Origin of the sequence: Pedobacter sp. Bi126 (assembly GCF_918698245.1) — a bacterium.
GTDB lineage: Bacteria > Bacteroidota > Bacteroidia > Sphingobacteriales > Sphingobacteriaceae > Pedobacter.
The window spans coordinates 57,672-115,342 of the sequence record NZ_CAKKMS010000004.1 but is presented as its reverse complement, the minus strand read 5'-3'; the positions used below and the strand labels follow the sequence as shown (position 1 = coordinate 115,342).

Annotated in this window: 54 protein-coding genes and 1 tRNA gene (2 of these 55 cut by a window edge); 35 read left to right on the top strand and 20 right to left on the bottom strand. The window is 38.4% G+C overall.

The features are described 5' to 3' along the window. Both LQ201_RS15360 and LQ201_RS15355 read right to left on the bottom strand, forming a co-directional pair. Positions 1-882 carry the 5' portion of an MBL fold metallo-hydrolase RNA specificity domain-containing protein gene (locus LQ201_RS15360; RefSeq protein ID WP_230144347.1) on the bottom strand. Its footprint begins 519 nt before the window's first position, so 882 of the gene's 1,401 nt are visible here — the first part of the coding sequence; its start codon is at positions 880-882; the stop codon falls past the left edge of the window. Between the two features lie 63 nt (positions 883-945). Further along, positions 946-1,200: a YtxH domain-containing protein gene (locus LQ201_RS15355; RefSeq protein WP_230146651.1), complete on the bottom strand. Its 255-nt coding sequence runs from the start codon at positions 1,198-1,200 to the stop codon at positions 946-948. A 52-nt stretch (positions 1,201-1,252) separates the two neighbouring features. Between LQ201_RS15355 and LQ201_RS15350 the strand changes: the two genes are divergently transcribed. Then, entirely contained in the window at positions 1,253-1,876 is a 624-nt protein-coding gene (locus LQ201_RS15350) for an HAD family hydrolase (RefSeq protein WP_230144345.1), read from the top strand. A gap of 527 nt (positions 1,877-2,403) precedes the next feature. On the opposite strand, the gene LQ201_RS15345 is transcribed toward LQ201_RS15350, so the two are convergent. After that, positions 2,404-4,089 carry a DUF6600 domain-containing protein gene (locus tag LQ201_RS15345; protein WP_230144344.1) on the bottom strand — a complete coding sequence of 562 codons (1,686 nt, stop codon included), beginning with the start codon at positions 4,087-4,089 and terminating at the stop codon, positions 2,404-2,406. Between the two features lie 279 nt (positions 4,090-4,368). Here LQ201_RS15345 and LQ201_RS15340 point away from each other — a divergent pair, with 279 nt between their 5' ends. Continuing rightward, positions 4,369-5,070, top strand: a complete 702-nt coding sequence (locus LQ201_RS15340; RefSeq protein WP_029274984.1) for an SAM-dependent methyltransferase — start codon at positions 4,369-4,371, stop codon at positions 5,068-5,070. A 261-nt stretch (positions 5,071-5,331) separates the two neighbouring features. After that, positions 5,332-5,511 (top strand): hypothetical protein, encoded by a 180-nt coding sequence (locus tag LQ201_RS15335; protein ID WP_057931837.1) that lies wholly within the window; start codon positions 5,332-5,334, stop codon positions 5,509-5,511. An 89-nt stretch (positions 5,512-5,600) separates the two neighbouring features. Here the strand turns inward: LQ201_RS15335 and LQ201_RS15330 are convergent, their stop codons facing one another. Then, positions 5,601-6,125: a DinB family protein gene (locus tag LQ201_RS15330; protein WP_051691638.1), complete on the bottom strand. Its 525-nt coding sequence runs from the start codon at positions 6,123-6,125 to the stop codon at positions 5,601-5,603. A 135-nt stretch (positions 6,126-6,260) separates the two neighbouring features. After that, positions 6,261-6,578, bottom strand: coding sequence for a hypothetical protein (locus tag LQ201_RS15325; RefSeq protein WP_147303081.1), 318 nt, complete (start codon positions 6,576-6,578; stop codon positions 6,261-6,263). Between the two features lie 308 nt (positions 6,579-6,886). Between LQ201_RS15325 and LQ201_RS15320 the strand changes: the two genes are divergently transcribed. Beyond that, on the top strand, positions 6,887-7,645 hold the full coding sequence (locus LQ201_RS15320; RefSeq protein ID WP_230144343.1) for a M57 family metalloprotease: 759 nt from the start codon (positions 6,887-6,889) through the stop codon (positions 7,643-7,645). 87 nt (positions 7,646-7,732) lie between these two features. Here the strand turns inward: LQ201_RS15320 and LQ201_RS15315 are convergent, their stop codons facing one another. The 6 genes from LQ201_RS15315 to ppsA form a co-directional block, all read right to left on the bottom strand. Beyond that, entirely contained in the window at positions 7,733-8,404 is a 672-nt protein-coding gene (locus tag LQ201_RS15315) for an epimerase (protein WP_230144342.1), read from the bottom strand. 151 nt (positions 8,405-8,555) lie between these two features. Beyond that, complete coding sequence (locus tag LQ201_RS15310; RefSeq protein ID WP_230144341.1) at positions 8,556-10,061, bottom strand: RagB/SusD family nutrient uptake outer membrane protein; 1,506 nt, start codon at positions 10,059-10,061, stop codon at positions 8,556-8,558. A gap of 18 nt (positions 10,062-10,079) precedes the next feature. After that, positions 10,080-13,106, bottom strand: coding sequence for a SusC/RagA family TonB-linked outer membrane protein (locus LQ201_RS15305; protein WP_230144340.1), 3,027 nt, complete (start codon positions 13,104-13,106; stop codon positions 10,080-10,082). 107 nt (positions 13,107-13,213) lie between these two features. Further along, positions 13,214-13,579 (bottom strand): hypothetical protein, encoded by a 366-nt coding sequence (locus tag LQ201_RS15300; protein ID WP_230144339.1) that lies wholly within the window; start codon positions 13,577-13,579, stop codon positions 13,214-13,216. Between the two features lie 571 nt (positions 13,580-14,150). After that, positions 14,151-16,286 carry a S9 family peptidase gene (locus LQ201_RS15295; protein WP_230144338.1) on the bottom strand — a complete coding sequence of 712 codons (2,136 nt, stop codon included), beginning with the start codon at positions 16,284-16,286 and terminating at the stop codon, positions 14,151-14,153. A gap of 346 nt (positions 16,287-16,632) precedes the next feature. Then, positions 16,633-19,257 carry a phosphoenolpyruvate synthase gene (ppsA, locus tag LQ201_RS15290; RefSeq protein WP_230144337.1) on the bottom strand — a complete coding sequence of 875 codons (2,625 nt, stop codon included), beginning with the start codon at positions 19,255-19,257 and terminating at the stop codon, positions 16,633-16,635. 380 nt (positions 19,258-19,637) lie between these two features. On the opposite strand from ppsA, the gene LQ201_RS15285 reads away from it, so the two are divergent. Both LQ201_RS15285 and LQ201_RS15280 read left to right on the top strand, forming a co-directional pair. After that, positions 19,638-19,952 (top strand): peptidyl-tRNA hydrolase, encoded by a 315-nt coding sequence (locus tag LQ201_RS15285; protein WP_230144336.1) that lies wholly within the window; start codon positions 19,638-19,640, stop codon positions 19,950-19,952. Positions 19,953-20,072: 120 nt separating this feature from the next. Then, positions 20,073-20,702 (top strand): hypothetical protein, encoded by a 630-nt coding sequence (locus tag LQ201_RS15280; protein ID WP_230144335.1) that lies wholly within the window; start codon positions 20,073-20,075, stop codon positions 20,700-20,702. Between the two features lie 194 nt (positions 20,703-20,896). Here LQ201_RS15280 and LQ201_RS15275 read toward each other — a convergent pair. The 4 genes from LQ201_RS15275 to LQ201_RS15260 all read right to left on the bottom strand — a co-directional run bounded on the left by LQ201_RS15275 (position 20,897) and on the right by LQ201_RS15260 (position 23,410). Beyond that, a tRNA-Ser gene (locus LQ201_RS15275) sits at positions 20,897-20,981 on the bottom strand. Positions 20,982-20,983: 2 nt separating this feature from the next. After that, positions 20,984-21,226 carry a GIY-YIG nuclease family protein gene (locus LQ201_RS15270; protein WP_230144334.1) on the bottom strand — a complete coding sequence of 81 codons (243 nt, stop codon included), beginning with the start codon at positions 21,224-21,226 and terminating at the stop codon, positions 20,984-20,986. Positions 21,227-21,412: 186 nt separating this feature from the next. Beyond that, positions 21,413-22,843 carry a pyruvate kinase gene (pyk, locus tag LQ201_RS15265; RefSeq protein WP_057931851.1) on the bottom strand — a complete coding sequence of 477 codons (1,431 nt, stop codon included), beginning with the start codon at positions 22,841-22,843 and terminating at the stop codon, positions 21,413-21,415. Positions 22,844-22,990: 147 nt separating this feature from the next. After that, positions 22,991-23,410 carry an IPExxxVDY family protein gene (locus LQ201_RS15260; RefSeq protein ID WP_230144333.1) on the bottom strand — a complete coding sequence of 140 codons (420 nt, stop codon included), beginning with the start codon at positions 23,408-23,410 and terminating at the stop codon, positions 22,991-22,993. Positions 23,411-23,568: 158 nt separating this feature from the next. Between LQ201_RS15260 and LQ201_RS15255 the strand changes: the two genes are divergently transcribed. From LQ201_RS15255 to rnc, 3 genes are all read left to right on the top strand, one after another. After that, positions 23,569-23,805 carry an acyl carrier protein gene (locus LQ201_RS15255; protein ID WP_008508386.1) on the top strand — a complete coding sequence of 79 codons (237 nt, stop codon included), beginning with the start codon at positions 23,569-23,571 and terminating at the stop codon, positions 23,803-23,805. A 21-nt stretch (positions 23,806-23,826) separates the two neighbouring features. After that, the gene (gene fabF / locus LQ201_RS15250; RefSeq protein WP_029274997.1) at positions 23,827-25,080 is read left to right on the top strand and encodes a beta-ketoacyl-ACP synthase II; all 1,254 of its coding nucleotides are present in this window, start codon (positions 23,827-23,829) and stop codon (positions 25,078-25,080) included. A gap of 95 nt (positions 25,081-25,175) precedes the next feature. Further along, complete coding sequence (rnc, locus tag LQ201_RS15245; RefSeq protein ID WP_215124919.1) at positions 25,176-25,904, top strand: ribonuclease III; 729 nt, start codon at positions 25,176-25,178, stop codon at positions 25,902-25,904. Between the two features lie 131 nt (positions 25,905-26,035). On the opposite strand, the gene LQ201_RS15240 is transcribed toward rnc, so the two are convergent. From LQ201_RS15240 to LQ201_RS15230, 3 genes are read right to left on the bottom strand one after another with little or no spacing between them, the layout of a single operon-like run. After that, on the bottom strand, positions 26,036-26,746 hold the full coding sequence (locus tag LQ201_RS15240) for a hypothetical protein (protein WP_230144332.1): 711 nt from the start codon (positions 26,744-26,746) through the stop codon (positions 26,036-26,038). A 6-nt stretch (positions 26,747-26,752) separates the two neighbouring features. After that, positions 26,753-27,469 (bottom strand): hypothetical protein, encoded by a 717-nt coding sequence (locus LQ201_RS15235; protein ID WP_230144331.1) that lies wholly within the window; start codon positions 27,467-27,469, stop codon positions 26,753-26,755. Next, entirely contained in the window at positions 27,466-28,176 is a 711-nt protein-coding gene (locus tag LQ201_RS15230) for a hypothetical protein (protein ID WP_230144330.1), read from the bottom strand. Before LQ201_RS15230 ends, LQ201_RS15235 begins: the two co-directional genes overlap by 4 nt. Positions 28,177-28,246: 70 nt before the next feature. On the opposite strand from LQ201_RS15230, the gene LQ201_RS15225 reads away from it, so the two are divergent. From LQ201_RS15225 to LQ201_RS15190, 8 genes are all read left to right on the top strand, one after another. Continuing rightward, a complete protein-coding gene (locus LQ201_RS15225; RefSeq protein WP_230144329.1) occupies positions 28,247-28,978 on the top strand; it encodes a 1-acyl-sn-glycerol-3-phosphate acyltransferase in 732 nt (243 codons plus the stop codon). Between the two features lie 367 nt (positions 28,979-29,345). After that, on the top strand, positions 29,346-30,209 hold the full coding sequence (locus LQ201_RS15220) for a YicC/YloC family endoribonuclease (RefSeq protein WP_230144810.1): 864 nt from the start codon (positions 29,346-29,348) through the stop codon (positions 30,207-30,209). Positions 30,210-30,267: 58 nt separating this feature from the next. Continuing rightward, the gene (gene gmk, locus LQ201_RS15215; RefSeq protein ID WP_230144328.1) at positions 30,268-30,834 is read left to right on the top strand and encodes a guanylate kinase; all 567 of its coding nucleotides are present in this window, start codon (positions 30,268-30,270) and stop codon (positions 30,832-30,834) included. 36 nt (positions 30,835-30,870) lie between these two features. Then, entirely contained in the window at positions 30,871-31,074 is a 204-nt protein-coding gene (locus LQ201_RS15210; protein WP_230144327.1) for a DUF2281 domain-containing protein, read from the top strand. Further along, the gene (locus LQ201_RS15205; RefSeq protein ID WP_230144326.1) at positions 31,074-31,457 is read left to right on the top strand and encodes a type II toxin-antitoxin system VapC family toxin; all 384 of its coding nucleotides are present in this window, start codon (positions 31,074-31,076) and stop codon (positions 31,455-31,457) included. Before LQ201_RS15210 ends, LQ201_RS15205 begins: the two co-directional genes overlap by 1 nt. Positions 31,458-31,466: 9 nt before the next feature. Next, the gene (nadD, locus tag LQ201_RS15200) at positions 31,467-32,039 is read left to right on the top strand and encodes a nicotinate (nicotinamide) nucleotide adenylyltransferase (protein ID WP_230144325.1); all 573 of its coding nucleotides are present in this window, start codon (positions 31,467-31,469) and stop codon (positions 32,037-32,039) included. Positions 32,040-32,182: 143 nt separating this feature from the next. After that, positions 32,183-33,883 (top strand): glycoside hydrolase family 3 protein, encoded by a 1,701-nt coding sequence (locus LQ201_RS15195; protein WP_230144324.1) that lies wholly within the window; start codon positions 32,183-32,185, stop codon positions 33,881-33,883. Between the two features lie 207 nt (positions 33,884-34,090). Next, positions 34,091-34,300 carry a hypothetical protein gene (locus LQ201_RS15190; protein ID WP_230144323.1) on the top strand — a complete coding sequence of 70 codons (210 nt, stop codon included), beginning with the start codon at positions 34,091-34,093 and terminating at the stop codon, positions 34,298-34,300. Between the two features lie 102 nt (positions 34,301-34,402). Here LQ201_RS15190 and LQ201_RS15185 read toward each other — a convergent pair whose 3' ends face one another. Next, positions 34,403-34,936: a thioredoxin family protein gene (locus LQ201_RS15185; protein WP_230144322.1), complete on the bottom strand. Its 534-nt coding sequence runs from the start codon at positions 34,934-34,936 to the stop codon at positions 34,403-34,405. Between the two features lie 172 nt (positions 34,937-35,108). On the opposite strand from LQ201_RS15185, the gene LQ201_RS15180 reads away from it, so the two are divergent. From LQ201_RS15180 to LQ201_RS15125, 12 genes are all read left to right on the top strand, one after another. Continuing rightward, positions 35,109-35,765, top strand: coding sequence for a TatD family hydrolase (locus LQ201_RS15180; RefSeq protein WP_230144321.1), 657 nt, complete (start codon positions 35,109-35,111; stop codon positions 35,763-35,765). A gap of 136 nt (positions 35,766-35,901) precedes the next feature. Next, positions 35,902-36,900, top strand: coding sequence for a YhcG family protein (locus LQ201_RS15175; RefSeq protein ID WP_230144320.1), 999 nt, complete (start codon positions 35,902-35,904; stop codon positions 36,898-36,900). A gap of 11 nt (positions 36,901-36,911) precedes the next feature. After that, positions 36,912-37,709 (top strand): ThiF family adenylyltransferase, encoded by a 798-nt coding sequence (locus LQ201_RS15170; RefSeq protein WP_230144319.1) that lies wholly within the window; start codon positions 36,912-36,914, stop codon positions 37,707-37,709. A gap of 76 nt (positions 37,710-37,785) precedes the next feature. Then, a complete protein-coding gene (locus LQ201_RS15165) occupies positions 37,786-41,004 on the top strand; it encodes an exodeoxyribonuclease V subunit beta (protein WP_230144318.1) in 3,219 nt (1,072 codons plus the stop codon). Between the two features lie 6 nt (positions 41,005-41,010). Further along, the gene (locus LQ201_RS15160; RefSeq protein WP_230144317.1) at positions 41,011-43,866 is read left to right on the top strand and encodes a PD-(D/E)XK nuclease family protein; all 2,856 of its coding nucleotides are present in this window, start codon (positions 41,011-41,013) and stop codon (positions 43,864-43,866) included. 220 nt (positions 43,867-44,086) lie between these two features. Next, a complete protein-coding gene (locus tag LQ201_RS15155) occupies positions 44,087-44,644 on the top strand; it encodes a GNAT family N-acetyltransferase (protein WP_230144316.1) in 558 nt (185 codons plus the stop codon). 347 nt (positions 44,645-44,991) lie between these two features. After that, positions 44,992-45,978: a pyruvate dehydrogenase complex E1 component subunit beta gene (locus tag LQ201_RS15150; protein ID WP_029275017.1), complete on the top strand. Its 987-nt coding sequence runs from the start codon at positions 44,992-44,994 to the stop codon at positions 45,976-45,978. Positions 45,979-46,354: 376 nt separating this feature from the next. Then, on the top strand, positions 46,355-46,924 hold the full coding sequence (locus LQ201_RS15145; protein WP_230144315.1) for a pentapeptide repeat-containing protein: 570 nt from the start codon (positions 46,355-46,357) through the stop codon (positions 46,922-46,924). 51 nt (positions 46,925-46,975) lie between these two features. Then, entirely contained in the window at positions 46,976-48,007 is a 1,032-nt protein-coding gene (locus LQ201_RS15140) for a hypothetical protein (RefSeq protein ID WP_230144314.1), read from the top strand. Positions 48,008-48,011: 4 nt separating this feature from the next. After that, positions 48,012-48,389, top strand: coding sequence for an iron chaperone (locus LQ201_RS15135; RefSeq protein WP_230144313.1), 378 nt, complete (start codon positions 48,012-48,014; stop codon positions 48,387-48,389). Positions 48,390-48,487: 98 nt separating this feature from the next. Next, the gene (locus LQ201_RS15130; RefSeq protein WP_230144312.1) at positions 48,488-49,828 is read left to right on the top strand and encodes a DUF4419 domain-containing protein; all 1,341 of its coding nucleotides are present in this window, start codon (positions 48,488-48,490) and stop codon (positions 49,826-49,828) included. Positions 49,829-49,950: 122 nt separating this feature from the next. Next, a complete protein-coding gene (locus LQ201_RS15125; RefSeq protein ID WP_230144311.1) occupies positions 49,951-52,242 on the top strand; it encodes a Tex family protein in 2,292 nt (763 codons plus the stop codon). Between the two features lie 75 nt (positions 52,243-52,317). On the opposite strand, the gene LQ201_RS15120 is transcribed toward LQ201_RS15125, so the two are convergent. Beyond that, positions 52,318-53,385, bottom strand: a complete 1,068-nt coding sequence (locus LQ201_RS15120; protein ID WP_230144310.1) for a mechanosensitive ion channel family protein — start codon at positions 53,383-53,385, stop codon at positions 52,318-52,320. A 147-nt stretch (positions 53,386-53,532) separates the two neighbouring features. Between LQ201_RS15120 and pnuC the strand changes: the two genes are divergently transcribed. From pnuC to rpsB, 6 genes are all read left to right on the top strand, one after another. After that, positions 53,533-54,195 (top strand): nicotinamide riboside transporter PnuC, encoded by a 663-nt coding sequence (gene pnuC, locus LQ201_RS15115; protein ID WP_230144309.1) that lies wholly within the window; start codon positions 53,533-53,535, stop codon positions 54,193-54,195. Continuing rightward, entirely contained in the window at positions 54,192-55,157 is a 966-nt protein-coding gene (locus LQ201_RS15110; RefSeq protein ID WP_230144308.1) for an AAA family ATPase, read from the top strand. Before pnuC ends, LQ201_RS15110 begins: the two co-directional genes overlap by 4 nt. A gap of 42 nt (positions 55,158-55,199) precedes the next feature. Beyond that, positions 55,200-55,733, top strand: coding sequence for an ORF6N domain-containing protein (locus tag LQ201_RS15105; protein ID WP_230144307.1), 534 nt, complete (start codon positions 55,200-55,202; stop codon positions 55,731-55,733). 430 nt (positions 55,734-56,163) lie between these two features. Continuing rightward, positions 56,164-56,607, top strand: coding sequence for a 50S ribosomal protein L13 (gene rplM, locus LQ201_RS15100; protein ID WP_010602007.1), 444 nt, complete (start codon positions 56,164-56,166; stop codon positions 56,605-56,607). Between the two features lie 3 nt (positions 56,608-56,610). Beyond that, a complete protein-coding gene (gene rpsI / locus LQ201_RS15095) occupies positions 56,611-56,997 on the top strand; it encodes a 30S ribosomal protein S9 (protein ID WP_029279076.1) in 387 nt (128 codons plus the stop codon). Between the two features lie 18 nt (positions 56,998-57,015). Then, positions 57,016-57,671, top strand: the 5' portion of a protein-coding gene (gene rpsB, locus LQ201_RS15090; RefSeq protein ID WP_029279074.1) for a 30S ribosomal protein S2. The gene runs 205 nt beyond the window's last position; 656 of the gene's 861 nt are visible here — the first part of the coding sequence; its start codon is at positions 57,016-57,018; its stop codon lies off the right edge, out of view.

Genomic DNA, 57,671 nt, shown 5'->3' with positions numbered 1-57,671 from the left:
TTCAGGGTGGTTTTTAAGAATTTCAGTCGCTTTTGATGATAGTGGACTATCTACATAATAAGGTACATCAGGCAATTTACCTTTTAATTCTAAGCCATTTAAAGCATAAAGTAACTCCTGGGTACGGCCCACAGCAAAGGCAGGAATAATTACTTTGCCCTTTTTTATTTTGCAGGTATGATTAATGATCTCTAAAAGCATGTTTTCGATCGGATCGAGATCTTTATGCAGCGAATCGCCATAAGTTGATTCCATTAAGATATAATCGGCCTGATCAAACTGCTGCGGACTTTTTAAAAGCAGGTCGCCATAACGGCCAACATCGCCAGAAAAGGTAATCCGTGTAGGTTTTCCTTCTTCTGTAATGGTAAGATGTACCGCAGCACTGCCTAAAATATGGCCTGCATCAGTAAACCTTAACCGAATTCCCGCCTCAATCTCGAAATCTTCTTCATACTCCACAATCTTCATCTGACTAAGCGTTTTGGTAACGTCTTCATCGGTGTAAAGCGGTTCTTCCATTTCTTCGCCTTCGCGCAGATGGCGGTTAGAAAATTCTGCGTCCTGCATCTGGATTTTGGCAGAATCCATCATTAAAATTCGGGCCAGATCCATAGTTGCCGAAGTACAGAAAATCTTACCTTCAAATCCTTCTGCAACCAATTTGGGCAATAAGCCACAATGATCTATATGTGCATGTGATAAAACCAGGTAAATAACCTTTTTGGCGTCGAAACCAAAAAAGTCGTTTAATTTATCGGTAACATGGCCCATTCCCTGGAATAAGCCACAATCTAATAATATCTGGGTACCGTTTTTTAAGGTAATAAGGTGCTTACTCCCCGTAACAGTACGGGCGGCACCATGAAAAGCAATGTTCATCAAGATGGTGGTTAGAAAATATATAGAATAAAAATGCCGGATATTTCCGGCACTTCCAATTCTTTATGCATTTATTTCTGCTATTTTATCTTTCACCTTATCGGCTACACCTGTAGCTTTATCTGTTAAACCCGCTAATTTTTCTTTTGAAGCGTCTAATAGATCAGCAAAAAAATCTGATACTTTACCTTTTAAATCGCTTGTCGAATCTGAAGATAATGCCAATGCGATTGTTGCACCAAGTGCTGCTCCAGCTAATACGCCTACTATAATTTTTGTTTCCTTTGTCATAACTTTATTCTTTAAATAATTAAACATTAATTGGCACTTGTTGTTTTGCTTTTATTACAACATAAATCATTCCATTTAAATGAAGCACATTTTTTTTATCGATCTAGACAATACCATTTATTTTACCAAACCAAATGAAGAACAGTTAATGGGTGAGTTATACAATTTCCTGGAAAGTTTGGATTTAGGGATCAGTAAAGAAGATTTTCAGCTTGCAAAACAAGACATGCTTAGAACACCTTTTCAAAAAGTGGCCAAAAAATATGGCTTTAGCGAAGAATTAATGCCCGATATACTTGCTTATTTGCAAAACCGCCAGGTAACGAAACCCTTAAACCCAAGTGATGATTATCATTACATTAAAAGTCTTAAAGGCCGGAAATTTATTGTAACGGCAGGTTTCACGAAACAGCAAACCTCAAAAGTAAAGATGTTGGGCATTGCTGATGATTTTGAAGCCGTACATGTTGTGGATGTTTCGACCACCAATAAAAAGGAAGCTTTTAAATTATTGATTGATAAATACACCTTAAACACGGATGATATTTTAATTATAGGTGATGATGCAGAATCGGAAATTAAATTTGGTCTGGAACTCGGGATAGCTACTTTTTTACTCGATCCCGAAAACCTGCACCCAAATGCAGAAAGTACTTTTAGGGGAACTGATTTAAGTGGCCTTCATGCAGCGGCGGAACAATAATCTAAACCATATTTTTCTTGTTGTGTCACCCTGAGGGGTAATTTAAAAGTCGATATAAACGATTTTTTTTGCAAATGATTGGCTGCGAGGAGTCGTCATTCCAACTCGATTGGGAATCTTAATGCACTCGCTAGTAGCGATAGTTGTAAGATTGCTTCGTGCCTCGCAATGACGACCTATCTATTCTATTAGGAGAGCGGTTTTCTGCAACTATTTAGGTTCCCTCCCGCTTTCCGTTTTATCCCGATGAAGGATCGGGATGTTCACTTCAATCGGGTCTAAGTGGCTCTTAAGTGGTGCTATTTTTGGCTGGGTGCTTAGCTGAACAAACTTTGTTTCTAAACCTGGTAGCAGCGGCAGCCTCCGATCTTTCATCGGAGCTATAGCGGATAACGGGACTGCTGTTCCCAAAGCAATACTGAATGTTCATTTCCAAAACAGTAGAATGAACAAATCCTTACTTCTTATTTTAAGATTACAAAGTATATAAAATAAAAAAGTCCCGATTTTCATCGGGACTTATCAATCTATCCTCTACCACCCCTTGATGGTCTTCCTCCTTCAGAGCCGCTTCTTTCACCACCTCTTTGTTGCTGTTGTTGTGGTGCTTCCGTTCTTCTTTGTTCTTGTCTTTGTTGCATTTGTTGCTGCTGCTGCTGTGCTCTTTGTTGTTGAGCCTGGGCATCACGCTGTGCACGTTCCTGCTGTTGTTGCTGTGCTTGTTGTGCACGTTGCTGTTGCATCTGCTCATTACGTTGCGCTCTTTCTTGTTGCTGAGCCTGAGCCTGCTGCGCACGTTGTTGTTGCATTTGCTCATTTCTTTGCTGTTGCATCTGTGCATCTCGTTGAGTCCTTTCCTGTTGCTGCGCCTGCGCTTGTTGTGAACGTTGCTGTTGCATCTGCTCATTACGCTGTTGCTGTGCCTGAGCATCACGTTGCGTACGCTGTTGCTGAAATTGCTCATTACGCTGTGCCCTTTGTTGCTCCATTTGAGCCGCACGTTGCTGTTGGTCTGCCTGGCCACGTTGCTGGCTTTGAGCATCGCGCTGTGTACGTTGCTGATCCTGGCTCATACGGTCTTGCTGTGTACGCTGCTGTCTCATCTGCTCCAAACGTTGCTGATCCTGACCGCGGTTTACATTTTCCTGTCCGTTTCTTCCGTCTATACCATTGGTATTGCCACGGCTAACACGTCCATTAGCATCTCTATTATAACCTTCGCCTCTGTTATTAGGCTGATTATTATTATCTCTGCCTATAGTGCCGTTGTTCCTATCAGGTTGCCCGGTACGGTTATCTCCTCTGGATCCAAAACGGTTATCGTTATTATTGCTATTACCGCCTCTTTGATCGCGGTTGGTATAACCTTCATTCCTTCCACCCCTGCTAATGCCAGCATTACCCTGCTCAAATTTTCTTGGTGCTGCACTACGGTTATCAGCATTACGCTCTGGTCTAGGTCTGTAAATAGAAACCTCTCTACCACCAACCCTACTTGCGCCAGGTCTTGAACTTTGCGCATATCTGTAAACAGTTACATCCCTATTGGTTGCACGTCTGATATCTTCTACCCTTGGGCCACCATAATAGGTTCTTCTGTTATAAACATAAGTATTATTGATAATGGTGGTATTGCGGATATATACATTATTGCGCCCGTAATCATATCTTGGGAATACATTGATATAGATATTACGCTGTGGAATAAAGTTCCAACAGAATTCTGGCACAGAATAACGACGGCCAAAGCTCAGATTTATACTAATACTTGGCGCCATTGGAGCCCATCCGTAATAACCATCTCCACTTCTCCAATCTACCCAGGCTGGCCCCCAATTGGTATCAGGTAACCAGATCCATTGTCTGTAACTGTTAATTACCCAACGACCGTAGTGGAAAGGTGCCCAGCCCCAGTCGTAATTGGAAACCCAGGTATTACCGTATTCGGTCATCGCCCAACGTCCGTTTGTATAATATGGCCGAAATTCGCTTTGATCTACATCAGGGCGCCAAACATATCCATATTGAGGATCTTGTATCCAGGTACCATAAGGCGAAAGTTCATCGTAAAAAGTCTGTAAAGAAACATTGCCAGTGCTATAACCATCGTCCTGGTAATCGTTTTGATAGTCTTGTGCCCTGACAAGGGTTGTGGTTCCGGCAAGGAGCGCAAATAGCCCCAGCACAAGTGCCGTAGATTTCAGTGTTTTCATTTGTGTGTTTTATTTTAATAACCTAATGTGTGTGTATCAATTAGAGAACCAAAACTGCAGAAGGTTTAATATGCATGCATAGTTTCTGTGTTTTCCTTCAAATATTGCCCTATGAGGCATATTTAACTAATATTTAACGTTTTAAGCACATTTTAATTGTGCAGAAAATAAGTCAGTTTGAAATAAAATTTGCTACACCTTTGTTCACAAAAGAGATTATATTGCCAGTACTGTAAACTTTAGAACTTAAATTCTATTTATTGTGAGTATTTTTGTAGCATGCAAAAAGGCACTTTATACCTTATTCCCGTACCATTGGCTGAAGAGGTAGCACATAAAACTTTTACCCCTTATTTGGTTGATACCATTAACCAGATTGATACTTACATTGTAGAAAACAGTAAGACAGCCCGTCGGTTTTTGAAAGAGGCTGGTTTAAAAACACCACAAAAAGATTTGATCGTACACGATTATGGCAAACATAACCGGACAGATTTAGGTCAGTTTTTTGTTGAGCTTGCTGCTGGAAAAGATGTAGGCTTAATGAGCGAAGCCGGTTGCCCGGGCATTGCTGATCCTGGAGCTGATATTGTTGCCGAAGCACATAAACGCGGCATTAAAGTGGTGCCATTGGTAGGCCCAAGTTCAATTTTGCTGGCTTTAATGGCCTCAGGTTTTAACGGCCAGAGTTTTGCCTTTTGGGGTTATTTACCGATCGATAAAGAGCAACGTACCAAACGGATTAAAGATTTAGATTTATCGGCAAGCCGTTATAAACAAACACAGATATTCATCGAAACCCCTTTCCGGAACAACCAGCTTTTTGAAGAAGTGCTGAAAAGCTGCAAACCTAATACGCAGGTTTGTGTAGCCAGCAATCTTACTGCAGAAGATGAATTTATTAAAACTCAAAGTGTTTATAATTGGCGCAAAGAAGAAATAGATCTTCATAAACAGCCTACGATATTTTTGTTGTACTAAGTTCTTTGGCCGAGTGTCATTCCCTCGAAGGAGGGAACCACGATTGCTCAGCGAAGCTAATCTTAAGGCCTATTGCATTACGATTATTCATAAGCTTTCTTCTCTTCAAAGGCATTCATGAGCACTACGTGGTTCCCAATTAAGTTGGGAATGACGGGCTACGCCATGAGAAATATTGAATTTCAAAAAATCAAAACATATCCGATTATACATTGGTTGTTATCATAGCGCTTTGCAATTTATTGACTAAATCTTTGAGTTATGAAAAATACGAGCACACCAAAAAACAATCCAACGGTTCAGGGCAGTTCAATAGCTGACCGGGCTAACCACGATGTTAAAACAGATAAAAAAATCCAGGGAATAACCAATGGAGGCGGCCAACGGTCAGATCAAACTTCCAACAAGGACAATCAAAGAAAATACGATAATAAAAAATAATAGTAGGTAGCTACTATACCAAAAAGGCTTGTCGGAGATCCATATTAAATGAGATTTTCCGACAAGCCTTTATTTTAACAAATGGTATTTTATTTCGCCATTACATTATAGAAATTATAATCCGTCATAGGGGCACCTGTTATTCCTAAATTATGGCAAATGGTAATGATCTGGCCACGATGGTAGGTACTGTGGTTGAAAACATGTAACACATATTCAAAATTCTGAAAGTCGGAAGTAAACCAAGGGCTTTGAATTTCTGTTTTCTCATTAAATCTATCTTCACTGATTGCAGTAATATAAACGGCTAAGTTTTCTGACTGTTTCAACAGCGCATTAAAAATATCATTCAAACTTCCATATTCGCGAAATTCGAATTCGGTTTTAGTGAGAATCGAATACCAATACTCCTGTGCCTGCAAAATATGAGCAAGCGTTAACTTCACACTTTTAAAACTTGATAATACTTCCTGCTCCAATAATTCTTCCGGATGATTTTTTAACCAATTTACCAAGGTTAAATTTGCCCAGAAATTATAGTTTGCATAATTTTTCATTAAATACACAAGGGAAGTTTCTTCCATTGTTTCTGCGAATAATTGTTCCTGTACCATGTCTTTTTTGTTTTAGTTACACAAAGAAAACACAGGCGACTGACAACCCTATGGCAGTGTAAAAATCAACATAAAAATATTTTTAAAATGAAGTGTTTTCTTCATTTCAGTTTACATTTCCATGTATTTTCCCTCTTACCTGATCATCCTGTCAGGAGAAAAAGCAATAAAATATTCTGATCCGGTTTGGATACTAACATTAAGATCTGGCACATTAATTTTAGGTTGTTCCTTAAGCTGCGATAATACGCTTGCTGCAAAATCATGTATCTTTTTTGGGTCTACCTGAACAGAAACCGTAGGGAAGAAATCGTGCTCTATTTCTGCCTTTCCCTGCTCACTTACCTGGCTGAACTTCCACGATTCTTTGGCCCGAAAACCATTTTCGTTGTTGGCATTGTTTAAATGATATAAAAACACTTTCGCCTGTAAGGCTATACTCTCATTTTGCATATTATAAAATTTGGGCTTTTTTGGCCATAATTTGGCAAGGTAAGAAGAATTAACCGGTAGTATGTTTTTTTTGGTTGGTAAGCGACATGGAATGAGTCTTGTTTTTCTTTGACAACTCTTATTTAACTAAAATATTATCGATAAAACAGATTGTTGATGTAAATTTTCAAATACAAACATAACTTTAAAACATTACAAAGCATATTAATTAAGTTTTCGTGTAAAATTATCCTGCAGCCAAAATTAATGTAACAAGTTCTGTTACATTTGTTTATCAGCTCCGAAAGGACTTAACTAACTTAAACTTCATGAAAAATAATCTAAAAAAGATTGCCATCGTTGCCATGGTGGCAGTGGTAATTGCAGCCTGTAAAAAAAATCAGGAATCGATTACTGAGCCTCAAGAAACAGTAAAAAATTCAGACAAAGTTTTGCAGTACATTAAAGACCTGGGCTTCCCTGCAACAAGTATTGTTGATAATGGAAATGAATTTATCGTAGAAGAAGATATTACATTCCCTAAAAACATGGAAATCCCTGCTTATGGCGCAGGAGCTAAAACGGAACAGTATTATACTGGAAGCATTGTAAACAGCACTAAAAAGCTAAACATTAGAATTTTTGTAGATCCGTCTATGACTTCTATGAGCAGCGAGATCAATAGTGCTATTGCGCAATGGAACGCTGTTCCAAATTCCACTTTGCGCTTCAGCACCGTAACTACAGCCCCTTATGACATCCTGATAAAAGATGAAAATTTAGGAAATGGTGTTTGTGGCTCAGGGCAATTCCCATCTGGCGGAAGTGCAGGTGCTTTGGTTAGAATCAATAAAAACTATATTGCAGGCAATTCATTTGCGCAACGTGCAAGAACAATATGCCATGAATTTGGTCATAATATTTCCTTACGTCATACAAATTGGTCAGCTCAGGGCGAATCTACAGCTACAAATGTTCCTGGTGTTACCGGAACAGATGCCTTATCTCTTATGAATGGCGGCCAATGTGGATCAGGTGCCACTGTATTATCAACAAAAGATAAAAATGCTGTTGCAGCATTATATTAAATTTACGAAAAACAACTAAACAAACCTAAACTGGTCTATAAGGAGCTGATAATTAACAAGCCCGGGAACTCATTGTAGCACCCGGGCTTATTCTTTTGATAGGGCAATAATGTCTTTTCCTTCTAAAATCCTCCGCTCGCCATTATGGCTTAAAGTACTAATCATGGCATTGCCCAGTTCGGCCATGGTGCAAAACCCGCCTGGATAAACGGCCCTTCCAATCGGAAATAACCAATTAATATATTTATAAAATTTGTGCGCGTACTTCTGTTCTGGTAGCGGCTTAATAAAACCCGGGCGAAAATTAAACACCTGCCCGAAAGGCAATCTCATTAAATCACGCTCTGTTTTACCTTTCACCTGTGCCCATTTCAACCGTCCATTTTCATTGGTTCCCCCGCCAGAAACATAACAAAAAGTCATCCCCTCATTTAGCTTACTTAACGTTTCTGCAACATGCATGGTTAGCGTATAAGTCATTTTGTAATAGGTAGCATTATCAACACCTACTGAAGTAATCCCCAAACAAAAGAAACAGGCATTATAACCTGAAAGTTGTTCTTCAATCGGCGAAAAATCGAAAAAATCGGGATGGATAATCTCCTTAAGCTTTGGATGGCTATAACCACATGGCTTGCGGTTAATCACTAAAACAGTATCAATTTCAGGGCAGTTTAGGCACTGCATTAACACCCCTTCGCCAACCATTCCTGTGGCACCGGTTATGATTACATTATTCTGATCTCTGGCTTTTCCCATGAATTTGATACTTTTTAATAAAACGGTTGTAAGGTAGTCTTTGTTTGGGAACTATAAAATCGGATACATTTCTTTAAAAATAAAAAAGACTGAACCGAATGGAAATTGTTAGTCCATTAGCGGTACAGCCTCTTTTTATAACTACTAAATGTTAATATCCGGGGTTTTGTGTTAGATTTGGATTACCGATTTGATTTTCTGGAATCGGGAAAAGCAGGTATTTTGCCTCACTAGCAGGTTTCTCCTGCCAAGCGGCCAGGAATTTCCCAAAACGGATTAGATCCTGTCTTCTAAAACTTTCCCAGTACAGTTCACGGCCACGTTCATCCAATAAAATATCCAATGTTAAGCCAGGCAGAATGGAAGCCCCCCTTACCGTTCTGATCGAATTCACAATAGTCAATGCTGCAGCAGGTTGCGCGGTTCTTAACTGTGCTTCGGCTTTCATTAATAACACATCCGCATAGCGGAAATAAACCCAATCATTATCAGGCTTTTTAGATCCTGAATTGGCATAATCAATCGGATATTTGATCACCCGGATACCCGCCACTTCCAAATGGTTCGGGTCTCTTTCTACAATGCTTACCTCGGGTGTAAAGGCTAAAGGATTACCTTTTCTATCTTTTAAAGACTCTCCTTTCCCATTTACTTGTTGACCAACCAAAAACCCCACCCGAACACCAGCAACTTCAGTCTGGCCGGCATAAGGCCCGCCTCTTCTTTTGTCAGTTGCTTCAAATTTTGAATAGAAGTTGGATAAGGTACAGAAACCGTTATAACCACTTGGATCTTGGTTATAATGTGTGGTACATTTCCACTGACCATCTAAGTCGCTGCCATTTACACCACCTATATTTTGAGCGGTAAAAATATTCTCTTTCGAAAGATGATTCGTTGGCGAAAAATTATCAAAATAGTTTGGCGTTAATACGTAACCTCCTGCGCCTATTTCATCGGCAAGAGAAATTACTTTAGCCATGTCTGCAGCATCGAAAGTTGGCGCGCTGCGATTTAAGAAAGCGCCTTTATTGAGATAAATTTTCATTAAAAGCGTTCTGGCTGCATTCTTATTGGCAACATTTGCCGGACCGTCTGGTAAATTCGGAATAATTGCATTTAGCTCACTAATGAGGTAGGCAATTTCATCAGCTGCATTCCTCACGCGCGAGGGTTTGGTAACACCTTCACCGGGATCGCGGTACGGAACCTGCCCCCAGCCATCCAAAACAGAAAATTGAGAAAATGCCCGTAAAAAACGGGCCTGTGCGGCTTGATCAGCAGTTGGCCCCGCATTTAAAACACTTGTTGCTACATAAGAGATACTATTTAAATCCCTAAAAACATCCGATATCCGGCTATGATCCGGAGCCCATTTATGCAAATGCAATGAACGCCAGGCGCCGTTATCGTCCCAATCGCCTGCACGTGTAGGCACAATAATTTCATCTGATGTTACTTCCTGTAAAGCAGACCAGTTCCATGGGGCCTGGTAAGGGCCGATCATTGCAGCATAAGTAGCGCCAAGTACGCCGGCAACATTGCCCGATGATACGGCTCCACTGCCAACCTGGCCATTCAGGCCCTCATCTAACTTGGTACAGCCAGAAAAACTCATGGCAGCCATCGCAAAAGCGAGAATATATTTATTTTTCATGTTGTTATAATTAAAAGCTTAAAGAGAAAAGTTAACACCAAAATTGAAAGTCCTGGCCGTTGGATAAGCCGTATAATCTATACCTGCCGAAGGAACCCCGCTTATACCTTTGTTCACATTCACTTCAGGATCAAAACCTGTGTATTTGGTAATCACGAATAGATTTTGTCCGTTAACATAAATATTTAGCGATTTGATTGTTTTACCAATATTGCCAATGTTGTAATTGAGGGTTGCATTGGCCAGTTTTAGGTAATCGCCCTTTTCGATATATCTCGATGAAGCCGCAATTGGATTGGCAAGCGATTCGGTAATCGGCTGGTTAACCAAGGCAGCAGAAATATTTCTTTGCGCGCCCAAATTAGATATCGCCAATACTGAGTTTGCGGTATTGTTGTAAATATCCTGACCAAATGAACCATTAAAGTTTGCTGTTAGTGAGAACTTTTTATACCTCAGGTTTGTACTCAGTCCCAAAATCACTTTCGGATTGGGGTTGCCTACATAATAAGTGGTAAAACCATCATCGGTATAAATCGAAAATCCGTTTGCATCTAAGCCATTATATTGGCGGGTAACCATCGCAAACAAAGGCAAACCGTTTTGGATCACCTCAGTAGTTACACCACTCAAACCTTGTCCGTTCAACGAACCCGTTTTAATAATGCTAGTGATGTTCTGCACTTTATTGTTGATAAAAGTAGCATTACCGCCTAAGCTCCATGTGAAGTTGTCTTTATCGATCAGTATACCGTTTAAGGTTAATTCTAAGCCCTTATTGATAATCTGGCCCGGTAAATTTACCCAGGTAGGCACATTGCCTCCAACTGCAGGAGAGAATGAGATCTGTGGAAACAGTAAATCGTTGGTTGTTTTATTGAAATAATCTATTGATCCTGTTAGCCTGCTTTTAAACAGTCCAAAGTCAATCCCAATATTGGTCTGTTTATCCGATTGCCATTTTAAATCAGCATTTTCATTGTTGATTGGGGTTAGGATTGGTGAGCCATTTGCATTCCCAAAATCGTAACGGAGCTGTGCAGAACCGGATGGAAAATCCTGGTTACCAGTTTTACCATAACCAACCCGTAATTTTAACTGATCCAGCCATGCAGTATTGGCCATGAAATTTTCTTTCCTAATATCCCAGGCTGCTGCAAAAGAAGGGAAGTAACCATAACGGTTCGATTTACCAAATTTAGTTGAACCATCTGCCCTGAAGGTAGCCGTTAAAATATACCTGTTGTCGTAATTAAAAATTGCTCTTGCAAAATATGACTGTAACTCTGTTGTAGGGTTGTTGAAAGTAGAAAACGTACGGTTAGCGGGCGATGTTGTTTGAAAAGCATCTGTATAATCAGCGGCTATATCGCCAAAACCCGTTGCGGTATTGGTTGCGCCTTTGTTGATAAAATTCGAATATTCATAACCCAAGATTGCGTTTAGATTTAACTTAGAAACAATCTCTTTGTTGAAATTTAAGGTATTAGTAAACTGTTGGGTAATCAGCTCGTTATTGGAGTAACTGGCATATCCGCCCAGAAAAGTTCCCGATGGCTGGATACCCTGCAGATTTAACGTACTTCTGGTAGAAGCTCTTCTGATACCGGTACTGTAATTAACGCTGGCCAGCATGCGGTATTCTAACCAGGGTGTAATTTTATAGTATGGTGAAACACTTCCTAAAATCGTCGAAACTTTCGATTTATCGTTATTTGCGGCCAAGGCTGCCAAAGGGTTGATGGTGGTAGAACCGTAATCGATAAATAAACTTCCATCGGGATTATAAAAAGACTGTGTGGGGTTCCACGATAGTGCCTGAGAAATTAAACTTCCCGTGAAACCTGCATCAGTAGTAATTGGGGCTACACTTTCCAGGTACTGGTTGCTGATCATGTTAATGTCTAGTCCCAGCTTTTTACTTTCCAAAAATTTGAAATTACCGTTAAAGGCTGCACTGTATTTTTTAAAATCGGTTGTTTTGATAATCCCCTGCTGGTCTTGATAACCGAGTGAAGCGCGGAAGGTATTGCCGTTGGTGCCACCGCTTATGCCAACTGAGTAATTTTGGTTGTACGCAGTTCTGGTAATCGCATCCAATGCATCAACACTGGTACCGAAGTTACCTGTGTTAAGGTTATATTTCGATAATGCTGCACGGTACTCATCGCCCGTTAAAACATCAACTTTTTTAGCAATATTGCTTATACCTGCCGAGGCGCTTACATCAATTTTGGTTTCTCCAGATTTGCCTCTTTTAGTGGTAATCAAAACAACACCATAAGCAGCACGCGAACCATAAATTGCCGTAGCCGATGCATCTTTCAATATCTCCATCGACTCGATATCGGCCGGATTGATAAAGTTTAAAGGATTGCCATCGGGCGCTGTACCGATACCGGCGCTTGTTGATGGCCTGGCCGATCTTCCGTCAAGTGCTACCCCATCTACTACATAAAGGGGCTGCCCTGTTCCGGTAATGGCAGAATTACCCCTTATCCGAACGGTAGAGGCACCACCCGGTTGCCCACTGTTATTGATCATTTGTACACCCGCAACTTTACCCTGTATCAATTGATCTGGCGCATTTAACGGGCCTTTATTAAAATCTTTGGCCGATACGGTTGTTGCGGCACCTGTTAAATCATTTTTTCTAACAGATGCATAACCGATAACCACAACAGCTTCAAGGTTATTGAGCGAACTTAAAGTAATGTTAAGCAGGGTTTGATTGTTGATACTTACCGTTTGCGACTCGTAACCTACAAAGCTTACTGTTAGCCGGCTTGTTCCGTTTGGGGCAGTGATTTGGTACTTACCCTCTGCGTCGCTTTGTGTTTTGGTGTTTGTACCCGTTATCTGCAAGGTTGCGCCGGCTAAAGGCGTTTTATCGGTATCGTATATAATACCTTTTACAGTGATCTGGGCAAAGGCTGCCGTACTGGATAAAAGTATTAAGAAACTTAAACTGATGAGTTTGTTTAGTGAATACAATTTCTGTTTCAAAGACAAAACAGACCAATTGCCTGGTAAAATGATGTTCATAGTGATTTATTATAATTGGTTAGAAATTAGGCTTTTAAGAGATTTATACTGGAATTTAGGGCGGAGTCTTTTTCATGGTTTTCGGTTTTATGTTGATATTTACTTGATTACACTGCAATTGATGACTGGCGCCAATGAATGGCTCCATTGGTAAATGCCCGCTCTGGATTGGGCAATTCAAAATTTCTGGGATCGTTCCCGACATTTATGACAACAAAACAATAAGCTATTTTTAGCTCATATCTGTCCCAATTTATGGGCAAATAGGACTCAGCAAGCATATTTTGGTAATTGTCAACACGATTTCGATGGCCTTTAAAACTTATCTTGTTAAGGCAATAAACTACGGCATCTTTCTGCCAGGCTGGTATTTTTGTTTTTGTATATATTATATTTTTGAATACGGGCCGCAGCTGGCCGGTAATGACAGAGAATGGAGGATATAAAATGATGAACAGTTCAGGTTGTTCCATAATTTTTGATACAATAAGCCCGGTCCATATCATGGCTCCAAAGCTACTGTCATTTAGTTTAGCACTAGGTTAATGTAATGATTAATCGTCAACAGCAAATAGTTAAACCTACGCGCAATATTGACTTTATAGTATGAATATAAGCTATAAATCATACAAAACCATAAAATTTGAAATTATTTATAGCGATAAATTGCCCAATGTATCCGTTATGGGCCGAAAGAACTGATATAAGGATTGCGACATGACGCCTGTTTTAAGCCGGAATAACAGTTAAAAGATATAACTGTTGAAACCCACAAAAACTACAACTCAAGAAATAGCTGATCAAAAAGCTTAGTCGATAGTTAAGAAAGGAGGGTATTGGCCAATTGGCCTGATCGAGGAGATTTAAGTAACCTCTCTACTCGTGCATTTAAATTATAAATGGATCTTTAAAAAGGTGGTGGATATATTTCAGAAATTCTGTTTCACAAAACATAACTGAAGAATCTATTTTAATGGAGAGCGGATCTGGGTGATGTTAAAACATTGAGGCTATATGTAGTTATACATACAGCCTCAAAAAAAATTATCTTGCTGAAGGACCTTTCATTTGATAGTCTTTAGGTGGTTCTGCTCCTAAAAGATGCTGTACAAAGTAATCCCAACGGCGACGCGTCATATAAGGTGAGTATTCGCCATAGCCATGTGCACTATTTGGAAAAATAACCAGATCGAAAGATTTATTTGCTTTTTCTAATGCCTCCACTACTAATAGCGTGTTGTAAGGCGGTACATTATCATCCATCATACCATGAACCAACATCAGTTTTCCCTTTAGGTTTTTAGCATAGTTCTGGTTGGCCTGTGCTTCATAATCAGCATTTTCTACTAAACCATTGTAACGTTCGCCCCAATCGTCCTCGTAGTTTCTGTTATCATGATTACCTGATTCGGAAATTCCTACTTTAAAGAAATCCGGATAACGGAACATGGCCGCAGCAGTCGCAAAACCTCCGCCCGAATGCCCCCAGATACCTACTTTTGTCGTATCAATGGGATATTTAGCAGCGAGCTGCCTGATAGCCGCAATCTGATCAGGCAAAGTATTCTCAGCCATATTGCCATAGCTCATATCATGAAAACTTTTAGAGCGGTCTGGATTACTGGTTCCTTCTATTACCACAACGATAAAGCCCAGCTCGGCCAAAGCCTGATTATCACCCCGTGAAGCAGCGAAAGACCAACTACCTACGCTACCGCCCTGAGGACCTGGATAAATATAATCAATTACCGGATATTTCTGCCCTGCATCCATTTTTGTTGGTGTGAAAACCAGTCCGTAGATATCGGTTTTACCATCTTTGGCTTTAACAGAAACCGGGACAGGTGCTTTCCAGCCTGTAGCAGTTAACCTGGATACATCTGTTTTCTCTAAGGTGTTGATCAGTTTACTGCTGATACTTCTTAAAACCGTAACGGCTGGTACATCTGGCTGCGAATAAGTGTCTACAAAATATTCGAACGTTGGAGAAAATACCACCTGATGGTTACCTTCTTCAGGGGTTAACAATGCTAAATTTTTTCCGTCGAAACCGATTTTGTATAAATGACTAAAATAAGGATTGCCTTTTTCCCGGCCGTTAGCCATGAAGTAAAGCGTGCGTGTTTTTTCGTCTACTTTAACTAAACGGGTAACCACGAAATCGCCTTTGGTAATCTGGTTCTTCAATTTTCCGTTGGTAGCATCATATAAATATAAATGGCCCCAGTTATCTCTTTCCGAATACCAGATAATCTCTTTAGATGCTGGAAGGTAACGCCAGTTGATGGTTCCCTGACCAGATTCGTACTGTGTTTTTACCGTTTCTTCGAAAACTTCGCGAACGGCCCCAGTTGTGGTATTGGCAATACGGAATTTTTCATTTTTATGATCGCGGGAGGTAGACAAAAATGCCACTTCAGTGCCATCGGCTTTCCAATCGATATCATCAAAAGTACCACTGCTCGAAATATCATCGCTTAAGGTAGCGCGGTGTTGATCTGCAGGGATGTTTAACGAAACCATCTTTGCGTTTTCAACATCAATCACAACTCTTCTAATGGTTGCAATCTGTTTATCGCCAGGTAAAGGATATTTCCAGGCTTTTAATATTGGCGCACCCACATTCGTGGTTACCAGATACATATCTTTTGAGTTTCTTTGGTCTTGTTGAAAAGTGGCTATCTTTTTCGAATCTGGCGACCAGCGCAAAATTGGTGCATCGCTATGTTTCCATCCCGCATTATCGGTAGCATAACCATAATCTTTAATACCATCACTAGTCAATTGTGTTAATTTTCCAGTGGCTACCTCTTTAACAAAAAGGTTATAATCTTTAATTAAAATGGCTTTTTTCCCATCGGGAGATAGAACTTCATTCCGGCTGGCTCCACGACGCGGTGGCGTTGCACTGCTTTTATAATCGGTAGTTAAAGTTTTTGTTTTCTTTACCGGATCTACCAAAAAAGTCTGTTCAATACCATTGGTTTTAGTCGTGTACCAGAATTTATCGCCGTCCAGCCAGTTAGGTTGCACGCTGGCATTGTCGATATACTTTGCAGTATTATAGCCCATAAAACTTTCCGCCCTTTCATAATCTTTAACGGTTAAAGCCTTCTGCTGGGCATTTGCTGTAATGGCCAAAGTACAAGCCGTTACGGTAAGCCAATATTTATTCATCATGTTAGTTAATCTTGCGCTAAAAATAAGACTGTTTTAGGAAATGGCAGGTATTAATCTTGATATAATTTCCATGATGTATCGTTCTATTAACCGCAAAGGGCCCAAAGAGAAAAAGCAAATGGCAAAAGTTTGATTTTTTCTTTTTTACACAATCCACTCCACACCTCGTATTAACATCACCATCCATCTTTTTAAAGATCCTTCACTGCGTTCAGAATGACAAATCACAAGTTCGGCTGCGAACGCTAGACTTTGGACTAATTGATCAGCTAATCCGCTCCAAAACCTCCACGCTAAACGCCCAACTCAAGATAAATTGACTCCGGACTAAAGATTTCAGACTTATTTATAAAATCTCCACATACCCATGCGTTCCGTTCAATCTGATCCGCTGCCCGTCTTTGATCAGTTTGGTGGCATTTTCCACGCCGACCACCGCCGGCAGTCCATATTCTCTTGCAATTACAGCGCCATGTGTCATTAATCCACCAACTTCTGTAATCAGGCCTTTTATTGAGACGAACAATGGCGTCCAGCTGGGATCTGTAAATGGGGTAACCAGTATATCTCCATCTTCCAGATCAGCATCTTCCATGTTTAGGATTACGCGTGCCCGTCCTTCAATCATTCCTGAAGAAACCGCTAAACCCACAATGGCCTCTGCCGGAAGGTTATCGCGATTGTATTTACCTGTAATAACTTCGCCATCAGAGGTAATTACCCGTGGCGGCGTAAGTTTTTCGTGTTTGCCATACTCTTCTTTTCGTTCAGCAATAAACTGGTAATCAACCTTATGTGCACGTACCACTTCACGAAGTTCTTCAAAAGTGAGGTAATAGCTATCTTTCATTTCATGAAACACATGAGCATCTATGAGTTTTTCGACTTCTTTTAGTAAAGCCTCCTTATAAACAAAAAAGCGGTTAACAATGCCATATTTAGGATATTCACGATAACCCGCAAAATTTCTGAGCAGACTAATCATTTGCTTTGTTTCCAGGGCTTTTTGTTCACCGCCTGGTAAAGGAGCCAATCTACCTAATAATTCATTTTCCTTTTTTAAAGCTTCCTGTTTCCCCTGCTCAAATTTTCGTTTACCAGCATTGGGCTCAAAGTTTTTGATATTGCTAAGGATTAAGGGAATTAATATCGATGGTTTTTCGCTCCAGCGTGTGTTCGTAATATCAATTTCTCCTGCACACCGCATTCCGTATTTTTCGAGATATGCGTAGATTGCATTCCGCGTCTCCTTTCCACCATCAAATTGAATCAGATCATCTAAAAAATTACCCTTCTTTGTCTCTTGTAAATAATTAATGAGCTCCGGATAAGGACGGATTACATCTGCAACATCCAATAGTGCCAGGCCCATTTCTGAAGTAATATTGTTGGGTGCCGACTGAGACAGTGTGTCTGCCGGATTTTTTTCACCCAACCATTCTTCCATCTTTTCATTGAGCCAGGACGAAGCATTCATCGCGGCTATGATCACTCCCATATGTTGCGAATCAAATATCATCTTCTTTGATTGTTCGATGTCTTCCAGAATAAAATCAAAAAGGTCCGGTCCTGATTTCGATTGGATATTTTGTTTTAGTGTTTCTACTGATGCCTCATTAGTTTTGATCAGACCAGCAACGATAGCAGGGTCGTTTCCTATTTGCGCTAAAATATCGGCAGCAGACAGGCCCTTAGTACTCTTGACCAGCACCGGTCTTTTTCCGTCATCTGGTAGTTGTTTTATAAAGTCGCCTCTTTCTGTAATCGTGATCAATGCATCTTTGATGAGCGGATCATGTTGTCCCATCGCATCTAATAAATTCGTCCTCCCAGTTGCGGTGGCCAAACTATCCGTTACATCTACAAACAACCTTCCTCCGGCTTTAAACATTGGCCTGGCTGCCCTTAACTGCCATAACGATAGCCCTAGTGGCTTCATGGCATCAGTCATCATTTGCTGATGGCCTACAGATATGTAAACATGGTTTCCCTGATCGTTCCCTTCGGGGATTGGGTATAATGTAGTGATTGGCCTGCTCTGCACAATATAAAGCTTACCATCAACCAAACACCATTCGATGTCTTGGGGATGGCCGAAGTGCTCCTCAATCTTTCTACCCAGCTGCTCAAGCTGTAAAATCTGTTCATCTGTAAGCACTTGACTATTTTGTTCTCCAGCTGAAAGCGCTTGAGATTTTGTACCACCATCCTTTAAGGCATAAATAGCCAGTTTCTTAGTTGATATTTTTTTATTGATAATTCTGCCGCTGCACACTTGATAATTATCAGCATTTACCAGGCCCGAAACCATGGCCTCTCCTAATCCAAAACTGGCATCAATAGACAACATTTTCCGATTTCCTGAAACCGGATCGGCAGTAAACAAAATTCCTGCAGCCTGAGGAAAAACCATTTTCTGCACAACGACAGCTAATTGCACTTTCCGATGGTCAAAACCGTTCTGGAGGCGATAAATTACCGCCCTATCGGTAAATAATGATGCCCAGCACTTGCTGATATGTTTTAAGATGGCTGTTTTTCCAATAGTGTTCAGGTAGGTATCCTGCTGACCTGCAAAAGATGCTGATGGGAGGTCTTCGGCAGTAGCGCTAGACCGCACAGCAAAGGCCTCATATTTGCCAGAACTGGCAAGATACCTTCCAATCTCTTGAACAATATCATCCGGAATGGATATGTTTTCAATAAGTGTCCTGATTTTGGCGCTGGTTTTATTAACCGCCTGCAGCTCTCCTGTTTTGAGCTGGCCCAACTCATCCAATAAACTGTTAAGTACATTATTGTTTCCTGTTATTTCTTTATAGGCTTCAGTGGTTATGCAAAAGCCATCGGGCACTTGTATTCCTTCAATTTTTGATAGTTCGCCTAGATTGGCGCCCTTCCCCCCAACTTCTAAAACATCAGACCTGTCGATTTCGTGAAAACCAATTACATAATTACCCATATTTTTCATGCTTTAATTTGATAGAAATTCTGTCCCTTTTAATCACATTTTTAAGGAACAGATCCAAAAATATAGGCTATAGCACTGGAAAACAACGTTTTTTAACTATAATTTTCCAAACGCAATAATGGTAGAAGCATTGGCGTTATCCTTACAACAAAGCGACAATAATTAAGATGAAATTATCCCGGTTTTTCCCCTCAACAGGGTACCTTAACTTCAAAAATGACAAAATGATTTTCACAGTTCGATTCACTAGCCTGCCACCAGACAGTCTGCAAAATTGCGCTCAGAAACTTCTTTAATCCTCACGGTTTTTCAGTAAATTTATCTCAAACGCAGACCTCACAAATCAAGAGGTATTGTACATGATAAAGTGAATTTTTAGTATGAAGATGTATATTCTAGTTAAAAGAGATATTCCTGATAAAATGGTACCCGTAATAACAGCACATGCTTCCCTTGCCTGTTTTAGAAAGTTTGAAAATACAGAAAATATGCAGATATGGATTAATGGAATATTTAAGAAGGTTGTTTGTGTAGTTTCCGAAACGGAGTTCGTAAATGCTAAAAAGGAACCAGACCATATAGTACTAACAGAATCAGCATTGGACAATCAGGAAGTTTGTATCGCATTTTCGCCGAGAGAAGAATATTCCAAGATGTTTAAATTTTTTAGCATGTGGACACCCAAAGACACCTAGAGACATGCATAACCAAGAGAACTAAGCCATAAATGGTTAATGAGGAGGTATTAAATCCCCATATTTATACTGTTTTTAACCAAATTTGTTCTAAGCACATTTATTTTATAAATTTCGACTATGAATGTTATACATCGACTAAGGCTTTGTGTATTACTTGTGTTTATCACGTTTTCTTTATTTGCACAAACCGGTCAGGATCCGCGGATTGGTAAGTTCTTGTCCGTAAGGCAGGGAATGAAAACTAATGCAGCTCATGACTATCTGCGAACACTCTTTCCTGAGTGGGACTTGAAAAAGATGCAGCATATTTGTCTTATAGTGGGTGATTGGACACCACCTGAAGAAGTTGGGACTCGTTTTAAGTATATGTATCAGCAACGGTTTTATCTCGCGGCTAAAGTTGATACCTTACACGATAACGAACAAAACATCGCTACAAAGATTTCTGCAATGTGGAAGATTTACCAACAAACAGGATATACATCATGCAATGCAATTACGTTTGATATTAGGGATGGAAACCTTTTAAAGTATGCTGTTGCCGTTAACTTTGACCAATTCCTGGAAGATGCGATCAAATGGCAACTGGACCTGAATAAAATAGACCTTTATGACCAGATGACGCTGCTTGATTATATTGATTTTCACTTGGCACGTAGTAAAGGATCCGCCATGCAATCAAAATATCAAAAATACCATGACATGTTCCGTAAAGCTGGCGCAAAATACAAGAAGGAGCTCCAATAAATAATTATTTACAGATGGAGCAGTCAAATTATTATAGAAAAAAGTACAGTTTCAGCAGGATTTATCGACGTTGTCAATCTGCATTTAATACATTTTTACAAATCGTGGCCTACAATATAAAACTTGGTATCCGAAGCAAATAGGAATGCTCAAGACGAACAATCCTATCTGTTTGAGAACTCATTCTCGTTATGCGGAGAGGGCGGGATTCGAACCCGCGGTACCTTGCAGTACACACGCTTTCCAAGCGTGCTCGATCGACCACTCTGACACCTCTCCGGTTATATGATTTTATTTTGTTTCAAATAAATGTAGCCATTTATAGACTTATAATATTGTTCTCTTCTGAAAGCTTCACTTCTTGAATTAAATTCTTCAAAAAAATGAATGATGAAAGGGCGCCTAGCTTTCGTCGATTTTACATCTCCCCTATTATGTTTGATTAATCTTATTTCCAGGTTTTCAGTACTCCCATAACAGTACTTCCCATCTTTCTCGCTCTTCAAAATATAACTATAAAACATAATTATCTTTTATTCCAAAGATTAATTTATTAGTCCCTGCTTTCCAAGCGTGCTCGATCAACACTCCCCATAGGGGTCCTTTGGACTGACACCTCTCCGTGCTGGACTGCAAAAGTATATTTTTTATTGATAAAAAAAATGCTCCCGATTAAAATCGGGAGCATTTTATAAATATGATATTAGAAATTAATCTATAACCGTAATTTTTAACATGTTGGTTTTACCTTTTGCTTCCATTGGGATAGCGGCAGTATTGATGATGATATCACCTTGTTTAACCAATTTTTTGCTTTTTAAGAATTCGTTAACCTCAATAATGGTATTATCGGTACTTTCCCACTTATCGTAGTAGAAACCTCTTACGCCCCAAAGTAAACTTACTGCATTTAATAATGCCCTGTTACTGGTAAAAATAAAGGTCAAAGCTTCCGGACGGTGGCTTGAGATTTCGAAAGCAGTATAACCGCTTAAAGTCATCGATACAATACCTACCGCGTTAGTTTGTTTCGCTAAGAAACAAGCTGAATCGCAAATGGCATCGCTTAAGAAAGAAGGCGATTTTGGTTTTAAAAACTTATCAGGATTGAAAGGATAGTTGTTCTGCTCAATGTTCTGGATAATTTTTTGCATGGTTTCGATTACGATCAGCGGAAATTCTCCAACTGAGGTTTCGCCGCTTAACATCACTGCATCAGCACCATCTAAAACAGAGTTGGCCACATCATTCACCTCTGCACGTGTTGGGCGGGGTGTAGTGATCATACTCTCCAACATTTGTGTAGCCACAATTACAGGTTTAGAAGCTGCTCTACATTTAGCAACAATCATTTTTTGTAATAATGGAACTTCTTCCATCGGACATTCAACACCTAAATCGCCACGGGCAACCATAATACCATCTGTTACTGCAATAATCTCGTCGATATTGGCAATGGCTTCTGGTTTTTCAATTTTAGCAATTACACGGGCAGTTTTACCACGTTCTGCAATAATCTTTTTAAGTTCAATGATATCCTCAGCTTTACGCACAAAAGATAAACCGATCCACTCTACATCATTTTCTAAAACAAATTCTAAGTTTTCGCGGTCTTCTGGTGTTAATGAAGGAATAGAAACTTTAGTATTTGGAAGGTTTACACCTTTTCTTGAAGTTAAAATACCACCGTGAACAATCTCGCAAACTACTTCATCCTTTAAGTTGGTAGAAATCACTTTCATTTGAAGCTTTCCATCATCCAAAAGGATAATTTCACCCGCCTGAACATCCTGAGGGAAGTTTTGGTAGGTGATGTAAATACGTTCTTCGTTACCAATACATTCGTTAGTAGTAATTACGGTAGTTTTACCATTGATCAGGTTAATACCACCTTCTTTTACTAAACCGATACGGATTTTAGGACCTTGTAAATCGGCAAGGATACCTACATTATAATCGTATTTTTTGTTTAAATCGCGGATAGTATCCAAAACCGCCTGGTGATCTGCTTGTGATCCGTGCGAAAAGTTTAAGCGGCAAACATCTAAACCTGCGTTAAACATACTATATAATACATCTGGTTTTGCTGATGCAGGCCCAAGCGTGGCAACAATTTTAGTTCTCGAATGAAAAGGTTTCATTTAATTAATTGATTTTAGCAATGCAGTTTAAAGCATTAATTATTATCTAAAATAATCAAACTGCATCAAATTTTATATATTTTGTTCTTTTGTTCTTTGTTTGTAACCGTCAAATATAGTGTATTTAATACACCAAGTATATAATTTTTATATTACCAAATTCTCACGGCTCTTTAACTTGGCCGGATCTATCTTTGCAGCCACCTGTATATCAGGCAGTTTATTTAAACCATTGATTAAATAATCCAAATCTTCCTTATCAATAAATTCTTTAATAATAATAAAAAAATCTACTTTGTTCATCTCCGGAATTAGAAAACCATCGCTGCTTTTATTGCAGATTAAGTAGTATTCTACCTCACCTTGCTCTACAAAAAAGTAATATTTCGAAAAACACCAGGCTGGTTCGTCGATATTAAAAAATATTTCATGGTCTTCTATTTTTTCAAATTGAGTATTTAACCGGGTATTAATTTTGTGGCAAAGCACATAGTCTTTTAGGGGTGCTGTGATCGCAATTAGTATAAAATCAAGGTCTAAGGTAAGTTTTAGGTAAGTCTTATTCAAAGCGAAATAAATTATTTACAGAACGAAATTAAAAAACTAATTCTATATTCGCTGTGTTATTGAGATACCAAAATTACGTATCGAAATAAAAACATTTGAAAATTGTAAGAATTTATTTTTCTTTGCACAGAATTATTTAACCATTAAATTATAAAATTATGTCTGATATTGCTTCAAGAGTTAAGGCTATTATCGTAGAAAAACTAGGTGTTGACGAAAGCGAAGTTACGCCAGAGGCTTCATTCACCAACGATTTAGGTGCAGATTCTTTAGATACCGTAGAATTGATTATGGAATTTGAAAAAGAATTCAATGTAGCTATTCCTGATGATCAGGCTGAAACCATCGGTACAGTTGGTCAAGCGATTGCTTATTTGGAAAAAAACGTTAAATAGAATTACGCTTTTTCAGTATAAATGGAATTAAAAAGAGTAGTAGTAACAGGGTTGGGTGCGCTCACTCCTATAGGCAATAATGTTCCCGATTTTTGGGAAGGATTGACTAACGGGGTGAGTGGCGCTGCTCCTATTAAGGGTTTTGATACTGAAAAGTTCAAGACCAAATTCGCATGCGAGGTTAAAAATTTTAATCCGGAAGACTTTTTGGAGAAAAAAGAAGCCCGCAAGCTAGATCCGTTTGTACAATATGCTCTTGTAGCAACAGATGAGGCTGTGAAAGATGGTGGTTTTGATTTTGAAAAATTAGATACCAACCGGATCGGAGTAATCTGGGGCGCAGGCATAGGTGGGTTGAAAACTTTCCTGGATGAAATTTCGAATTTCGCTAAGGGAGATGGTACGCCAAGATACAATCCATTTTTTATCCCTAAAATGATTATTGATATTGCTCCAGGGCATATCTCGATCAAATACGGCTTACGTGGGCCAAATTTTGCAACCGTTTCGGCATGTGCTTCTTCAACAAACGCAATGATTGATGCATTTAACTATATCCGCTTGGGTATGGCTGATGTAATTATAAGTGGCGGTTCTGAAGCGATCATTAACGAAGCAGGTATGGGTGGTTTTAATGCCATGCATGCATTATCAACACGTAACGAAGATCCGGCAACGGCATCACGTCCTTTTGATAAAGACCGTGACGGTTTCGTAGCCGGTGAAGGTGCTGGAACCATTATTTTAGAAGAACTTGAACATGCAAAAGCAAGAGGTGCAAAAATTTATGCAGAGCTTGTTGGCGGTGGAATGAGTGCTGATGCTAATCACATCACCGCACCACATCCTGAAGGTTTAGGCGCTAGAATGGTAATGACCAATGCACTAAAAGATGCTGGTTTAACAACTGCGGATATAGATTATATCAATGTACACGGTACTTCTACACCTCTTGGTGATATTAGTGAAACCAAAGCCATTGGTACATTATTTGGTGAGGATGCTTATCGTTTAAACATCAGCTCAACCAAATCGATGACTGGCCACCTTTTGGGTGCAGCTGGAGCTATTGAGGCAATTGCAGCAATTCTTTCTGTTAAAAATGATATTGTTCCTCCAACAATCAATCACTTTACAGATGATCCTGCATTTGACCCTAAATTGAATTTTACTTTTAACAAAGCGCAAAAACGTACCGTTAGAGCTGCTTTAAGTAATACATTCGGTTTTGGCGGCCATAACGCTTCTGTTATTTTTAAGAAATACGAAGATTAATTTAAAACAGCCCTGCTATATAATTTTGTATGCTAATTAAAAATAGATAACTTAGTTAAATATGCTAATTAGCCGTTAATTGTGTTATTTATTTAATGCCGATATTAAAATTATATAAACTTTACCTCTCTCCCGAAAAGGAGTTTGTTAAAAAGCTGAAAAACATTTTAGGCTTTGTTCCAGGCAATGTTACGCTCTATAAAATGGCGTTCAGGCATCGTTCCGTAGCAAAAGTTTTAAAAAATGGAAGCAGGAGCAGCAACGAACGCTTAGAATTTTTAGGCGACGCTGTTTTAGGTTCGGTGATAGCAGAGCTGCTTTTTAAGCATTACCCCTACAAAGAAGAAGGTTTTTTAACCGAAATGCGTTCGAAGATTGTAAACCGGGCTAATTTAAATCAGCTGGCAAAGAAAATTGGTTTTGATAAGCTTATTCAGTTCGATCAGCGTTCAGTGAGCGTACAAACCAAGCACAATTCGATGCTAGGCGATGCTTTTGAAGCCATAGTGGGTGCCATCTATATGGATAAGGGCTACAACTTTACCAAAGAATTTTTATTGCGCAGGATCGTAAAACCACACATCGACATCCACACTTTAGAACTTACAGAAACCAATTTCAAAAGTAAATTGATCGAATGGTGCCAACGCCATGGTAAGGATGTAATGTTCGAACTGGCAGAGAATGGCGAAGGCGAAAGCGCTAAATTATTTACAATTAGTGCTGTAGTAGAGGGCGAAAAAGTAGGTACCGGACGAGATTATAACAAGAAAAATGCTGAAAAATTAGCCGCAGAGAAAGCTTGTGAGGCATTGAGCATATAAAAGTTTACTGGTTTAATTATTGAAATTGGTTAATCAGTTAACTGCTGATATGAACTAAAACTTCTGACGTCGGGCTTTCGACTTTTAGCTTAAAACGCTCAACTCCAAACCCCAAGCTCAAGACTAAAAACCTACTTTCCCTTCCCTAACGTATCGGTAAATTTCTTCGAAGATTCTTTAATGTACTTGATGTAATCGTAACTGTTCCAATACTGTGCTTTATCAAATTCCGGGCGACAGTTTAACATGTATTTCTCTAAAGTATCACCCCTTAGTTCGGTATTATTTTTAATAATGCTCTGGTTGAAGTATACGTCAATCTGCGATTGTTTGATTTCATTATCGGCATACCTCCCAAATCTCCGTGCATTTTTAGGATCAGTACCAAATAAGTTATATAGTGCATTTAAAGGGCTGAATATAGCAGACAAAATGGTTGTTTTGCCCCCATTATATACACCCTTATTTTTAAATTCGCGTTTAATTTCGTCCAGATCCTCTTTTTTGGTATTTCCCCTAATGGTAACATCGGCTAGCGTGGTACTCCCTCTAACCAGATAAACTACAAGATCTTTTTCGCTGTTCACCACAACTCGCTGATCGATCAGATCCCTTTTAATTACCAGCAGTGTATCGCCAATTCTGGCTTTTAACTGAAACATACCAATATCATTGCTACCAACACCAATTCCGGTGCGCAGATTGGTAATTTCGGATAAGGCAATCCTGATATTCGAACCTTTTTCGATCACCACACCTTTGACAATAAAATCCTGTGCCTTTGCGAAGAAGCTGATTGAGGTAAAAACAAATAGTATAACGGCAAATTTAAAGTTTTTCATGGTGTGTTAATTTGTATGTTTCAAAGTATCGGTATACTTCTTAGCCGATTCTTTGATGTATTTCACCGCATCGTAATTGCTCCAATTAATGGTCATGCTGCGTGTCGGGTAATAATCCAGCAAAAATTTGTCCAGATCTTTCCCGGTTAAGTTCGTATTGTTCGAAACTAAATTTTTATTAAAAAACTTATCTACCTCGATTAAACTTAGCTCCTTTTTGTAATAACGGTTAAAATTACGCGCTCTTGCCGGTGTTTTACCAAAAAGCTCATAAAAAAATGTTATCGGACTTCCTCCAAATGGATTTAATAAAATTAAAGGCGGTTTACCTGCATAAAATGAACCATTTCTTTTCAGGTCGCTTTTTATGCTTTCCATTTCCTGCTTTTTGGTCTGTCCTTTGACTGTAACCTCCTCTAGCATAGTACTTCCTCTGATCAGATAAACAACCAGGTCATCATCTGTTTTAACGACTACTTTTTGCTCATTCAGGTTTCTTTTTTGAATCAACAATGTGTCGCCAGTCCGCGCACTTAATTGAAACATCCCAATATCGTTACTTGTGGCGCCCATTTTACTTCGGATATTGGTAATCCCAGCCAAAGCAATCCGCACATTCGAACCCTTTTCGATCACTACACCTTTCAGCACAAAATCCTGAGCCTTTGTTTTTAAGCCTTGTGTTAAGATGATCAATAAAAGAAAGAGTTTTAAATGATTCATGGTGTACTTAAAGTATCTAAATATTGTTTTGCTGATTTTTTAATGTATCCAGCGGCATCATAAGTATTCCAATCTTTAATCTGTTTATATTTCGGCCTGTAATCCAACATAAACTTATTCATTTGCTTAGCCGTTAATGTTGTATTATTTTTGACAATTCTAACGTTAAAAAAACGGTCTATTTCCAATTCTCTGGTCTCATTTTCATAATAACGATCAAACCGCCTGGCATTTTTCCGCTCTGCACTAAACAGCTCCATGATGGCTGCCAGCGGGTAACGTGCATAATAAAGCGGATTTCTTTTCTTACCATAAAAATAAGTTTTCTTACGATGTTCTAACCTAACAGCCGATAAGTTTTGTTGTTTGTTTTCTGCTTTAATTGTTACATCTTCCAACAGCATTTCGGCCCTGAGTAGTTTTATAACCAAATCCTGATCATTGATGAGCACGACAGTAATATTATTGAAGTGCCTTTTACTGATGACCAGGGTATCGCCAATTTTGGCCTTGATCTGAAAGAAACCCATATCATTACTGCCAACCGATTGTTTGTTGTTGATATTGGTTACTACAGCCAATGCAATGCGGATCTGTGTTCCTTTTTCTAAAATAACGCCTTTGGCCGAAGTAATTTGAGCGAGCGTTTTTTTAGGCAAAAAGAACAATAGTAATGAAAGTGATAGCGTGATTAGAAATGCTTTCATATCTATAAGATATTTTTTGTAAAATTAACATTTGTTAACCTTGCAAACTGTTAAAGAAACGTTAATAACCATGAGAAAGCTATTGGGCGGATTTTATTTAGGCTATTCAGCAATTGTATTTTTTATACTCATGCTTATCGTTTGCCCTTTTATCCTAATCAGTACAGGTATTTTTAAGGAAAAAACAGGAAGAAAAATTTCATTCTATTTTTTAAAATTCTGGGCATGGAGCTTTAGCGTTTTTACTTTTTTATGGTTTACCGCCGGTGGAGAAAAAATTGACACTTCGCGGGCTTACATCTATGTAGGCAATCATAGTTCATTTTTAGATGCCGTTGCCATTGTAATCTGCATTCCACAGGCTTTTAGTCCACTGGGAAAGATCGAAATGCTTAAAATCCCGGTATTTGGATGGATTTACAAGCAATTGGTGGTGATGATTGATCGAAGTAGCAGAGAAAGCCGAGACCATTCTGTAGCCGAACTGAGAAAAGACCTGGCCGATGGACAATCGATCCTGATTTTCCCCGAAGGGACAATGAATAAATCCAATCAGCCTTTAAATCCATTTTATGATGGCGCGTTTCGGCTGGCGATAGAAACCCAAACACCGATTTTACCTTTTGCGATATTGAACAGTAAAGCACATTTCCCCCGAACGAACCCCCTTTTACTCAACCCCGGGATGATTAGAACAGTATTTGGAGAAGCCATTGAGGCGAAGGGATTCGTTGCTGATGATCTGGAAATGTTAAAGGAAAAAACTTTCAACGCAATTTTAGAACTGTTAATAAAAAAATAGCTAATCTTTATTTGAAAATGAGGGATTCGGTACTTTTGGCTAAAGCAGCCCTGCTGTCCGTTTTATCCCGATGGAAGAATCGGGATGCTCACTTCCATCAGGTTTAGGAACAAAGGTTCTGCGCCTTGTAGGTAACAGACCCCTGCCAAAAACTACTCCACGATGTACATAAACCCGATTGAAATGAAAAGCACACAGCGAGGACTTGTAATGAAAAGCGGGGCTGCAATTACCAAAGAAATATTGAACGCTGATTTTCTTAATATTTATACATAGCTCTAATTATTATTCTACACAGTTCTCACGCCTTGGCCATTATTATTTCTCCTTTCGGCTTAAAACCCTATCTTTGCGCATGATAAAATCCATGACAGGATACGGCTTAGCAACAGCCGATTATGCAAATGCGAAGTATAGTGTCGAAATCAAATCGCTCAACAGTAAATTCCTGGAGCTGAATTTAAAATACCCTAAAGCTTTTTCTGATAAAGAGCTGATCTTGCGCAACATCTGCAGTAAAGACATCGAAAGAGGAAAAGTAAGTTTAAGCATTAATATAGAACGCACCAATGGTGAAGTTACGGGTGCTACCATCAATACGGCCTTATTAAGCCACTACTACAAACAGCTTATTGCCGTTAATAACGAATTGGGTGCTGATAGCAGTAACTTACTGCAAACAGCATTAACTTTTCCTGATGTAATCAGTTACAAGGAAGAAAGTGTAAGTGAGGATGAGTGGAACCATTTATTTCAGATTTTCACCTCGGCTTTGGCCAATTTCAATAAATTCAGAGAAGATGAAGGCTCAGTTTTAAAGGCCGATTTAGAACTGAGAATTAAAAATATCCTTTCTTATTTCAAATCTGTTGAAGAATTAGAGCCTAAAAGAATTACCGCAATCCGCGATAAATTTACCCAGTTTTTAGACGATGCTGTAGGCAAAGTAAATATCGATCAGAACCGTTTCGAGCAGGAGTTGATCTACTATATTGACAAAATAGACATTACCGAGGAAAAAACACGTTTAAAAAGCCATTGCGATTATTTCTTGCAAACTTTAGCGAGCAAAGAAGCAAACGGTAAAAAAATGGGCTTCATTTCTCAGGAAATCGGAAGAGAAATTAATACCATGGGTGCTAAAGCAAATGATGCCCAGATGCAACAATTTGTTGTAGGTATGAAAGAAGAATTAGAAAAGATAAAAGAACAATTACTGAATGTGTTGTAGCGTTAGGCGGAAAGCGATAAGCGCTTAACGCCAGACGCCAATCGCAAAATTTTTAAAAATGCAAGGCAAATTAATCATATTTTCGGCGCCATCAGGAGCAGGTAAAACCACTATAGTACATCATTTATTAACGAAATTTCCTGAACTAAGCTTTTCTATTTCTGCAACCACCCGCGAATTGAGAGGCGCTGAAACACATGAAAACGATTACTATTTTATTAGTAAAGAAGAGTTTTTGCACAAAGTAGCCCGCCAGGAATTTGTGGAGTTTGAAGAAGTTTACAACGGAACTTTTTATGGTACCTTACGCTCCGAGATCGAGCGTATCTGGAACGATGGCAAACATGTTATTTTCGATATTGATGTAGAAGGCGGTATCCGTTTGAAAAGAAAATATGAAGAAGATGCTTTGGCCATTTTTGTTCAGCCACCATCTCTAGACGTTTTAAAAGAACGTTTAAGCGGTCGCGGAACAGATAGTCCGGAAAAATTACAGGAACGTTTTATCAAAGCTGAAAAAGAATTACTTTATGCAGATAAGTTTGATGTAATTTTAAAAAATTACGATCTGGCTACAGCTTGTGCAGAAGCAGAGCAGTTGGTAGGTGATTTTTTGGAGAAATAGTTTTCTAAAGAAAGTAGAAATCTTTATATTTGAGTGATGACTGATATTCAATTATATAGCCAAATATCTTCATTGCCTTCAGACCTGAAGAAGCAAGTGTCTGATTTTGTCTCATCCCTAAAGAAAAAATCGAAAGAAAGTAAAAAATTGAAAGAAAGACAATTTGGCTATGCCAAAGATTTCTTTAAAATGTCTGCTGATTTTGATGAACCATTAGAAGACTTTAAAGATTATATGTAATGCAGCTTCTGTTAGATACGCATACATTTATCTGGTTTATAAATGGAGATTCATCCTTGCCAAAGAAGATAGTTAATGAAATTAAAAACCTAAATAATCAATGTTTGATTAGCATTGCTAGTATTTGGGAAATTGCAATTAAATCTAAATTAAACAAACTTTCTTTAAGCGCAGATTTCGATAAAATTTTAGATTTTCTAGATCAAAATCAAATAGAAATATTGCCAATTTCATTCGATCATATTATTAAGCTGAATGAATTAGATTTTTATCATCGTGATCCATTTGATCGGATTTTAATTGCTCAGGGCATCTCTGAAAACTTAACGATTTTAACAAAAGACCAAAACTTTAGCTTTTATAAGGTTAAAGCGCTTTGGTAAATCATAAACATGAAAACTGGTCTTTTCTTTGGCTCATACAACCCCATCCATACCGGGCATTTAATTATTGCCAATTACATGGCTAACTATACCGAGCTTGATGAAGTATGGTTGGTAGTTTCGCCACATAATCCGCTAAAAGATAAGAGTGGCTTAACCAATATGTACGACCGTTTGGAAATGGCCAAGTTGGCGACCGAAAATGCAGAACATATCCGTGTGAGCGATATCGAATTTGCATTGCCGCAGCCATCTTATACCATCGATACTTTAACCTATCTTCACGAGAAATATCCTGAAAAGCAATTTGTACTCATTATGGGTGCCGATAATCTGGTATCATTCAAAAAATGGAAAAACTACGAGGTGCTTTTAAAAAACTATCATATTTATGTTTATCCGCGCCCAGAGGCAAATGTAAGTGAATGGGAAAATCATCCTTCCATCACTTTTACCAAAACACCTTTAATGGAAATTTCATCAACCTTTATCCGCAAAGCCATTAAAGAGAAAAAGAATGTTCAGTTTTTTCTGCCCGATAAAGTGATTGATTTCATTGAAGGCAAGGGAATGTATAAATAGCAGCGATCAATATTTCTAACCTATACAGCACCTAAAAAACAACAGGCTTACAACATATTGTATTAAATCGATTACTTGGATTGGTTTTTGTTTAATTCACCTTTTGATTACTAATTTAGCGGCAGCAGATACAAACAAAACACGTGAAAAAAAACTTATTTATACTCCTTGCCCTTTGTGGCGCTGCATTTTCGGCAAGCGCACAACAAAAAACCTACTTAGAATTATTGGCCAATCAACCTAAATGGGTAGATTCGGTTTTTAACAAACTTAACCGCAGAGAACGTATTGCACAGATGTTCTTTGTTCGGGCACACACCAATCTGGGTAAAAAATATACCGATTCAGTTGGTCAGGTAATAAAAAAAGAACAATTGGGTGGGGTTATCTTTTTTCAGGGAGGCCCTGGTCGACAGGTTTTAGCCACAAACGCTTATCAAAAACTAAGTCGGGTGCCGTTAATTGTGGCAAATGATGGCGAATGGGGCCTGGGCATGCGTTTGGATAGTACCATTTCTTATCCTTATCAAATGACTTTGGGTGCCATCCAAAACAAAGAATTACTGTATAAAATGGGCCTTGAAGTGGCTAAAGATTATAAGCGCATGGGGATGCAGATGAATTTAGCTCCTGATGCTGATATCAATAACAACCCTAAAAACCCAGTAATCAATTACCGTTCTTTCGGCGAAAATAAATATAACGTAACCAGTAAAGTTGCCGCTTATATGAAAGGAATGCAAGATGGAGGTTTATTAACCACGTTAAAACATTTCCCTGGTCATGGCGATACTGATGTAGACTCGCACTACGATCTACCACAGCTTACTTTCTCTGCTACACGTTTAGATACATTGGAGATGTATCCTTTTAAAGAGCTGATTAAACAAGGTGCATCGGGCGTAATGATTGCCCACATGAATATCCCATCGTTAGATGCTACACCAAACCTACCTTCTACCCTTTCTAAACCGATTGTTACGGGGATTTTGAAGCAGAAATTAGGCTTTAAAGGTTTGATTATCTCTGATGCAATGGATATGAAGGGCGTGGTAAAATATTTCAAAGATGGTGAAGCTGATTTAATGGGTATCATTGCCGGAAACGATATTATTGAGCTATCTGAAAACAGCGACAGGGCCATTAAATTGGTGCGTAAAGCCGTAAGGCAAGATCGTGTAAGCATGGCTGAAATAGACCAGAGTGTGCGTAAAATATTGACCGCAAAATACTGGGCAGGCCTGGCTAAGCGCGATACGGTTGTAACCCAAGGTGTTGTTGCGGGTGTAAACCGCAAGTCGAGCAATGCTTTGGTGCAGGAACTTGCCAATGCATCGGTAACGCTTTTAAAAGGTAAAGATTATATCAAGCGCCTCATCCCGATCAGAAGAACAGCCATTATCAGCATCGGTGTACCGTCGGTTACCACTTTCCAAAAAGAGGTTTCGAAAGGTTATTATAACTCTGTTTATTATGTGCTGGATAAAGATGCCAGTGCTACCCAGATTTCCAACATCGCCCGCGAAATCGGTGCATTTGACCAGGTGATTGTGGGTATTCACGATAGTCGTGCAAGACCAGCCAATAATATTCCGCTAAATGCAGGTGTAAAGAATTTTATTAAAGAATTATCGGCAAAGAATGCTGTTTTTGCGCTCTTTGCAAACCCATATAATCTGGCCGGTTTATCAGGGTTGGAAAACAGTAAAGGTTTGGTTGTTGCCTATCAAAAAGAAGATTATATGCAGATTTCAGCTGCTGCTGTAATTAATAACCGATTGGTACCAACAGGAAAATTGCCTGTAGGCGTGGCGCCGTTTTATAAATTTGGAGATGGCCTTTAACCCCTCCCAACCCTCTCCTAAAAGGGAGGGCTCTAATTCGAAAAAGAATTGCATGCTGGATGACTAAATCATCCGGCATTTTTTATTTATATATTTTAGCTCCGGAAATACAGCATTTACAGATAATCAATCTATTGCTTTAGTCTTTTAGCTTTCTTAAAACAATTTTACTCTCAAAACGATTATCTAATATAAAACCTTAATGTTATGATAGATCCAGAAGATGACAATTATTCAAACGATCCGAATGATGCTTTACGCAGAGAGGATGATGTTGAAAATATCAACGAAATTAATGGCGACGACACCAACATTGAACATGATAAAGATCTGTTGGAACAAGCCGATGAAGCATCAAGGGCTTCTTATGAGTTAAACCTCGATGATGAGCTAGATGAAGATGATTTAGACGATTAACAAGAAAGCCATCCCGATTTTACATCAGGACGGCTTTCTTGCTTTTTTAGGCTCCGGCTATTGTCGTTGGGCCTTAAACCTTACACCCTCTACCTTAAACCTTTATTTGGCCTTCGGCTTATAAGTTTCGGGATTAACCGCGGTGCTTGTCCATCCTTTTAAAAATGAAGTGATTTTCTTTACATCATGCCCAACTTTCTTTTTACCGTTAGCGCCAATCTCTTCGGTTTCTAAGTAAGAAGAATTTTCGATGTGGAGTACCTTGCCTTTCCCATCCAGAATTAAAAATACCGGAAAACCAAAACGTTGAGGGTAGCCTAAGCTGGCTAAAACAGTTTCGTTTTTATTTTCAGGGCTGTAATTAACCAGAACGGTTTCAAAATTATCGTTAATGTATTTTTTCAGCGTTGCTGTGCTGTCAACCAGATTATGAAAGGCGATACACCAGCTGCACCAGTTACCACCAACCTGCAACAAAACATGTTTATTTTCTTTAGCAGCTTTTGCAACCGCAGCAGCAATTTCAGCTTTAGCATCTGCTTGTGGGTTATAGATATGAACACCTTCTTTTTTCGCCTGACTAAACGCCGCTGTCGAAATTAATGCAGCAGTTAATAAGATGATTAATTTTTTCATGATTTTCGATGAATAATAGCAAATGTAATAAAGTCTAGGGTTACAATGGATTATTCTCGAATTCTTTACAGAGTGGAAACAGTCCGTAGAATGAAAAGGGATTAAGAACGAAGGTTTAATCAAATATGAATTTTACATTCTCCATCTTCATTTTACATATCTTTGTTTTCCAATGGATTTTTTAGACATACATACCCATAAAGTTGCCACCCAACCTGGGGTAACCAGCGTTCAAAGTTTGTCGTTAACCAGCGATATCTTTTTAGCAATGCCTAAAACCAAGCCAATTTCTGTTGGTCTGCATCCCTGGTTTGCTAAAATTGATCACCTCGAACTACAGATGAAATATCTAAGCGTTGTGGCCAATCAAACAAATGTGAAACAGATTGGAGAGTGTGGTTTAGATCGGTTGAGGGGCGAAAACCTTGAAAATCAGACCATAATCTTAGAAAAACAAATTGAATTGGCAGAAAAAATTAATAAACCATTGATTGTACATTGTGTTAAATGCTTTTCAGAATTAATTGCAATTAAAGAACGATTAAAAGTTACAGTACCGATGATTATCCATGGTTTTAATAAAAATGAGCAGCTCGGCCAACAGCTACTGGATAAAGGTTTCCTTCTTTCCTTTGGAATAGCTGCTTTAAAAGAAAATTCGGGCGCAGCTAAGCTGATTCAAAGTACCGATCAATTTTTCCTGGAAACTGATGATTCGGATAGCTCAATTGAAGAAATTTACCAGGCCGCAGCCATTTTAAAAAAATGTAGCATTGATGAGCTTAAAGCTCGTATTTTTGGAGACTGGAATAAATTGATTTTAATCTAAATTTTAACAAGCTGGCCGAAAAACTAATATTTTTAGTAAATCAGCTTAAATATCTCAACTCTAAAAATATTATATTTGTTGGTTTCATGCTTAAGTTTTTAGTAACAAAAAGACCACTATAATTTCTCTAAACTAGATGCAATTAAAAAAAGAGCTTTTAACGCAAATACAATCTATCATAGCCTCTGCAAAAGAACGTGCAATACGTTCTGTTGAGACTGAAAGAATGCTTATGTATTGGCAAATTGGTAAAGTTATTTTTGAAGAAGAACAAAAAGGCAAAGATAGGGCTGATTATGGGGAATACCTTATTAAATCTATATCCAATGAATTTCAACCAAAATTAGGGACAGGATTTTCGATTCGCCAATTAGAGCGAAATAGGCAATTTTATCGTGCTTTTCCAATTGCGTCTGCACTGCGGACGCAATTCAGTTGGACACATTACAAAATCTTGATGAGCATTGATAATCAAGATAAAAAAGACTTCTACATTGCCGAGACTGAAAAAAATAATTGGTCAGCAAGACAGTTAGAGCGGCAAGTAAATAGCCAACTATTTGAACGCCTATTGTTAAGCAACGATGTTGAATCTGTTTTAGCTATAGCCAAAGCAGAAAAACATCCGACAGAACCAACACAGATTATTAAAGACCCAATGATATTAGAATTTTTGGGCTTAAAAAGGGAAGCAGCATATTATGAAAAGGATTTAGAAACGGCAATCATTACCCACCTTCAAGATTTTTTATTAGAAATCGGTAACGGTTTCTCTTTTGTCGCAAGGCAGAAACGGATACATATTGATGGTGATGACTTTTTTATAGACCTCGTTTTTTACAATCGGTTATTACAATGCTTTGTAATAATAGAAATTAAAACAACTAAACTTAGTCACCAAGATATGGGACAGTTGCAGATGTATGTAAACTACTACGATCGTTTTGAAAAACAAAATTTCGAAAACCCAACCATTGGTATTTTACTATGCACCGATAAAAACGATGCTGTAGTAAAAATATCTTTGCCCGAAAATAATAAAACAATTATAGCAAGTAAATACCATCTCTACCTGCCGACAGAGCAGCAATTAATGGCTGAGATGAAAAAAGAAATTGAAAAACTAAGAAGTTAATTAAACGTAATATGTCTGATGTTAGCTGGCTTTCGCGCTCTGCCCTCCTTGTTGGGAATGATGGTATAAATAAACTCCAATCGAAACACGTTTTGGTTATCGGTTTGGGCGGTGTAGGCTCTTTTGCTGCCGAATTTATATGCCGTTCGGGTGTTGGCGAAATGACCATTGTTGATGGTGATGTGGTTGATCCGACCAATCGGAACAGGCAGTTGCCTGCTTTGGCGACCAATCATGGTGTGAGCAAAGCCGAAATAATGCAAGAGCGTTTATTGGCCATTAATCCTGAACTAAAACTTCATGTGGTAAATACTTTTCTTAGTCCGGAGAAATGCAGGGAAATTTTAGAATCTGGCTTTGATTACATTATGGATTGTATCGACAGTGTAATGCCAAAAATCACTTTATTGGGAACTGCATTAGAAAAGAACATTCCTATTGTTAGCTCAATGGGTGCTGGCGGCAAAATGGACCCTACCAGAATAAGGATTACATTGCTTCCAGATACTTATCAATGCGTTTTTGCCAGTTATGTGCGTAAAAGATTGAACAAGCTTGCAAATGCAAGCAAAATAAAGGCTGTTTTCTCAACAGAGGAAATGGATAAAAACTCGATGATCATGACTGATGGGAGTAATTTCAAGCGCTCCGCTTATGGTACAGTTTCTTACCTACCTGCAGCATTTGGCGGTGCCTGCGCCTCGGTTGTAATCCGCGATCTGCTTGGCCTGCCAATCGAAATGGCAGAACGCCCTGCAAGGATCAGCCATAAGACATTGAATAAAAGGAAAAGTAAAAAATCCAAATAGAGGTAGAATTGTTGATATCATGATTTCGAGAAAATTTTAAATTGTTGTAAGTTTAAAATTCGAGAGAAATCATATTATGCCCCAACCCCTCAAAATTCTTCAGGCCTCCGCAGGTTCTGGTAAAACATTCAGTCTTACCGCACATTACCTTACGCTGCTTTTTAGTGGAGACAATAAGTATCGTGAAATTTTAGCGGTCACCTTTACCAACAAGGCGACCGAAGAAATGAAAACCAGGATTCTGGAGGTATTGCTAGGATTGGCAAAGGGCAATCCATCGAAAAAAATCGAAGACTATCGGAAACTCATTTTACTCGCCTATCCGATATTAAGTCCCCAGGAATTACAGTTCAAAGCAGATAAGATTTACCGGAAAATTTTGCACGATTACAGCCGCTTTTCGGTAAGTACGATTGATGGCTTTGTGCAAAAAGTAATCCGTGGGTTTGCTTTCGAGCTGGGACTAAATGCCGATTATAATTTAGAAATGAATTATGACAAGGTTAAAGATGACCTCGTAAACAAACTAGACGAAGCTTTAGACCATAATAAACAACTTTTACAATGGATTATCGATCTGGCAATCGAACGCATTAGCGACAATAAAAGCTGGAACTATAAATTCGAACTTTATAATTTAATTGGAGAAATATTTTCTGAACGTTTCCAGATTTTTGAAGATGCGGTAAGCACCCTTGGTTTAGAAAACGTCGACGAATTATTTAAAAAATACATAGCTGTTACCAAAACAGAAATCAAGAACTTTGAAGAGGAACTGGTTTCTCTGGCAACCGAAGCGAATGAAGCCCTGAATGTAATCGGTGTAGAAACCGAGCACCTCAAAGGGAAATCGCGTAGTCCGCTGGCTAAAATTATCCTGGTAGCAAGAGGCGATTTTTCTAAGATAGAACCACTATTCAATTTAATCGATGAACCTGAAGAGTGGTTTCAAAAAAATGCAAATTTTCCAGAGGCTTACGATACGGTAAATCCGATCCTCCAGAAATTAAAAATGCATTATTTAGCACATTTACCAAATTATAGCCTGGCCATCGCTTTTAATAAAAATCTTTACTATTTAAGGTTGATGCAGGAAATTGCCGTACTATTGAAAGCGTACCGGGCTGAAAATGACAATCTGCTCATTAGCGATGCACAAAAACTGATCTCCGGAATTACCGAAGATGCAGGCGATAACCCTTCTTTTATCTGGGAAAAAGTTGGCAACCGCTACCGTAATTTTTTATTCGACGAATTTCAGGATACCTCTACCAGCCAATGGGGAAGTTTTAAATCGCTCTTAACAAATGCGATGGCCACGCCTAGTAAGGATCTGATCGATCACCTGATTGTTGGCGATACCAAACAATCTATTTACCGCTGGCGCAATGGCGACTGGAACATCCTGCATAAACATGCCAAGCTGGACGTTGGCGCAGAGAATGTATTGGAGGAAAGTTTGGAAGAAAATTATAGAAGTGCCGAGAACATCATCACTTTTAACAATTTCCTTTACAAAGCTATCCCTTTAACGCTGCAGAACGAACTGAACGAAAACCTGGCAAGCAAGCCTGAAAGCATCTCTAAATGGTGGCAAGAACAGCAATACCAGCAGATTATTACCGATATTTATAGTGGCTCAACCCAGAACTTTGCCACCAATACCTTAAAAGGCGGAACCATCAAAATTAAAAAGTTTGGCAAAGATCATGCATCTAATGAAGCGCGTTTTACCGAAACCATTTTCAGGGACATTGCTTTAGACGATATTGTTGAAGAAATAAATCATCTCAAAAACCAGCAGCAGTATGCCCTAAAGGATATTGCCATTTTGGTTCGTTCGAATAGTGAAGCCTTACTGACGGTTAAAAAATTAATGGGGCACAACTTACCGGTTTTATCGGGCGATGCTTTATTAATTTCGAACAACTCGGCTATACAGCTCATCATCAACACTTTGAAAGTGCTCATCGGCTTAGAATCGCAAACAGCATTATATAAAGCCAATTGTATAGCACTGTATCATTCCTTGCACGAGAAAGAGATCAACGCCAATTATTATTTAAACCTTAACAACAAGCCTTTAAACACACTCACGGAAGTTTTACCTGTAGCATTGTGCGAGAACTGGCAAAGCTGGTTACAGCTTCCCCTGCCTGAGCTGGTTGAAATCTTAATTGAAAGCTATGGGCTAAAAAACCTGACCGCCAATTTACCCTACTTGTTGGCTTTTAGAGATCTCACCGCTTCTGCCGGTAAGCTTGGCGAAAAAGGTATTATTTCCTTTTTAACCTGGTGGGAAGAAGACGGTATCAAAAAATCACTACCCTCACCAGAAGGCGCAGATGCCATACAGATCATCACCATACATAAATCTAAAGGGCTGGCCTTTAGGGCTGTTTTCGTTCCTTTTTGTAATTGGGAAATTAAAGGTAAACCGAATGGCACTTTTTGGGTCTCTTCTGAAGAAACGGTTTACAAGGAACTTAAGGGCATTCCATTAAAATACAATGAAGCCCTGGCCGATTCGGCAATCGCGAAAGCATATTATGAGGAGTTACTTTATAATAATATGGATGCGTTGAATATGCTTTATGTGGCTACCACACGTTCAAAAGATTATTTGTACATCGCCACGATGGCAAAAAAAGAGCTAAAATTATCCAATATGGGTGATGTGATCAATTTTACTTTTGATGAGCAATTTGATGAAAACGGGGTATACGAAATCGTAGATAATGTCTCGATCGAAAGTAAATCAGAGGATTCGAATTTTATCAATTTAAATAGTTATCCAACCACAACCCGATTATCAGCGCTATACATCCCTTCAGAAGACAAACATTTAAAGCATTTGGTCAATATTGAAAAATCAGGAAGAAAAGGTTCGTTGTTACATGATATCCTGGCCAGTGCAAGTACTTCAAAAGAGGTAAATGATTATACAAGCAATCTGGTTTTGCAAGGCATTATCAAGGAAGAAGAAAAGCAGAAATTAATCGATTCGGCACTTGAAGTATTAAACAATCCCGAACTTAAGGCCATTTTGGATAAAGCGAGCGAAAGTATCGTAGAAAAAAATATTATTGATGCCCATGGTAAGCTTCATCGCCCCGATCGGGTTTTGATCAATGCAGATGAGGTAATTATTCTGGATTATAAATTTACCTTGGAAGAAAGCGACAAACACATCGAGCAGGTAAACATTTACAGAATATTGCTTACTGAAATGGGTTATCAAAATATCAGAACCTATCTTTTTTACGCGGTTAAAGGCAAGTTGAAATTAGTATAAATGCAGATGAAACCATTTTTACAGGAAGTTGCCGAAGATTTAGTTACCAGGTTTGGAAATCAGCTTGAAAACTGTGCCATTGTTTTTAACAACAAACGGCCATCAGCCTATTTACAGAAACACTTTGCCGATATTATTGGCAAGCCTTTTTTCAGTCCCTCATTTTTTACCATACAAGAATTTTTCTCCAGTTCTACCAGCTATAAAATAGCCGATTTTTACCTCCAGTTTTTTACTTTACACCGTATTTATAATCAACTGCTTGCAGAAGAGCAACTGGAAAGCATTTCGAGCCATAAGTTTTTTCCATTGGCCAAGATCATCTTAAGCGATTTTAATCAGATTGATGCCGATCTTGTTGATGCTGAGAAACTATACCGCGATCTGGAAGATATTTCAGTCATCAATAAAGATTTCGATTATTTAAGCCCTGAGCAATATGAGTTCCTGGCCCAGTTCTGGACTTCCTATTCTGAAGGAAAACACAAAAAACAACAGGAACTGTTCATCAGGATGTGGCGCAGGATGCCCAAGCTTTACCATAAATTCCACTCAACGCTTAAAGAACAGGGATATTTAACCAATGGCTCTGTTTATCGCCACCTGGTCGATAACATTACCGATCTCCAGCAGTTTATTTCAAATTTTGATAAGGGCAAGATCATTTTTGTAGGTTTTAATGCTTTGAGTAGCGCCGAAGCTAAAATATTTACCCAGCTACAAGAAGCCGACAAATCATTGTTTTATTTTGATGCTGATACTTATTATTTAGATGATATATCGCAGGAAGCAGGTTTGTTTTTACGCAAAAACATGAACCAACTGGGTTTAAAAAATGTATTTGCCGACCATGAAAGTTTAATGAAATCTGCAGAACACCATGTGAAGGTTTTCAAAGTTCAGGGACAATCTGCACAGGCCAAAATCCTAAATAATATTTTAGAAGAAGATTATACAGCTACTGAAACTATTGGCAAAACAGTGGTGGTTTTAGCAGATGAGAGTCTCTTGATCCCAACTTTACAGACGATTCCGACCACATTTAACGGAAAAGAAATCGATCTTAATGTAACGATGGGTTTTGCGCTGTCAACCTCAAGCATTTTTGGCTTGGTTGATTTATGGTTGGGAAGTCAGTTGGAGATTTTACAGCGGAATAAAGTAAGCTACAAAAATGTAGAAGCTTTTTTAACCCATCCCTTAACAGGCCTTACCCAAAAAATGCGCGATAAAATTTTAACCGCATTGTTGGAAGAAAACCAAGTGGAGATCGATCATAAAAGGTTATTACGCCAAAGTGGGCTGTTTGAAACTTTTTATAAAAAAATCGACGATCCGCAGCATGTAGTAACCAATTTACTCGATGTATTGGATTATGTGTTAACAAGATTATCGAATGCGAAAACATTAAAAAAAATCGATGCAGAACTGTTTGTAAAAACCATTCAGGAATTAAATAGGCTGCACGATACTTTTAGCAACCACATCGGTAAAGAGGAAATCCCTTTTGTAATTTACCTCGTTCAAAAATCGCTGCAGGCCATTGCCGTACCGCTTTCAGGCGATCCACTGAATGGGATACAAGTAATGGGATTACTCGAAACGCGAAACTTAAATTTCGATAAAGTGGTGATTTTAGGTTTTAATGAAGGTATTATTCCAAAATCATCCATCGGTAATAGTTTTATTCCCGATTCTATACGTCGTGTTTACGGCCTTCCGGTTCTTGAAAATCTTGATGCCATTTCCTCTTATATGGTATACCGCCTATTACAAAGAGCAAAGAATATCAATTTTGTCTATAATAGCTTAACCGACGAGTCTACTTCAGGCGAAGCCAGCAGAATCTTAAAGCAGCTTGAGTACGAAAGCGGTTTCGACTTTACCTATAATGAGCTTAATCTGGAGGTAAAAACCGAGCCTTTTAAGGAAGTAAAGATCGAGAAAACCAATAATGCTTTTATCCAGGAAACACTTCAGAAATACCTCGATAAAAAGAAGATACTTTCTCCATCGGCACTTACCCAGTATATCTCCAACCCGTTAGATTTCTTTTTCAATTACATTGCAGGCATTAAAGAGCCTAAAGAGATCAGTGCAGTGGTAGAAGCCAACGAAATAGGTTCGATTTTACACAAAGTGATGGAGTATTTTTACGAGGATTTAAGGTCGGCTGAAATTACTGCAGAGCGGATTAAAGAGAAACGGAAACAGATTCCCTCTTTGATACAAAAAGGTTTTAATGCCGTGATGTTTAAAAATCCTGATACAGTGATGGAATATAAGGGTATGCAAAAGGTAATTTTATCGATTGTTGATGCCTATGTAAACATCATTTTAAATCAGGATGAAGCCCAAACGCCATTTACAATCATTAGCCTAGAGCAAAAAGTAGAAGCCGAAATCAGTTTCCCGCTTAAAGGAAGAGAAGCCAGCGTTAAAATATTTGGTTTTATAGACCGTGTTGATGTAAAAGATGGGGTAACTAAAATTATTGATTACAAAACAGGAAGTGATAAGTTAACCTTTAAAGACATCCCTGAATTATTCAATTCTGATGGCAAAAATATCAACAAAGCTTTAATCCAAACTTTATTGTACACCTATGTTTATGAACAATTCTCGGGCAGAACTTTTGTAGAACCCAATCTTTATGTAGTAAAAACCATGAGTGTAGATGGCGTTTGGTTTAAATCAGGCAGGCAAAACCTATCTGGAGCTTATTTGGAAGAAATTAAACCGGAATTTCTTGCTGAGTTAAGAAAAAAATTAACCGAACTTTTCGAAGCACCTTATTTCGTTGCCAGTGCCATTGAGGATAATTACAAATATTCTATTTATAAAACCTTGTTTGGAAAGTAGTTTCAATCGCAAAGAAATAAAGTCAATCGCAAAGAGCGCAAGTGCTTAGTAAAATAACCACAGAGCACACAAAGTAAGCCGCAGAGTACCCAGAGCTGGATTGAAAAATATCAACTTCGTGTCCTCCGTGAAAATTTCCGTGTGCTCTGTGGTAAAACAAAACTTTGTGTTCTTTGCAAAAAACTTTGCGTGCTTTGCGGTTAATCTCTTAAATTTAAAAATGCTAGCCTTAAATTTCACAAAATTCCCCATACTCGAAACTGAACGTTTAATTCTCCGCGAACACGATCTTGCTGATGCCGAAGCACTTTTTGCCATGCGTACCAATGAAACGGTGATGAAATATATTGACAGAGAAAGGCCCAAAGATATTTTTGAGATCAAAGATTTTATCTCACGTTTTAGAAATGGTTACGAAAATGGCGATAACCTGGCTTGGGTAATCGCTTTAAAAGAGAACCCTGAACAAATGATCGGATCCGTAGGTTATTGGCGCACTGATTTTGCCAACCACAGGGCTGAAATTGGCTACATGCTCCATCCCGATTATTGGAGAAAAGGAATTATTTCGGAAGCATTAAAGAGATCAATTGCATTTGGCTTTGAACAGGTTAATCTACACACCATCAGCGCTAATATTAATGTCGAAAACGATGCCTCAAGGCAAATGCTGATTAAACACGGATTTGTAAAAGAAGCACATTTTAAACAAGATTATTATTTCAGAGGCCAATTTCTGGATAGCGAAATTTATGGCTTATTGAACCCAAATCATTAAATCATGGTAAAAAACGAGGCTTTTAATAAAAAGGGGCATCATCTCTACCGGAGCATGGCGGAGCGGAGAGATCTATTATGCGCCAGTCTTTTATTTATACGATAGCAATAATATTATTCATTTTCAAGAAGATATTTCGGAAAAAGCATAAGCTTTGATACATTCAGCTAATCAAAAACACAATTGCCCAATATTATTTCCTCTTTTAACAGATAAACAAAAAATACAGCCTCAAAAAGCCTGAATAATTAGGCAGATTGCCTATAATTATTACAAAACATACGCATTTTAGCCTTTGGTTTCAAAGCGATTAATAATTATATTTGCCACCGTTATTAAAATTTACAATGAGAGAAATCCAATTTAGAGAAGCACTACGCGAAGCCATGAGCGAAGAAATGCGTAAAGATGACCGCGTTTTTTTATTAGGTGAAGAAGTAGCAGAATATAACGGTGCGTATAAAGTAAGTCAGGGTATGCTTGACGAATTTGGTGCGAAACGCATTATCGATACCCCGATTGCCGAACTAGGTTTCGCAGGTATTGCAACTGGTGCAGCAACAGCAGGCCTTATTCCAATTGTGGAATTTATGACTTTTAACTTCTCATTAGTAGCTATCGATCAGATTATCAATGGTGCTGCTAAAATTTTATCAATGAGCGGTGGTCAGTTCTCATGCCCTATGGTTTTTCGTGGCCCAACAGGTAACGCAGGTCAATTAGGGGCACAACACTCTCAAAACTTCGAAAACTGGTTTGCAAATACACCAGGATTAAAAGTGGTAGTTCCAGCTACTCCTTACGATGCAAAAGGATTATTAAAGCAATCAATTATAGATCAGGATCCGGTTATTTTCATGGAATCTGAAGTAATGTACGGCGATAAGGGCGATGTTCCTGCAGAAGAGTACTATATCGAATTAGGAAAAGCAAACGTAACCAAACAAGGTACCGATGTTACTATCGTAACCTTTGGTAAAATGTTAACTCGCGTTGTAAACCCAGCTGTAGAAGAATTAACTAAAGAAGGAATCAATGTTGAAGTGATCGATTTACGTACCGTACGTCCTATTGATTATGATACCATTATCGCTTCTGTTAAGAAAACAAACCGTTTGGTTGTTGTAGAAGAGGCATGGCCTTTGGCATCTCTTTCTGGAGAGATTGCTTTCATGGTACAAAAACATGCATTCGATTATTTAGATGCACCGGTTTTACGTATCACCTGTGCCGACGTTCCACTTCCATATTCACCAACTTTAATCGCAGCAAGCTTACCAAATGCTGAACGTGTGGTTAAAGCAGTAAAAGAAGTAATGTACGTTAAAAAGTAATTACAAATTGTAGTCTGAGCTTAGTCGAAGACCAAAACATATAAATCCTCCAAAGAAATTTGGGGGATTTTTTCATTTCTCTTTTCCGTGTCCTCGGTGTTTCCCTGGCAAATATTCGAAAATTTAGGTTCAGTAATCCTTCGGTTTCATCAGTCCTGCCATTCATTGCAATCTTTTTGGCCGGTTACCTACTCCATTTATCGTCGTTGCGAGGGGGAACGAAGCAATCTTTCCCGTAGGGCACACCAAAAAGTATTTCCATTTCTGTCAGGTTTAGTGAACCATGGCCTGTATAAGAAACACAATTCAGTTTCCTGCTCAAAGCAAAAAAAAAGCGTGATAATTTTTATATTCGTTGCACAAAGAAACTCCTTCCATGTCCGAATACATAGCCGATCAAACCTTCGAAAAAGCCGATTTTACCTCACGGGCACTCCCAAAAGCAGAATACGAAAACTGTAAATTCATCAATTGTGATTTCTCCAGTTCAGATTTAAGCGGCGTTAAGCTTTTAGATTGCGAATTTATCTCCTGTAACTTAAGTCTGGCAAGCCTTACCAAAACCTCATTTATTGATGTAAACTTTCAAGACTGTAAAATGCTTGGATTAAGATTCGAAAACTGCAATGATTTTGGGCTGGCATTTGGTTTTAACAACTGCAAACTCGATCATTCTTCTTTCTATAAATTAAAACTGAAGAAAACAGATTTCAAAAATTCGCAATTGCATGAGGTTGATTTTTCGGAAAGTGATCTAGCCAATTCAACCTTCGATAATTGTGATTTATTAAACGCAACTTTCGACAGGAGCATTCTCGAAAAAGCAGATTTTAGAACAGCTTATAATTACTCTATAGATCCGGAAAAAAACAAGGTCAAAAAGGCGAAATTTTCACAATCCGGACTTGCAGGGCTATTGCACAAATATGATATAGATATTAAATAATGATATATAAAAGGTCTGTAATTTACTATATTAGTCTATCTATATTACAAAATGAGACCATTAGCTTATTTTCTCTGTTTATTCCTATCTGGCATCTCAACCTATGCCCATAGCGGATATTTTTCTGTTAAGAACATAAAAAACAATAATGGCTTTTCATTTCCAATTGTTTCTGGCCGTAATGGTTCTTCGGCTTCAAAAAAGATCAATCAGTTATTGCAAATTTCTGAATTGGAGATTTTAAGAAAATCGTCAGGTCAAAATATTTTCAAAAAAATCAGCACTAACAACAATGGTCTTTATGGTGGTAAAGTCTCCATTTCATATGCTATTCAAACCAATAGCAGTAAATTGCTCTCCATTAAATTTAATCAGGCCAGTTGTGGCATGACCTGTCATTATTGGGTCCGTTATTATAATTTCAATGCCCAAAATGGCGAACTCCTTCAATTAAAGGACATGTTTACCGAAGCCGGGTATCGAGAATTCTATAAAAAAATTGCAGAGAAAAGAATCAAACGACTCAGAGAAGAAATAAAAAAGCTCGATAAAGCAGAGCAGGCAGATTTTAAAGAAATCGAAAGTTATTATGGCGATGACGATTTAAATGATTTTTACATCAAAAATGGCAACCTATACATTGATGGCGATAACAGTTTTCATAAAAACTTAAAATTCTCGGGAATCGAAACAGTTTGTGCATTTAAAAATGCAGAATTCAAGAAATTTTTAAATCCGTATGGGAAATCTATTTTTAATCTTAACAATCAACCTATAAAAGAATTTCATTCAAAATCCTTACCGCAATTGTATACAGGAAAAATTGCAGGAAAAAATGTATTAATGGTTATAAATAAGGGCTATAAAAATGAGATCAGTGCCGAATATGTATATCTAAGGTATGGCGATGGTATATTCTTGACCGGACAATTAAACGACACAACATTGTCGCTATCGGAAAAGAACAGAGATTATAAAGATGTTGGCTTTATCAAAGCTGAATTTAAAAACAACCAGATCGAGGGCACTTGGATGAGCAAACAAAAAGATAAGATTTACAAAGTATCCTTAAATAAAATCTAAATTTATGGAACAGCCCAAACCAGAAAACATTGATCAATACATTGCTAATTTCCCAATAGAAACGCAAAAGCTATTACAGCAAATCCGTGAAACTATATACAAAACCGTACCAGAAGCCAAAGAAGTAATCAGTTATGGCATGCCAGCCTTTAAACAAAACACGGTGCTCGTTTATTTTGCGGGTTATGCCAAACACATTGGCTTTTATCCAACCGGTTCAGGAATTGAAGCATTTAAAGAAGAATTTGCCCAGTATAAATGGAGCAAAGGAACTGTACAGTTTCCTTTAGACAAACCTTTACCGCTAGACCTGATTACCCGAATCACCAAGTTTAAAGCAGAAAGGGATTTAGAGAAGGTCAAAAACAAAAAATCCAAGTAGTTCTGGTTTCCTATCTGGGAAAAATGGAGGTATAATTATGGAAAACAGTTCAAAAAAGCATCTGTTTAGTAAAATCTTACTAAACCGACGCCAAACAGATGAAAAAAATACTTTTACTCCTAGTCATCTTTATCTCTACCAAATCATTTAGTCAGAAAGCAACAGTTGTAGAAATTGAAACACTTTCGAAACCAGCAAAGCTACTTCCAGTTGTTCCTACTTCGGAAATACTCAAAGTGTTGAAAGCCGATGTAGAAAGAAACGTTGAAAATCTACCCGACAGTTTGGTTTATTATGGTGAGCACCCTTTCCTAACGGGCATTTTAAATTCATATATAGATCACAGGCCGTTTGTGATTTCTCCCGATATTTTCTGGTTATTGATCAGCCAGGGTTTTGCCCGGCATATCACTCAAAATACAGAAGAACTCAGGTCGCAGATGGTAAACTTTGAGGGTAGAAAAACCTTGACGATTGTTTCAAATAAAATCCAGATTGGCAATCCTCAATCAGATTGGGCATCAATTTTCCCTCAGTTTAATGAACAGATCAACGATTATACAGGCAAAAAATTGGTTGGTATTTTAACTTCCGATTTTACTACAACTACACCAACTTCAAAAATTGTGAGCCAGGTTACGATTATGGAAGCCGTAAAATCTTATTTCGAATTTAAGGTGATTATTATTGGTTGTGGAATTCCGAAAATCACCATAGAAGGCACAACCCACGATTGGAAAAAATTACTGGAGAAAACAAAACATCTCTCTCAGTATAAATTAGAGTGGTGGACAAATGAGCTCATCCCAATTCTCGAAGAAATTATTGCCGCAAAAAAAGGAAAAGTAAATAAGGATTTCTGGATGAACATGGTAAAATACCATACCGAAAAGAAATATGGAACCGTAAATACAATCGACGGTTGGATTGTAAAGTTTTTCCCTTACACCAAAGAAGGAAATAAAACAGGTTTAAAGCCGATTACGAGTGTAAACAGTTTGGCTTCTGAAATTGTAAAAGTTCCATTTATTCTAAAAGATGATGAGCACCATACATCAAACAATATGGAAATCTGGGCTGGCTTTATCGGCCTTTCTCAAAACAATAAAGACTTTGCCATGAAACCAGAAATGAGCTGGGCGATCATCAATAAAAACAGTGCTCCTTCTGAAACTTCTGTTTTCGACAATAAAACGCATGCTGATGATCTTTCCATGAGCAATATCAATGAAATTCCGAAAGCCTTATATAAGTTGGAAAGTATTGGTTCACTTAGGATCAAGTTCACTAAAAATATTGTTATCCCCGATGAACTTAGTAAAATCAAGATCAGAAGCTTAAATTTAGATGGGAAAATTACTGAGGTGGAAACACAGCGGATTTTAAAACTTTTTCCAAACAGTTGGCTGATCATAAATGACAAATCAGTCGATCATTGATAAATATATCTACCATTTTTTAAAACTTACTCACAAATTTCGGTGGAAAACTTCATTTTAAAAATCCTGAAATCCCGCAAATCCTGATTAGCTTTGCTTCCTTTAATTTTTACCTTTAGGATATGTTAACCCACCATAAAATAATTGCAGCCGAATTAAAAGTTGCAGAAAAACAAGTAACGGCAACCATAAATCTGTTAGATGAAGGTGCAACTGTACCCTTTATTTCGCGTTACCGTAAAGAGGCCACAGGCAGTTTAGATGAGGTTGAAGTAGCTGCAATCCGTGATCGGGTTTTGCAGTTGCGCGATTTAGACAAGCGCCGGGAAGCGATATTGAAATCGATGACCGAACTTGGCAAATTAACTCCCGAACTGGAAAAAAAGATCAACGAAGCCGAAACCATTTCACTTTTAGAAGACATTTACCTGCCATTTAAACCTAAGCGTAAAACCCGGGCATCAGTTGCAAAAGAGAAAGGATTAGAACCTTTGGCTTTGCAGATATTTGAGCAAAATGCTTTTGATTTAGAGGCATCAGCTGATAAATTTATCGATACTGAGAAGGGTGTAAATTCACTTGACGAAGCTCTAGCTGGCGCAAGGGACATCATAGCCGAAATGATTTCTGAAAATGTGGAGGCGCGGACCAAAATGCGCACTTATTTTCAGGAAAAAGCTGTTTTTAAATCAGAGGTGATCAAAGGAAAAGAAGAAGAAGGCATTAAATATAAAGATTACTTCGAATGGAGCGAGCCGGTTAAAACAGCTGCATCACACCGTGTTCTGGCTATGCGCCGTGGTGAGAAGGAACTGATTTTAAGATTAGATGCCCTTCCACCAGCAGAAGATGCCATTGCTATTTTAGAGAACCAGTTTATTTTAGGCAATAATGCGGCTTCAAAGCAGGTTCAGCAGGCTTTAGAAGATGGCTACAAACGTTTGTTGGAACCGGCCATGGAAACCGAACTTCGTGTATTTACCAAACAGAAAGCGGATGAAGAAGCCATTCGGGTTTTTGCGGAAAATGCACGTCAATTGTTATTGGCAGCTCCAATGGGGCAAAAAAATGTACTGGCTATCGATCCGGGTTTCCGTACCGGTTGTAAAGTGGTTTGTTTAGATAAACAAGGTCAATTGTTAGAGAATACAGCCATTTATCCGCATACCGGACAAGGGAATGTGAAAAATGCGGAATTTACTATCCAACAGCTCTGTGAAAAACACAATGTTGAAGCCATTGCCATTGGTAATGGTACAGCAGGAAGAGAAACTGAAGCTTTTGTTCGTGCGTTAAATTTACCGCACATCACCATTGTAATGGTTAACGAAAGTGGCGCTTCTATTTATTCAGCATCAGAAGTGGCCAGAGAGGAATTCCCTACACAGGATATTACCGTACGTGGAGCGGTTTCAATCGGCCGCCGTTTAATGGATCCATTGGCAGAATTAGTAAAAATCGATCCAAAATCCATCGGTGTTGGTCAATACCAACATGATGTTGATCAGAATAAATTACAGGCAAGTTTGGATGATACGGTAATCAGTGCAGTAAATGCTGTTGGCGTAGAATTAAACACGGCCTCAAAGCAGATCTTAGCCTATGTTTCTGGCTTGGGTCCAACTTTAGCACAAAATATTGTAGACTATAGAAATACGCATGGTGCTTTTAAAAACCGTGAAAGTTTGAAAAAAGTACCTCGTTTGGGCGATAAAGCCTACGAGCAGGCAGCAGGCTTCTTGCGCATCCGCAATGCAGAAAATGTTTTGGATACGAGCGGTGTTCACCCGGAACGTTATGCCGTAGTAGATAAAATGGCGAAAGATCTTGGCACTACCGTTTCCGCTTTAATGAAAGATCCGCAACTACAAAAACAGATTAAACCACAGCAATACGTAACCGAAGAAATCGGCTTACCAACATTAACGGATATTTTAAAAGAACTTGCAAAACCCGGCCGCGATCCACGTGAACAGTTTGAAGCTTTTAGCTTTACCGATGGCGTAAACGAGGTTTCAGATTTAAGGGTGGGTATGAAGCTCCCAGGAATTGTAACCAACATCACCAATTTCGGTGCCTTTGTTGATATCGGCGTACATCAGGACGGCTTGGTTCACACTAGTCAGCTGGCTAACCGCTTTGTGGCTAACCCAAATGATGTGGTTAAAGTACACCAAAAGGTAGAAGTTACGGTAATGGAAGTTGATGCAGCACGCAAAAGGATTTCACTATCGATGAAAACTGAAGCCAGCCCGAAGCCGGAAGTCCGTAATCGGGAATCTAAGGAGCATAAACCTAAACAAGATTTTAAACAGAATAACAGTAAATCCAATTTCAAGCCACGTAATGAGCCTAAAGACGCTGATGGCGATCTGCAGGAAAAATTAGCAAAGCTGAAAGGGATGTTTAAATAATTTCCATCGATTGTCGTACTGAGCCTGTCGAAGTATTTAAGGAATCTTCGACAGATTCAGACTGACATGTATAAATTACTGTTTCTTAAACTCTAATCTTTGCTTCGGTAAGCTTTCAGGATAATTTCTTTGAATAAACGAAATCATAGCTTCCCTTACATGGCAGCGTAAATCGAAAGCCCTTGAAGAATTAGAAGCACTCATCAGAAATCGGACTTCGATGGCACCGTCTTTTGTACTATCGGTAACCTGTACCACATTTACGCGCTTGTCCCAAAGCGGATTAGCATCCAATAATCTGGATAATTCTTGCCGCATCGGTTCAATAGGGATCGTATAATCCAGATATAAGAAAACCGTTCCGAGCAGATCGGCAGAAACACGGGTCCAGTTTTGAAAAGGCTTTTCGATGAAATAAGTAATCGGTAAGATTAACCGCCGTTGATCCCAGATATTAACCACCACATAGGTTAAAGTAATCTCCTCTACCTTACCCCATTCGCCTTCCACAATCAAAACATCATCAATCCTGATCGGTTGGGTAAAGGCAATCTGAAAACCGGCCAATAAATTTCCGAGCGACTTCTGTGCTGCAAAGCCTATAATAATTCCGCCGATGCCCACCCCGGTAAGCAGCCCTGCTCCGATTTTGCGCATACTTTCAAAGCTCAATAAAATAATAGCAGCAGTAATTAAAATAATAAGCGAAATAATAAACTTTCGAACAAACTGTAACTGTGTTCTGATTTTTCGCTCTTTTAGGTTGTTTTCTTTGTTTAGATCATATTTCAGGTAGAAATAATCTTCCAAAACGTTAATTGTCCTCACCAAAATAAGCGCAAAAGTAATCGTCAGGGCAATTTCTAATATCTTGGTTATTGGAAGACGATATGTTGGCACCATCTCCATCAGCGTTAATGAGAAGTTAAGGAACAATAAGGGAATAAAAATAGCTACAGGTCTCCTCAAATGCTTTACTGTCGATTTTATAATGATAAAATCCCACCAACGCGAAAGCAGGATGAAAGTTTTGTGAATGATGAACTTGATTAAAATACCAAGAGATACCGCTATTAATCCAATAATGAGGTTCTTAAAAAACAAAGGAATTGGATAACCGAAAATCTGGTCGATATACTGCATAAACGAAATTTGTGGTTAATAAATACGGCGATCAGCCTATGGATATTCTTATAACAGCTATATTTTTGGATTGTTTGCCAACAGAAAACCAAGAGCCGCAAATAAATTATTTACATTAGCATTTTGTAGATCTTCAAAAAAGAAAAGATGGATTTTTTCGATGCCAAAAGTATATTTTTCACGGTTCTTGAATATAAAATGAGCTACCTGGAATTCTTCGCGGTAATTACGGGGATTATTTCAGTTATTCTTTCAGCAAAAGCTAGCATTTGGAGCTGGCCCGCTGGCATTGTTAATGTATTTTTATCAGCCTTTTTATATTACCAAAACCAGCTCTACCCCGACATGTTTTTGATGGCTTTCTTTTTTATAACCAACATTATGGGCTGGTGGCGATGGACAAATCCAAAACCGGAAGAAGAAGACAAAAACAAAGAGCTTAAAATTAGTTTTATGCCTGTAAGGCAGTTTTTAATCTTACTGGCGATAGGTATTGTTGGCACATTGCTGATGGGTACTCTGGCCAGTCAGCTCCACAATTGGCTTCCACTACTCTTCAACCTGCCAAGTGCTTATCCTTTTGTCGATTCATTTATTTTTGTAATGAGTGTAATTACCACTTTTCTAATGATCCAGAAAAGAGTAGAATGTTGGATTATCTGGTTGATCATCGATGTAGTGGCTACTTACCTGTACTTTTTAAAAGGCATCAAGTTTATGGGGGTAGAATATGTCATCTTCACCATCATTGCAGCTTTTGCATTGTGGCATTGGATAAAAGAATATAGAAGCTATACTAAAACGGCATGAAAAGAGGCTTAGTGATTGGCAAATTTATGCCGATTCATAATGGGCATATTGCATTGATTAACTTCGCTGCTTCCCAATGTGATGAGCTGATTGTATCAATGAGCTTTACTCCTGAGGACAAGATTGATCCGGTTTTACGTTTTGAATGGATCAAAGAGATTTTTAAGGATCAACCAGGCATCAAACCAGCCATTATTGCTGATAATTTTGATGATGAAACCCTGTCTGTAAATGAAAGGACAAATATTTGGGCAATCAGGATGCGGGAGGTATATCCAAAAATTGATATTCTTTTTAGCTCCGAGTTTTATGGAGAACCATTTGCCTTCAATTTACAAGCGGAACACATCTTATTTGACGAGCTAAGAAAATCCATCCCCGTTTCAGCAACCCTAATCAGAAACCATCCGTTTCAATATTGGGAATTTATTCCAAAAGAAGTCCGACCATATTTTGTAAAGAAGATTTGTTTCTACGGACCAGAAAGCACAGGAAAATCGACAATGGCCGAAAAAATGGCTATACATTATCAAACTACCTTCGTTCCGGAAGTTGCGCGCGAATTAATTACCTCGAACGATATTACTGTCGATGACATTATCAAAATTGGGACAGCACAAACTGAAAGGGTAAAAGAAAAAACCAACAGCGCCAATAAGATTGTTTTTTGCGATACCGATTTAATTACTACAAAGATATACTCGCGATATTATTTAAATGAGATTCCGGATATCCTAAACGATCTTGAAAATGAAATCAAATACGATTTATATTTTCTGCTAGATATTGATGTAGAATGGGTAGCCGACCACCTCCGCGATTTTGGAAACAGGCGGCTGGAGATGTTTAAGCTTTTTAAGGCAGAGCTAGAAAAACGTGGAATAGACTACATTCAAATCAGTGGTAATTATAGAGAGCGGGAAGAAATGATCAAAAAGATTATAGATTCAATTTTGGTTTAAAGAATCTATTTTTTGTATCTTCAATTCAAATCCAAAAATGATATGACAGCTAAACAAGTGCTTCCTATCATCCCTGACAATATTGTAGTTAATAAAATTTACGAGCTAAGAGGTCTTAAAGTGATGCTCGATAGCGACCTAGCGGAGCTATATGGTGTAGAGACTAAACGCCTCAATGAGCAAGTTGGCAGAAATCCAGATAGATTTCCCGAAGATTTCATGTTTCAACTTAATGATGAGGAATGGTTAAACTTGAAGTCGCAATTTGCGACTTCAAGTTGGGGAGGAAGAAGAAAACTCCCGTTTGTTTTTACCGAACATGGCATACTGATGCTTTCGAGTGTATTAAATAGTAAGCAAGCGATTCAAGTGAATATTCAAATTGTAAGGATTTTCTCCCGCATCCGTCAATTTATTATTGATAATGGCGAGCTCAAACTTGAAATCGAAGAAATTAAAAAAACGCTGAATAATCATGATAAAAATATCGAGTTGGTTTTCACCTACCTGGATAGACTCATCGATAAGAAAATTGGGCCAAGGAAAAGGATTGGTTATATGCCCGATGATTTGTGATATTATAGCATTAAATATTTATGCACTTTACTCCTAACCTTTAATAATTGTACCAGCCCGGTTTTTTAAACAGGATTGTAGCGATATCCTTTTAAATTTGCATTGGCTCCGTTCACTATGTCATTCTGAGGCACGAAGAATCTGCAACCGATGAAGACTAACACCATATCATCAGCACTACAGAAGTTTTTAAAAGATTTAGCGTAAAGCCAGACTGGAGCCAATCAAAAGAATTTCTGGTTTTGCTTTTCACAACCTCAAAAAAGATACAGCTTATTAGATGCTGAAATAAATTCAGCATGACGATCGAAAGGTAAAAATCCAAAACTTTTTTTCAATCAACTATTTGATAATAAAAGTATTCTATCTATCTTTGCAGTCCCAAATTTAATGGGAATAATAAATTGTTTAATAAATTAAATACAAGCAAGTGAATACGTTAAGTTACAAAACTGTCTCGGCCAATGCGAAAACTGTTAACAAACAGTGGATTGTTGTTGATGCGCAAGGCGAGATTTTGGGGCGCTTGTCATCGAAGATCGCTATGATCATCCGTGGTAAAAACAAGCCTGAGTACACCCCACACGTAGATTGCGGAGATAACGTTATCGTTATTAATGCAGACAAGGTTAAATTGACAGGAAACAAATTCAGCGAAAAGCAATATGTTTCTTATACTGGTTATCCAGGTGGTCAACGTTTTATTTCTCCTAAGGAGTTAATGGCGAAACACCCTCAACGTGTAATCGAGAAAGCGGTACGCGGTATGCTACCGAAAACTAAATTGGGTAAAAAATTATACACCAATCTTTTTGTGTATGCAGGTGAAACTCACCCTCATGCGGCTCAATCTCCAAAAACCATTAAACTTTAAGAAATGTCAGTTACTAACACTTCAGGAAGAAGAAAAACAGCTGTTGCACGTATCTACTTAAAAGATGGTGCTGGCGCAATTACCGTTAACGGTAAAGATCACAAAGTATATTTCCCAACTTTACCCTTGCAATATATCGTAAACCAAAGTTTAGAAGTTTCTGAGCTTGTAGGTCGTTATGATATCACTGTAAATGTACAGGGTGGTGGAGTAAAAGGACAAGCAGAAGCTGTTCGTTTAGCTATTGCTAAAGCGATTGTTGAACTAGATGCGGAGAAAAAACCTGCATTACGTGCTAAAGGACTAATGACGCGTGATATGCGTATGGTTGAGCGTAAGAAACCAGGACGTGCTAAAGCTCGTAAGAAATTCCAATTCAGTAAACGTTAATCACAGGAGGCAAAGACAATGGCAAGAACAACTTATCAAGACTTATTGGATGCAGGTGTACACTTTGGTCACCTTACCCGTAAATGGAATCCAAAAATGGCTCCTTACATTTTCATGGAGCGTAATGGAATTCACATTATAGATTTAAATAAAACTTTAACTAAAACTGAAGAAGCTGCGGCTGCGATTAAACAAATCGTAAAATCAGGACGTAAAGTATTATTTGTTTCAACAAAAAAACAAGCAAAAGGAATCGTAGCTGAACAAGCTAAAAAAGTAAACATGCCTTTCGTAACCGAACGTTGGTTAGGTGGTATGTTAACTAACTTTGCTACTGTTCGCAAGTCAATCAAAAAGATGTCTAACATCGATAAAATGACTAAAGACGGTACTTATTCGATCTTATCTAAAAAAGAGCGTTTAATGATTCAACGTGAGCGTATTAAATTAGAATCACTTTTAGGTGGTATTGCTGATTTAAACCGTTTACCTGCAGCTTTATTCTTAATTGATGTTAAGAAAGAACACATTGCAGTTACTGAAGCGTTAAAATTAAACATCCCTACTTTTGCGATGGTTGATACTAACTCTGATCCTTCTAACATCGATTTCCCTATCCCGGCGAATGATGATGCTACCAAATCAATCTCTTTAATTACTGATGTAATTATCAA

Coding starts and splice junctions, on each gene's coding strand:
- LQ201_RS15205 (WP_230144326.1), top strand. CDS start 31,074: ATGCAGCTTCTGTTAGATACGCATACATTTATCTGGTTTATAAATGGA.
- LQ201_RS15185 (WP_230144322.1), bottom strand. CDS start 34,936: ATGAAAAAATTAATCATCTTATTAACTGCTGCATTAATTTCGACAGCG.
- LQ201_RS15170 (WP_230144319.1), top strand. CDS start 36,912: ATGTCTGATGTTAGCTGGCTTTCGCGCTCTGCCCTCCTTGTTGGGAAT.
- nadD (WP_230144325.1), top strand. CDS start 31,467: ATGAAAACTGGTCTTTTCTTTGGCTCATACAACCCCATCCATACCGGG.
- LQ201_RS15315 (WP_230144342.1), bottom strand. CDS start 8,404: ATGGGAAAAGCCAGAGATCAGAATAATGTAATCATAACCGGTGCCACA.
- LQ201_RS15150 (WP_029275017.1), top strand. CDS start 44,992: ATGAGAGAAATCCAATTTAGAGAAGCACTACGCGAAGCCATGAGCGAA.
- LQ201_RS15180 (WP_230144321.1), top strand. CDS start 35,109: ATGGATTTTTTAGACATACATACCCATAAAGTTGCCACCCAACCTGGG.
- LQ201_RS15330 (WP_051691638.1), bottom strand. CDS start 6,125: ATGGTACAGGAACAATTATTCGCAGAAACAATGGAAGAAACTTCCCTT.
- rnc (WP_215124919.1), top strand. CDS start 25,176: ATGCCGATATTAAAATTATATAAACTTTACCTCTCTCCCGAAAAGGAG.
- LQ201_RS15175 (WP_230144320.1), top strand. CDS start 35,902: ATGCAATTAAAAAAAGAGCTTTTAACGCAAATACAATCTATCATAGCC.
- LQ201_RS15325 (WP_147303081.1), bottom strand. CDS start 6,578: ATGCAAAATGAGAGTATAGCCTTACAGGCGAAAGTGTTTTTATATCAT.
- LQ201_RS15335 (WP_057931837.1), top strand. CDS start 5,332: ATGAAAAATACGAGCACACCAAAAAACAATCCAACGGTTCAGGGCAGT.
- LQ201_RS15110 (WP_230144308.1), top strand. CDS start 54,192: ATGAAAAGAGGCTTAGTGATTGGCAAATTTATGCCGATTCATAATGGG.
- LQ201_RS15230 (WP_230144330.1), bottom strand. CDS start 28,176: ATGAAAGCATTTCTAATCACGCTATCACTTTCATTACTATTGTTCTTT.
- LQ201_RS15190 (WP_230144323.1), top strand. CDS start 34,091: ATGATAGATCCAGAAGATGACAATTATTCAAACGATCCGAATGATGCT.
- LQ201_RS15130 (WP_230144312.1), top strand. CDS start 48,488: ATGAAAAAAATACTTTTACTCCTAGTCATCTTTATCTCTACCAAATCA.
- LQ201_RS15210 (WP_230144327.1), top strand. CDS start 30,871: ATGACTGATATTCAATTATATAGCCAAATATCTTCATTGCCTTCAGAC.
- LQ201_RS15340 (WP_029274984.1), top strand. CDS start 4,369: ATGCAAAAAGGCACTTTATACCTTATTCCCGTACCATTGGCTGAAGAG.
- gmk (WP_230144328.1), top strand. CDS start 30,268: ATGCAAGGCAAATTAATCATATTTTCGGCGCCATCAGGAGCAGGTAAA.
- rpsI (WP_029279076.1), top strand. CDS start 56,611: ATGTCAGTTACTAACACTTCAGGAAGAAGAAAAACAGCTGTTGCACGT.
- LQ201_RS15135 (WP_230144313.1), top strand. CDS start 48,012: ATGGAACAGCCCAAACCAGAAAACATTGATCAATACATTGCTAATTTC.
- ppsA (WP_230144337.1), bottom strand. CDS start 19,257: ATGAAAAATATGGGTAATTATGTAATTGGTTTTCACGAAATCGACAGG.
- LQ201_RS15225 (WP_230144329.1), top strand. CDS start 28,247: ATGAGAAAGCTATTGGGCGGATTTTATTTAGGCTATTCAGCAATTGTA.
- LQ201_RS15240 (WP_230144332.1), bottom strand. CDS start 26,746: ATGAAAAACTTTAAATTTGCCGTTATACTATTTGTTTTTACCTCAATC.
- LQ201_RS15165 (WP_230144318.1), top strand. CDS start 37,786: ATGCCCCAACCCCTCAAAATTCTTCAGGCCTCCGCAGGTTCTGGTAAA.
- LQ201_RS15220 (WP_230144810.1), top strand. CDS start 29,346: ATGACAGGATACGGCTTAGCAACAGCCGATTATGCAAATGCGAAGTAT.
- LQ201_RS15285 (WP_230144336.1), top strand. CDS start 19,638: ATGAAGATGTATATTCTAGTTAAAAGAGATATTCCTGATAAAATGGTA.
- LQ201_RS15160 (WP_230144317.1), top strand. CDS start 41,011: ATGAAACCATTTTTACAGGAAGTTGCCGAAGATTTAGTTACCAGGTTT.
- LQ201_RS15145 (WP_230144315.1), top strand. CDS start 46,355: ATGTCCGAATACATAGCCGATCAAACCTTCGAAAAAGCCGATTTTACC.
- LQ201_RS15355 (WP_230146651.1), bottom strand. CDS start 1,200: ATGTTTAATTATTTAAAGAATAAAGTTATGACAAAGGAAACAAAAATT.
- LQ201_RS15295 (WP_230144338.1), bottom strand. CDS start 16,286: ATGATGAATAAATATTGGCTTACCGTAACGGCTTGTACTTTGGCCATT.
- LQ201_RS15310 (WP_230144341.1), bottom strand. CDS start 10,061: ATGAAAAATAAATATATTCTCGCTTTTGCGATGGCTGCCATGAGTTTT.
- LQ201_RS15320 (WP_230144343.1), top strand. CDS start 6,887: ATGAAAAATAATCTAAAAAAGATTGCCATCGTTGCCATGGTGGCAGTG.
- LQ201_RS15235 (WP_230144331.1), bottom strand. CDS start 27,469: ATGAATCATTTAAAACTCTTTCTTTTATTGATCATCTTAACACAAGGC.
- pyk (WP_057931851.1), bottom strand. CDS start 22,843: ATGAAACCTTTTCATTCGAGAACTAAAATTGTTGCCACGCTTGGGCCT.
- LQ201_RS15280 (WP_230144335.1), top strand. CDS start 20,073: ATGAATGTTATACATCGACTAAGGCTTTGTGTATTACTTGTGTTTATC.
- LQ201_RS15270 (WP_230144334.1), bottom strand. CDS start 21,226: ATGTTTTATAGTTATATTTTGAAGAGCGAGAAAGATGGGAAGTACTGT.
- LQ201_RS15125 (WP_230144311.1), top strand. CDS start 49,951: ATGTTAACCCACCATAAAATAATTGCAGCCGAATTAAAAGTTGCAGAA.
- pnuC (WP_230144309.1), top strand. CDS start 53,533: ATGGATTTTTTCGATGCCAAAAGTATATTTTTCACGGTTCTTGAATAT.
- LQ201_RS15140 (WP_230144314.1), top strand. CDS start 46,976: ATGAGACCATTAGCTTATTTTCTCTGTTTATTCCTATCTGGCATCTCA.
- LQ201_RS15300 (WP_230144339.1), bottom strand. CDS start 13,579: ATGGAACAACCTGAACTGTTCATCATTTTATATCCTCCATTCTCTGTC.
- LQ201_RS15105 (WP_230144307.1), top strand. CDS start 55,200: ATGACAGCTAAACAAGTGCTTCCTATCATCCCTGACAATATTGTAGTT.
- LQ201_RS15255 (WP_008508386.1), top strand. CDS start 23,569: ATGTCTGATATTGCTTCAAGAGTTAAGGCTATTATCGTAGAAAAACTA.
- LQ201_RS15120 (WP_230144310.1), bottom strand. CDS start 53,385: ATGCAGTATATCGACCAGATTTTCGGTTATCCAATTCCTTTGTTTTTT.
- LQ201_RS15305 (WP_230144340.1), bottom strand. CDS start 13,106: ATGAACATCATTTTACCAGGCAATTGGTCTGTTTTGTCTTTGAAACAG.
- LQ201_RS15155 (WP_230144316.1), top strand. CDS start 44,087: ATGCTAGCCTTAAATTTCACAAAATTCCCCATACTCGAAACTGAACGT.
- LQ201_RS15350 (WP_230144345.1), top strand. CDS start 1,253: ATGAAGCACATTTTTTTTATCGATCTAGACAATACCATTTATTTTACC.
- fabF (WP_029274997.1), top strand. CDS start 23,827: ATGGAATTAAAAAGAGTAGTAGTAACAGGGTTGGGTGCGCTCACTCCT.
- LQ201_RS15345 (WP_230144344.1), bottom strand. CDS start 4,089: ATGAAAACACTGAAATCTACGGCACTTGTGCTGGGGCTATTTGCGCTC.